The sequence below is a fragment of the Pseudarthrobacter sp. TRD_SC_9 genome (genome assembly GCF_055361265.1).
This window is the reverse complement of record NZ_CM143956.1, coordinates 1-56450: the sequence shown is the minus strand read 5'-3', so window position 1 is coordinate 56450 and position 56450 is coordinate 1. Positions and strand designations below refer to the sequence as shown.

The 56450-nt window shown below is 62.8% G+C and carries 52 protein-coding genes, 3 tRNA genes and 1 pseudogene (1 of these 56 running past the window's edge); 22 read left to right on the top strand and 34 right to left on the bottom strand.

Going from position 1 to position 56450, the window contains the following annotated elements:
* From ACWA13_RS00280 to ACWA13_RS00265, 4 genes are all read right to left on the bottom strand, one after another.
* On the bottom strand, positions 1-907 hold the 5' portion of the coding sequence (locus ACWA13_RS00280; protein ID WP_463935951.1) for an arabinan endo-1,5-alpha-L-arabinosidase. The gene continues 419 nt to the left of window position 1, outside the view; the window shows 907 of its 1326 coding nt (coding positions 1-907); it begins with the start codon at positions 905-907; the stop codon falls past the left edge of the window.
* A 3-nt stretch (positions 908-910) separates the two neighbouring features.
* Positions 911-1882 (bottom strand): carbohydrate ABC transporter permease, encoded by a 972-nt coding sequence (locus ACWA13_RS00275; RefSeq protein WP_463935950.1) that lies wholly within the window; start codon positions 1880-1882, stop codon positions 911-913.
* Between the two features lie 11 nt (positions 1883-1893).
* Complete coding sequence (locus ACWA13_RS00270; protein WP_463935949.1) at positions 1894-2796, bottom strand: carbohydrate ABC transporter permease; 903 nt, start codon at positions 2794-2796, stop codon at positions 1894-1896.
* 133 nt (positions 2797-2929) lie between these two features.
* The gene (locus ACWA13_RS00265; protein ID WP_463935947.1) at positions 2930-4258 is read right to left on the bottom strand and encodes an ABC transporter substrate-binding protein; all 1329 of its coding nucleotides are present in this window, start codon (positions 4256-4258) and stop codon (positions 2930-2932) included.
* 306 nt (positions 4259-4564) lie between these two features.
* Here ACWA13_RS00265 and ACWA13_RS00260 point away from each other — a divergent pair, with 306 nt between their 5' ends.
* The 3 genes from ACWA13_RS00260 to ACWA13_RS00250 all read left to right on the top strand — a co-directional run bounded on the left by ACWA13_RS00260 (position 4565) and on the right by ACWA13_RS00250 (position 8287).
* Complete coding sequence (locus ACWA13_RS00260) at positions 4565-5998, top strand: arabinan endo-1,5-alpha-L-arabinosidase (RefSeq protein WP_463935945.1); 1434 nt, start codon at positions 4565-4567, stop codon at positions 5996-5998.
* 88 nt (positions 5999-6086) lie between these two features.
* Positions 6087-6776, top strand: a complete 690-nt coding sequence (locus ACWA13_RS00255) for an ABC transporter ATP-binding protein (RefSeq protein ID WP_463935944.1) — start codon at positions 6087-6089, stop codon at positions 6774-6776.
* Positions 6776-8287, top strand: a complete 1512-nt coding sequence (locus ACWA13_RS00250) for a DUF6297 family protein (RefSeq protein WP_463937977.1) — start codon at positions 6776-6778, stop codon at positions 8285-8287. The genes ACWA13_RS00255 and ACWA13_RS00250 overlap by 1 nt, the downstream gene beginning before the upstream one ends.
* A 13-nt stretch (positions 8288-8300) precedes the next feature.
* Here ACWA13_RS00250 and ACWA13_RS00245 read toward each other — a convergent pair whose 3' ends face one another.
* From ACWA13_RS00245 to ACWA13_RS00235, 3 genes are all read right to left on the bottom strand, one after another.
* The gene (locus ACWA13_RS00245) at positions 8301-8819 is read right to left on the bottom strand and encodes a DUF2243 domain-containing protein (protein ID WP_463935942.1); all 519 of its coding nucleotides are present in this window, start codon (positions 8817-8819) and stop codon (positions 8301-8303) included.
* An 89-nt stretch (positions 8820-8908) separates the two neighbouring features.
* Positions 8909-9274, bottom strand: coding sequence for a hypothetical protein (locus ACWA13_RS00240; protein WP_463935940.1), 366 nt, complete (start codon positions 9272-9274; stop codon positions 8909-8911).
* Between the two features lie 289 nt (positions 9275-9563).
* A complete protein-coding gene (locus ACWA13_RS00235; protein ID WP_463935939.1) occupies positions 9564-10850 on the bottom strand; it encodes a glycoside hydrolase family 27 protein in 1287 nt (428 codons plus the stop codon).
* A gap of 162 nt (positions 10851-11012) precedes the next feature.
* On the opposite strand from ACWA13_RS00235, the gene ACWA13_RS00230 reads away from it, so the two are divergent.
* The gene (locus ACWA13_RS00230; RefSeq protein WP_463935938.1) at positions 11013-12266 is read left to right on the top strand and encodes a D-arabinono-1,4-lactone oxidase; all 1254 of its coding nucleotides are present in this window, start codon (positions 11013-11015) and stop codon (positions 12264-12266) included.
* On the opposite strand, the gene ACWA13_RS00225 is transcribed toward ACWA13_RS00230, so the two are convergent.
* Positions 12259-12870, bottom strand: a complete 612-nt coding sequence (locus ACWA13_RS00225; RefSeq protein ID WP_463935936.1) for a DM13 domain-containing protein — start codon at positions 12868-12870, stop codon at positions 12259-12261. The two genes, ACWA13_RS00230 and ACWA13_RS00225, sit on opposite strands and share 8 nt — an antisense overlap.
* Before the next feature lie 113 nt (positions 12871-12983).
* On the opposite strand from ACWA13_RS00225, the pseudogene ACWA13_RS00220 reads away from it, so the two are divergent.
* Positions 12984-13458 (top strand): annotated as a pseudogene (locus tag ACWA13_RS00220) (alpha/beta fold hydrolase).
* Here the strand turns inward: ACWA13_RS00220 and ACWA13_RS00215 are convergent.
* Positions 13397-14743, bottom strand: coding sequence for an MFS transporter (locus tag ACWA13_RS00215; protein ID WP_463937976.1), 1347 nt, complete (start codon positions 14741-14743; stop codon positions 13397-13399). The pseudogene ACWA13_RS00220 and the gene ACWA13_RS00215 overlap by 62 nt on opposite strands.
* A gap of 302 nt (positions 14744-15045) precedes the next feature.
* Between ACWA13_RS00215 and ACWA13_RS00210 the strand changes: the two genes are divergently transcribed.
* On the top strand, positions 15046-15888 hold the full coding sequence (locus ACWA13_RS00210; protein WP_463935935.1) for a pentapeptide repeat-containing protein: 843 nt from the start codon (positions 15046-15048) through the stop codon (positions 15886-15888).
* A gap of 16 nt (positions 15889-15904) precedes the next feature.
* On the opposite strand, the gene ACWA13_RS00205 is transcribed toward ACWA13_RS00210, so the two are convergent.
* The 3 genes from ACWA13_RS00205 to ACWA13_RS00195 form a co-directional block, all read right to left on the bottom strand.
* On the bottom strand, positions 15905-17155 hold the full coding sequence (locus tag ACWA13_RS00205; RefSeq protein ID WP_463935934.1) for an RNA polymerase sigma factor: 1251 nt from the start codon (positions 17153-17155) through the stop codon (positions 15905-15907).
* A gap of 4 nt (positions 17156-17159) precedes the next feature.
* The gene (locus ACWA13_RS00200; protein ID WP_463935932.1) at positions 17160-17585 is read right to left on the bottom strand and encodes a YciI family protein; all 426 of its coding nucleotides are present in this window, start codon (positions 17583-17585) and stop codon (positions 17160-17162) included.
* Positions 17586-17681: 96 nt separating this feature from the next.
* The gene (locus ACWA13_RS00195; protein WP_463935930.1) at positions 17682-19340 is read right to left on the bottom strand and encodes a 5-oxoprolinase subunit B/C family protein; all 1659 of its coding nucleotides are present in this window, start codon (positions 19338-19340) and stop codon (positions 17682-17684) included.
* 52 nt (positions 19341-19392) lie between these two features.
* Here ACWA13_RS00195 and ACWA13_RS00190 point away from each other — a divergent pair, with 52 nt between their 5' ends.
* Positions 19393-19734: a hypothetical protein gene (locus ACWA13_RS00190; protein ID WP_463935929.1), complete on the top strand. Its 342-nt coding sequence runs from the start codon at positions 19393-19395 to the stop codon at positions 19732-19734.
* Positions 19735-19753: 19 nt separating this feature from the next.
* Here the strand turns inward: ACWA13_RS00190 and ACWA13_RS00185 are convergent, their stop codons facing one another.
* The gene (locus tag ACWA13_RS00185; RefSeq protein WP_463937975.1) at positions 19754-20434 is read right to left on the bottom strand and encodes a LysR substrate-binding domain-containing protein; all 681 of its coding nucleotides are present in this window, start codon (positions 20432-20434) and stop codon (positions 19754-19756) included.
* Positions 20435-20655: 221 nt separating this feature from the next.
* Between ACWA13_RS00185 and ACWA13_RS00180 the strand changes: the two genes are divergently transcribed.
* From ACWA13_RS00180 to ACWA13_RS00170, 3 genes are all read left to right on the top strand, one after another.
* A complete protein-coding gene (locus tag ACWA13_RS00180; protein ID WP_463935927.1) occupies positions 20656-21060 on the top strand; it encodes a DUF5997 family protein in 405 nt (134 codons plus the stop codon).
* 240 nt (positions 21061-21300) lie between these two features.
* Positions 21301-21558 (top strand): hypothetical protein, encoded by a 258-nt coding sequence (locus ACWA13_RS00175; RefSeq protein WP_463935925.1) that lies wholly within the window; start codon positions 21301-21303, stop codon positions 21556-21558.
* A gap of 59 nt (positions 21559-21617) precedes the next feature.
* Positions 21618-22250, top strand: coding sequence for a hypothetical protein (locus tag ACWA13_RS00170; protein WP_463935924.1), 633 nt, complete (start codon positions 21618-21620; stop codon positions 22248-22250).
* An 18-nt stretch (positions 22251-22268) separates the two neighbouring features.
* On the opposite strand, the gene ACWA13_RS00165 is transcribed toward ACWA13_RS00170, so the two are convergent.
* Positions 22269-23663 carry a flavin monoamine oxidase family protein gene (locus ACWA13_RS00165; RefSeq protein ID WP_463935922.1) on the bottom strand — a complete coding sequence of 465 codons (1395 nt, stop codon included), beginning with the start codon at positions 23661-23663 and terminating at the stop codon, positions 22269-22271.
* Positions 23664-23816: 153 nt separating this feature from the next.
* On the opposite strand from ACWA13_RS00165, the gene ACWA13_RS00160 reads away from it, so the two are divergent.
* Positions 23817-24548, top strand: a complete 732-nt coding sequence (locus tag ACWA13_RS00160; protein WP_463935920.1) for a TetR/AcrR family transcriptional regulator — start codon at positions 23817-23819, stop codon at positions 24546-24548.
* Positions 24549-24696: 148 nt separating this feature from the next.
* On the opposite strand, the gene ACWA13_RS00155 is transcribed toward ACWA13_RS00160, so the two are convergent.
* Positions 24697-24779: transfer RNA gene (locus ACWA13_RS00155), tRNA-Leu, on the bottom strand.
* A gap of 397 nt (positions 24780-25176) precedes the next feature.
* Here ACWA13_RS00155 and ACWA13_RS00150 point away from each other — a divergent pair.
* The 7 genes from ACWA13_RS00150 to pknB are packed head-to-tail and all read left to right on the top strand — an operon-like array spanning position 25177 to position 34703.
* Positions 25177-25920, top strand: coding sequence for an FhaA domain-containing protein (locus tag ACWA13_RS00150; protein WP_463935918.1), 744 nt, complete (start codon positions 25177-25179; stop codon positions 25918-25920).
* A gap of 5 nt (positions 25921-25925) precedes the next feature.
* Positions 25926-26408, top strand: coding sequence for an FHA domain-containing protein FhaB/FipA (locus ACWA13_RS00145; protein WP_463937974.1), 483 nt, complete (start codon positions 25926-25928; stop codon positions 26406-26408).
* 3 nt (positions 26409-26411) lie between these two features.
* Positions 26412-28142: a PP2C family protein-serine/threonine phosphatase gene (locus tag ACWA13_RS00140; RefSeq protein WP_463935916.1), complete on the top strand. Its 1731-nt coding sequence runs from the start codon at positions 26412-26414 to the stop codon at positions 28140-28142.
* Positions 28139-29524, top strand: coding sequence for an FtsW/RodA/SpoVE family cell cycle protein (locus ACWA13_RS00135; protein WP_463935915.1), 1386 nt, complete (start codon positions 28139-28141; stop codon positions 29522-29524). The genes ACWA13_RS00140 and ACWA13_RS00135 overlap by 4 nt, the downstream gene beginning before the upstream one ends.
* A complete protein-coding gene (locus ACWA13_RS00130; protein ID WP_463935913.1) occupies positions 29521-30978 on the top strand; it encodes a peptidoglycan D,D-transpeptidase FtsI family protein in 1458 nt (485 codons plus the stop codon). The genes ACWA13_RS00135 and ACWA13_RS00130 overlap by 4 nt, the downstream gene beginning before the upstream one ends.
* Positions 30975-32702, top strand: a complete 1728-nt coding sequence (locus ACWA13_RS00125) for a serine/threonine protein kinase (protein WP_463935912.1) — start codon at positions 30975-30977, stop codon at positions 32700-32702. Before ACWA13_RS00130 ends, ACWA13_RS00125 begins: the two co-directional genes overlap by 4 nt.
* Positions 32703-32717: 15 nt before the next feature.
* Positions 32718-34703, top strand: coding sequence for a Stk1 family PASTA domain-containing Ser/Thr kinase (gene pknB, locus ACWA13_RS00120; protein ID WP_463935910.1), 1986 nt, complete (start codon positions 32718-32720; stop codon positions 34701-34703).
* Positions 34704-34721: 18 nt separating this feature from the next.
* Here pknB and ACWA13_RS00115 read toward each other — a convergent pair whose 3' ends face one another.
* The 3 genes from ACWA13_RS00115 to ACWA13_RS00105 are packed head-to-tail and all read right to left on the bottom strand — an operon-like array spanning position 34722 to position 36255.
* On the bottom strand, positions 34722-35363 hold the full coding sequence (locus tag ACWA13_RS00115) for an aminodeoxychorismate/anthranilate synthase component II (RefSeq protein WP_463935909.1): 642 nt from the start codon (positions 35361-35363) through the stop codon (positions 34722-34724).
* Positions 35360-35530 carry a hypothetical protein gene (locus ACWA13_RS00110; RefSeq protein ID WP_463935908.1) on the bottom strand — a complete coding sequence of 57 codons (171 nt, stop codon included), beginning with the start codon at positions 35528-35530 and terminating at the stop codon, positions 35360-35362. Before ACWA13_RS00110 ends, ACWA13_RS00115 begins: the two co-directional genes overlap by 4 nt.
* Before the next feature lie 2 nt (positions 35531-35532).
* Complete coding sequence (locus ACWA13_RS00105) at positions 35533-36255, bottom strand: class E sortase (protein ID WP_463937973.1); 723 nt, start codon at positions 36253-36255, stop codon at positions 35533-35535.
* 237 nt (positions 36256-36492) lie between these two features.
* Between ACWA13_RS00105 and ACWA13_RS00100 the strand changes: the two genes are divergently transcribed.
* Positions 36493-36747: a cell division protein CrgA gene (locus ACWA13_RS00100; protein WP_463935907.1), complete on the top strand. Its 255-nt coding sequence runs from the start codon at positions 36493-36495 to the stop codon at positions 36745-36747.
* On the opposite strand, the gene ACWA13_RS00095 is transcribed toward ACWA13_RS00100, so the two are convergent.
* Entirely contained in the window at positions 36719-37870 is a 1152-nt protein-coding gene (locus tag ACWA13_RS00095; RefSeq protein WP_463935906.1) for an alpha/beta hydrolase, read from the bottom strand. The genes ACWA13_RS00100 and ACWA13_RS00095 overlap by 29 nt on opposite strands.
* A gap of 84 nt (positions 37871-37954) precedes the next feature.
* Between ACWA13_RS00095 and ACWA13_RS00090 the strand changes: the two genes are divergently transcribed.
* On the top strand, positions 37955-38569 hold the full coding sequence (locus tag ACWA13_RS00090; protein ID WP_463935905.1) for a DNA-3-methyladenine glycosylase I: 615 nt from the start codon (positions 37955-37957) through the stop codon (positions 38567-38569).
* Positions 38570-38735: 166 nt separating this feature from the next.
* Here the strand turns inward: ACWA13_RS00090 and ACWA13_RS00085 are convergent, their stop codons facing one another.
* The 3 genes from ACWA13_RS00085 to ACWA13_RS00075 all read right to left on the bottom strand — a co-directional run bounded on the left by ACWA13_RS00085 (position 38736) and on the right by ACWA13_RS00075 (position 41178).
* Positions 38736-39206: a carboxymuconolactone decarboxylase family protein gene (locus ACWA13_RS00085; RefSeq protein WP_463935904.1), complete on the bottom strand. Its 471-nt coding sequence runs from the start codon at positions 39204-39206 to the stop codon at positions 38736-38738.
* 540 nt (positions 39207-39746) lie between these two features.
* Positions 39747-40625: a rhomboid family intramembrane serine protease gene (locus ACWA13_RS00080; protein ID WP_463935903.1), complete on the bottom strand. Its 879-nt coding sequence runs from the start codon at positions 40623-40625 to the stop codon at positions 39747-39749.
* Positions 40626-40632: 7 nt separating this feature from the next.
* Complete coding sequence (locus ACWA13_RS00075) at positions 40633-41178, bottom strand: peptidylprolyl isomerase (RefSeq protein ID WP_463935901.1); 546 nt, start codon at positions 41176-41178, stop codon at positions 40633-40635.
* 156 nt (positions 41179-41334) lie between these two features.
* Here ACWA13_RS00075 and ACWA13_RS00070 point away from each other — a divergent pair, with 156 nt between their 5' ends.
* Both ACWA13_RS00070 and ACWA13_RS00065 read left to right on the top strand, forming a co-directional pair.
* On the top strand, positions 41335-42237 hold the full coding sequence (locus ACWA13_RS00070) for a hypothetical protein (protein ID WP_463935900.1): 903 nt from the start codon (positions 41335-41337) through the stop codon (positions 42235-42237).
* A gap of 145 nt (positions 42238-42382) precedes the next feature.
* Positions 42383-43258 carry a glycosyltransferase family 2 protein gene (locus ACWA13_RS00065; protein ID WP_463935899.1) on the top strand — a complete coding sequence of 292 codons (876 nt, stop codon included), beginning with the start codon at positions 42383-42385 and terminating at the stop codon, positions 43256-43258.
* Here ACWA13_RS00065 and ACWA13_RS00060 read toward each other — a convergent pair whose 3' ends face one another.
* The 12 genes from ACWA13_RS00060 to dnaA all read right to left on the bottom strand — a co-directional run bounded on the left by ACWA13_RS00060 (position 43259) and on the right by dnaA (position 56450).
* Complete coding sequence (locus ACWA13_RS00060) at positions 43259-44209, bottom strand: DMT family transporter (RefSeq protein ID WP_463935897.1); 951 nt, start codon at positions 44207-44209, stop codon at positions 43259-43261.
* 67 nt (positions 44210-44276) lie between these two features.
* Positions 44277-44352, bottom strand: a tRNA-Ala gene (locus ACWA13_RS00055).
* Between the two features lie 72 nt (positions 44353-44424).
* The gene (locus ACWA13_RS00050) at positions 44425-44547 is read right to left on the bottom strand and encodes a DLW-39 family protein (protein ID WP_463935896.1); all 123 of its coding nucleotides are present in this window, start codon (positions 44545-44547) and stop codon (positions 44425-44427) included.
* Positions 44548-44609: 62 nt separating this feature from the next.
* Positions 44610-44683: transfer RNA gene (locus ACWA13_RS00045), tRNA-Ile, on the bottom strand.
* Between the two features lie 77 nt (positions 44684-44760).
* Positions 44761-45441, bottom strand: coding sequence for a DUF3566 domain-containing protein (locus ACWA13_RS00040; protein WP_463935894.1), 681 nt, complete (start codon positions 45439-45441; stop codon positions 44761-44763).
* Positions 45438-48116 carry a DNA gyrase subunit A gene (gyrA, locus tag ACWA13_RS00035; protein WP_463935893.1) on the bottom strand — a complete coding sequence of 893 codons (2679 nt, stop codon included), beginning with the start codon at positions 48114-48116 and terminating at the stop codon, positions 45438-45440. The genes ACWA13_RS00040 and gyrA overlap by 4 nt, the downstream gene beginning before the upstream one ends.
* Positions 48117-48178: 62 nt before the next feature.
* A complete protein-coding gene (gene gyrB / locus ACWA13_RS00030; protein WP_463935892.1) occupies positions 48179-50296 on the bottom strand; it encodes a DNA topoisomerase (ATP-hydrolyzing) subunit B in 2118 nt (705 codons plus the stop codon).
* A 372-nt stretch (positions 50297-50668) separates the two neighbouring features.
* Positions 50669-51223, bottom strand: coding sequence for a DciA family protein (locus ACWA13_RS00025; protein WP_463935891.1), 555 nt, complete (start codon positions 51221-51223; stop codon positions 50669-50671).
* Complete coding sequence (gene recF, locus ACWA13_RS00020) at positions 51210-52406, bottom strand: DNA replication/repair protein RecF (RefSeq protein WP_463935890.1); 1197 nt, start codon at positions 52404-52406, stop codon at positions 51210-51212. Before recF ends, ACWA13_RS00025 begins: the two co-directional genes overlap by 14 nt.
* 58 nt (positions 52407-52464) lie before the next feature.
* Complete coding sequence (gnd, locus tag ACWA13_RS00015) at positions 52465-53349, bottom strand: phosphogluconate dehydrogenase (NAD(+)-dependent, decarboxylating) (protein WP_463935889.1); 885 nt, start codon at positions 53347-53349, stop codon at positions 52465-52467.
* Positions 53350-53456: 107 nt separating this feature from the next.
* A complete protein-coding gene (gene dnaN / locus ACWA13_RS00010; protein ID WP_463935888.1) occupies positions 53457-54581 on the bottom strand; it encodes a DNA polymerase III subunit beta in 1125 nt (374 codons plus the stop codon).
* Between the two features lie 447 nt (positions 54582-55028).
* A complete protein-coding gene (gene dnaA, locus ACWA13_RS00005) occupies positions 55029-56450 on the bottom strand; it encodes a chromosomal replication initiator protein DnaA (protein WP_463935886.1) in 1422 nt (473 codons plus the stop codon).

Genomic DNA, 56450 nt, shown 5'->3' with positions numbered 1-56450 from the left:
AACGCACGTGGTGCACCACAAAGTGCTCAGGGGATCCGTCCGGGCCGGCCTGGGTGAATACCGAGTTGTGGCCAGGCGCCAGCCAGCCAATGCCGCCGTCGAACCGGTAGCTGCCCAGCACCTTCGTTCCGGTCAGGGCCGGCGGAGCATCCAAATCAGTCAGCGAAGCGCCCCGGAAGTCGCGGTAGGGGCCGGTGATGGAGTCGGAGACAGCCACCCGCATGTTGTAGCTGTCGAAGAGCGAATCATAGGACGTGAAGAGAACGTACTGCTCCTCCTCCGGCCGGTAGAGGACAAAGGCTCCTTCCACCGCCCCATCCACTGAGGGATGCCGCCGGGCGATCAGCGTGCCAAGATCGCCCTCCACCAACGGCATTCCGGACTCCCGGTCCAACGGCAGCATGTAGATACCGGAGAAGAAGGAGCCGTAGGTCAGCCAGGGTGCGCCATCTGCGTCAAGGACGACGGCGGCATCTATGGCGTTCTGGGAATGTTCATCGTGGCGGGTGGCCACCACGAGTCCACGGTCCTCCCAGGGCCCGGCGGGAGATGGTGCTACCGCGAGCCCAATGGCCGAGGTCCTGGATCCGAAGGTGGACGCAGAATAGTACATATGCCATCCGCTACCAGGCCACCGCACTACTTCCGGCGCCCAGAGGCCGTGTGCACCGGTCCATTCAGCGGCTGGTGAGGGCACGCCGTCGAATGCCGTTCCCGAGTACTCCCAGTCCACAAGATCCTGCGAGGTCCGGATATGTACTCCGGCAGGAATATCTTTAGTGTTGGCCACTGCGTCGGTGGAGAACATGTAGTAGGTGCCGTCGTCGTCGCGCACCACCGTGGGATCGTGGGCGTGCCGGGCGCCCCAGGTAGTGGAATCCGCCGGTGCCGTCTCAGTGTTCAGCATGGTTCAGCCCTTGGATCCGGAAAGCGCAATGGATTCGATGATCTGGCGCTGGAAGACGACGAAGACGATCAGTACCGGCAGCAGCGCGATGAACGACGCCGCCATGATCAGCGGGTAATCCGTCTGGATGGCGTACTGGGCGTTGAAGTTGGCGATGACCAACTGCAGCGTCTGCGTGCCCGGCGAGTTCAAGTAGATAATGGGCGCCAGGTAGTCGTTCCAGACGGCCATGAACCAGAGGATGAACTGCGCGGCGAGCGCGGGGCGGATGGCCGGCAGGATCAGCGTCCAGAAGATCTGCAGGTAGGACGCGCCGTCAATCCTTGCTGCCTCGACGATCGAATCCGGGATGCTGTTCAGGAACTGGCGCAGGAAGAAGATCATGATGATGTTGCCAAAAAGCCCTGGGACAATCAGCGGCAGGAGGGTATCCACCCAACCGATGCTGGCGAAGATGGTGAACTGCGGAATCATCAGAGTCGGGAACGGGATCATCAGACCGGACAGAAGCCCCAGGAACATGGCGTTCTTGAAGGGCATCCGCATCTTGGCGAAGGCGAAGGCCGCGAGCGCGGAGGTAAGTGATCCGACGATCGTGACGGACGCCGCCACGATCAGGCTGTTCTGGATGCCGCTCAGCAGCGGACCAGCCGTCCAGATCCGGAGGTAGTTCTCCCAGACGAACGGGTCCGGGATCCACTGCGGCGGAAGCTCGAAGACGCCGTCCTTGGTCTTCAGCGACGTGGAGAACGTCCAGGCCAGCGGGGCGATCATGACTATGGCACCAACGGACAGGATCAGCGTGGTCAGGATGTTACCCAGCCGAAGCCTGTCCTTGGTGGACTTTTCGCCCCGGCCGGTGCCGCGGGAAGCACTGCCGTTCCCGGCTCCGCCCCGTGCGTTCTTGCGATAGGTCGCCGGTATGGCCTCCGTAGGGTCCAACGGAGGGGTGGTCACAACATTCTGTGTCGACATGGCTGCCTGCCTCAATCGATCGAAAACTGGTTGCGGCGGTTAAGCCGGAACTGGATGAAGGTAATAATGAACACCAGCAGGCCCAGGATGACTGACATCGCCGAGGCGTAGCCCATCTGAAGGTTGTCGAAGGCTTTCTGCCAGATGTACCAAACGATGGTTGCCGATTCGAACTCGGGGCCGCCGGTGGGGGTCATGATGTTGATTTCCACGAAGATCTGCGAGCCGCCGATGATGCTGGTGACGATCAGGAAGAACGTGACAGGACGGACCATGGGGACCGTGATGTGGCGGAACTGCTGCCAGGCCGTGGCGCCGTCAAGGGAAGCGGCTTCGTAGAGGTACCGGGGTACGGATTGCAGCGCCGCCAGGTACAGCAGCATTGAGTAGCCCAGACCCTTCCAGATGGCCATGATGATCAGCGCAGGCTTCACCGTGGCCGTGTCCTGCAGCCAGTTGGGGCCGTCGATGCCCAAGAGTCCCAGGCCCTGGTTGATGAGGCCGAAGTCGCCGTTAAAGGCCCACTGCCAGAGGATGGCTACGGCCGCAATGGAGGAGATAACCGGCAGGTAGTAAACGGTACGGAAGAACGTCGTGCCATGCATTTTCCGGTTCATCGCCAGGGCCAGGGCCAACGAGATCACCAGGCCGATGGGGATGCCGATCATCATGAACAGCGTGTTCCACAGCGACTTCAGGAAGTACCTGTCGCCGAACATTTTGATGTAGTTGTCCAGGCCGTTGAACTTGGGAGCGGAAATTCCGTTCCAGCTCGTGAAGGAGGCGTAGACGGAGAACAGCAATGGGAAAAGTGTGAAGAGGAGGAATCCAAGCACCGGTATGGCAACAAAGAGCAGCGCGGCCTGGTGTTCCTTCCGGTGGAGCCGTGAACGGCGGTTGATGGTGGTGGTCATCGCTGGATCCTCTTTGATCGATGATTTGTGGAGGTGGTACTGGGGGAAGGACAAGTGATCAGGTGCCGCGGCGGTACTCGGGTACTGCCGCGGCACCTTGCTTTACTGCAGGAGGACTTACCGCAGGAGGGCGCTAATGGCCGGCCTGCTGGTTGGCTGCGTCCAGGAATTCCTGCATCCTGGGCTGCGCTTCCTTCAGGTAGTCCGCCGCGGTCTGCTTGCCGTCCAGGACGGGCTGGATGTTCGTCCAGAGCTCGTCGTACCACTCGGCGTTGAACGTGTTGCCGCCGGGCAGCGCGCGGCCGTAGTCCTTCACGACTTCCAGGAACTCAGCCTTGTTGGCTGGCTTGGTGGTGGTGTCCGCGGCCCAGGTCTCAGCCATGTCCTTGAGGTTGGGAATTTGGATGCCAGCGTCCACGAGGCTCTGCTGCGCTTCCTTGTTGGCCGTGAGGTACTCCACCAGTTTGACGGCCTCCTCCGGGTGCTTGGTGGTCTCCGAGACCGCGATGCCCAGGCTGCCGATCCAGCTGGCCGTTTTCCCGGTTTCGCCTGCCGGGTAGGGAATCACGTCCCATTCAAAGCCGAGCTTCTGGTAGGTGGAGAGGTCCCAGGGGGCGATCGGGAAGAACCCGATCTCACCCTTCATCCAGCGCTGGTAGGTGTCCAGCGTCTGGGCCTCGGCCACCGACGGAGTTACGCCATGGACGTTCTGCAGATCGGCGAACCATTGCAGGGATTCCGCAAATTCCGGGGTGTCCACGGTGACCTTGGTGCGGTCCTCGTTGAGCCAATCGCCACCGTTGGACCATACGAACGGCTGCAGGTTCCACTGTACGTTCAGGCCGGTGCCCCACTGATCGAGGGCGCCGTCTCCGTTGGTGTCCGCCGTGAGCTTCTTGGCGGCGTCCACGAATTCATCAAACGTGTAGGGCTTGTCCTTGTCCGGCAGCGGTATCCCGGCCTTTTCAAGCATCGTCTTGTTGTAGCCGAAGGAGAAGGGTCCAACGTCCTTGGGCAGGGCGTAGATGGCTCCTTCTCCCACCAGCTTGCCGTCGTACCGGTAGCTGTTCACGCCGTACTCCCAGATGTTGTCCAGGTCGATCGTGTCGGAGCCTTCCACGTAATCCGTGATGTCCTTAACGATCCCGTTCTGCACGTAAGCCTGCACATCACCCGGGCCGATGTAGAACACATCGGGGATCTGCTTGCCGGCGATCGCGGCCTTGAGCTTGGTGGCGTACTGGTCCGCGGTGGTGACGATGATGTCCACGTCCACGCCGTTGGCAGCTTCAAACTGCTCGACAGCTTTTTCGTAGGCCTTCTTCTCATCTTCGCCGCCGCGGAACATAAAGGTCAGCTTCTTTTCGCCGCTGTCTTCCGCGCTGGGAGCGGAGCAGCCGCCCAGCATCAGGCCGGCTGCGGTGAAGAGCGCCAGGGTGGCGGCTATGGGACGTGACTTCATTATCACGTGTTCCTTCCAAGTTGGGTGGAGCAGTCAGTTACGGGTGAGGTGGTGATGGCCCCCACTGTCCGCGGAAGGCGGACGGGCATCCGGGGGATTCGTTGCAACGTTGTAAGAAACCTTCACACGGCAGCTGCCGAATCGTCAAGGGTGAACTTCCAGTTAATTTTTGGCGGCTGCACCCACCCTTGACGGCTCGGGCCACCCCATGCAATATTTCCGTTACAACGTTGCAAGTTTTGCAGCCCGGGCGCATCCCCCGCTGCCGACCCTTTTCCCCATCCACCTTTCTGGAAGGACCACGTGATGACGAAGTCACGTCCATGGGCAGCGCGCGCCGCGGGAATGGCGGCTGTTTTCAGCATCGCCCTGACCGCCGCCATACTCCCCACCGTTACGGCACCGCCTCCCGGCATTGCCACAGAGTCAGCTGCTGCTACGCAGAAGCTGCAGGCAGATCCTATCGGCGGCAAAACCGTTGTGGGCGAAACCTCCCCCATCCACGACCCCGCACTCATCATCGACGACGACGGCACCTGGTACGTCTACTCCACCGGGCGCTTGAACCGGGAAGGCGGCGGCACCATCCAGATCTGGTCCTCACACGATCAGGGCACCACCTGGGCATACAGCGGCAATGTGTGGGACCGGATCCCCGCCTGGATTGACCAGCACTTTGCCGACGGCGCGCTCCCGGACAATCTCTGGGCTCCGGAAATTACGGAACATGACGGAACCTACTACCTGTACTACTCGGCGTCGCGCTTTGGCGGAGCCAACTCCCTGACCGCGCTGGCCACAAATACCACCCTTGACCCCAACGATCCCGAATACGAGTGGGTGGACCAGGGCATGGTGGTCTCCTCCCCAGCAACCGGCCTGGATCCGAACAATCCCAACAAGACGTTCAACGCGATCGATGCCGGCATCATCGAGGACGCGGATGGCACGCCATATATGGCCATCGGCTCGTTCTGGTACGGCATTTTCCTGGTGCCGATCGAATGGCCCAGCGGCAAGCCGGTGGCGGACTGGCAGTCCAAGACCGTGAACATTGCTGACCGCTTTATGGCCGGAAACCCGATCGAAGCGCCGTACATCACCGAACACGACGGCTACTACTACCTGTTTGTGTCCTTCGACCACTGCTGCCGCGGCGGCGATTCCACCTACAAGGTTGCCGTGGGCCGCTCAACGTCCGTGAAGGGGCCGTACCTGGACAAGGACGGCCGTGACATGTTCGGTGGTGGCGGCTCGGTGGTCCTGGATTCACACGGTGCAGTAACGGGGCCAGGCGGCCAGTCGGTGTTCGGCGATTACCTGGCTTTCCACTACTACGACGGCTCCAACGAGGAGATCCCCTACTTCCCCACCCTTGGCATCCAGAAGATCAACTGGGTGGATGGCTGGCCGGCGTTTGACCAGACCGTGGAACTGCCAGCGGTGCAGAAACAGCCTAAGGCAGCGGCTTCGAAGGCAGGAAAGAAGGCCTCCTTCAGTGCATCAGCCACGGGAACGCCAGGTCCGGTTGCCGTTTGGGAAACCTCATCCGACGACGGCGGCACCTGGCAGGCTGCCGATGTCCAGCCGGTAACTAAACGCACGGACGAAGGGACTTACCGCTCAACGCTGGAGTTCGCCGCGGTGGCAGCAGACCAGGACGGACTGCTGGTCCGCGCTGTGTTCCAGAACGCCCACGGAAAGGTGACCACGGACGCCGTCGAACTCTCAGTGAAGTAGGCCCGGGCACCCCTCCTTCCCCACCCAACCGGGTGCGGAAGGGGGCTCCCGGGCGGCCTCCACTGATCCGCCGCGCTAGATTGGACGGATGGATCGGGTGGGGGCGCTTCTGGAAATAACGGGACTGACTGTTGGCTACGGCGGCGTTCCCGTCTGTGGTCCGGTGACGGCCCGCCTGGAGGCGGGAGAAGTCCTGGCCGTGGTTGGCTTCAACGGGGCCGGCAAGTCAACGGTGGCCAGGACGATTGCCGGCAAGCAGGCGCCAATTGACGGCGAGGTGCGGTTCGACGGGCTACCCGTCAATGAAGACTCAGTGAACTTCCGCCGGGCCGTAGCCGCGGTTTTTGATGAGGACATCTTCTTCCCGTCGCTCAGCATCAGGGAGCACCTCCAGTTGGTAGCCCGCGGACATTCGGTACCGGACCCCGAAGGTGCGGTCGCGAGGGAGCTGGAGTTCTTCTCACTGGATCATCGCGCGGATGTCGTCCCGGACCTTGTCTCCTCGGGACAGCGCCGCCGGTTGCTGCTGGCGTCGGCCCTGGTGCGGCCATCCTCGCTGCTCATCCTGGACGAGCCCGAACAACGGCTTGATCCGGTGATGCGTGAGCGCCTCGCGGGCCGGATCCGTACCTACAGCGAATCCGGCGGTAGCGTCCTGCTCGTCACCCACGATCCGGAGCTGCTGCTCCGGACGGCAGAACGCGCCCTGATGATCAACGAATCGGTCCTGGAGCTGACCCCGCAGCAGGCGGCAGCCGACATTGCCCGCGCTCAGTGATGGCCCCGAAAATCGGGACGGCCGGGGCTGACCCGGGGTTCGACGTCGTCCGCTTCACCCGGACCGCTGCCAGGCAGCGCAACCGCCGGGAGCACCGATACCAGGACGTGCTGTTGGACGTTTACAGCACGGGACTGGGTCTCGCCGTCGTCCTGATGATGCTGGGATCCCTGGTCTTCGCGGTCAGGACGCATTTGGTCCTTGAGCCAGGGACCGCCTCCTCCGCCGCAGTGATGATTCCGCAGGAGTACTTCCAAGCAGGCCTGACGGTTGCGGGACTGCTGGCCGTCGCTGCGTTCAGCCGGAAAGTCGGGCCCGTCAATGTCCGGAGGACTGAAGGGTTTTGGTGGCTGGACCTGCCTGTCGGGCGGCGGCGGATGGTGGAAGGCAGCTTCCTGGTGCGCGTGCTGCTGCTATGCCTGGGTGCTGCCGGCGCGTACCTTCCTTTCAGCGTGCTGACATCCCTGGGCGCGCAGCCCGTGGGGCACGTCCTGGGGTCGGTGACGTTCGGCCTGGCAGCGGCTGCCGTGATGCTGCTGTCCGCCTTGCGGCAGGTGCCGGGACGGCGTCGCGGGCCCGTGCCAACAGTCGTGTTGGCCATTGCCGCCTCCGTTCTTCCCGCTGTTGCCGCTGCCGGGGTGTCCTGGCCGGCTCTGGTCCTGCTGGTGGCCGTCATACCCCTCTGGCTGTTTGTCACTCCCAGGTTGGGCACCATTCCGGGCGCGGACCTGACCCGCGGCGGCGCAGTTGCCGGCCATGCGGGGTCTGCGGTCTTCTTCATGGACGTCAATGAGCTGACGCGCGCCTTTGGCGGCAGCCCGCGCAGTGTTTCAGTCGCAAAATTCCGGCGTCTCTACGCCCTTCCCGCCAGGCGGCCCTGGACGGCGCTGCTACTGGCTGATGGCACAGCTTTCCTGCGACACGCCACCCAGTGGCGCACGCTTGCGGCGCTCCTGGTGCTGGGCCTCGCGGTGATGATGGCCGACGGCGGACTGGTGCTTCCAGCCCGCCTTGCGGTTTTGCTGGTGGTTGGCTGCGCCGCCGCATCCGCTGTGGGTGCCGTCGCCAAACGTACGGCGATTGCACCCGGCGTCGACGCCGTCCTCCCGCTCCATCCGGCAGCAGTCCGGCTGAGCAGGATGATGCTGCCCGCGCTGGCATTGTCCCTGTGGATGGGGATCCTGACCGGCGGGCTGGTGCTGCTGGGCCTCGCCGGTCCCGCGCTTCTGATCCCTGGTGCCATCGCGGGACTGGGAATGGGTGCGGGGGCGGTCCGGGGTGCCTACCGACGCGCCCCGGATTGGTCCCGGCCGCCGGTGGAAACGCCGTTTGGTCCCGTGCCCAGCGCCCAGTTGCGTTCATTTACTGCAGGTATAGACACCGTAGTGATTGCCATGGCGCCGGTGCTGCTGGCGTTGTATGCAGGAGAGGTGCCGGCCATTCTGATCGCGGCACAGCTCATTGCCTCGGTCACCGCAATCTTGATGGCGGCATTCTCCCGCGGACGTTGAGCCTTCTCCCGGTTCACGATCGGACGGACTGCCCACTGGTAGTCCGCTGCCCACGGCGGTGCAGCATCCAGCCGCCAACTACCAGCGCGAGCCCAAAGGCGAGAAAGCCGATATCCCAGGCCACTGGAGCGCCCAGATCATCCCGAACGTGGTGAATCTGCAGGAGATGGTGGTTGATCAGGCCCTCCACCAGATTAAAGATCCCCCAGCCGGCCAGCACCAGGCCAAAGTGGTAACTCCAACTTGGCGCAATCCGTCCACGGCGCCACTCCATCAGCGTGACGACCGAGGCCGCGAAAACCAGGAGCCAGGTGGCAACGTGGAACAAACCGTCAGCCAGGGTATTTACCTGCAGTCCGGCAACCGTGCTTGTGGGGAACTCATCGACATGGCTGACCATATGGTGCCACTGCAGGATCTGGTGCAGGACGATACCGTCGATGAAGCCGCCCAAGCCCAGCCCGAAGAGTATCCCCGCAGTTCTGGAGGGGGCGGCAACCCCCTGTTGCCGGCTATCCGAAACCTCACCCATCGCCTTAGGCTACTGCCGGGCACCCCGGGTGGGACAGCCCCGGAATTGGATTCGAGACACTCCATGCCCCCGCCGGAGTGCTGCCGGTGTTACTCCGCTTCGATCTCACCCCTTAGGATTTTCAGGGTCTCATCGAAACGATTCTGAGCTTCTGGATCGCGGTCGTAATAGGCCTCCCAGAAACCAGGTTCCAGAAATGGCCTTGGTGCGAGAGTGAAGCGTTCATTGAAGAACTCACAATCCCAGTTACCTGGGAGCGTCGGATCCTCCTGACGAAACATTGTGGACGGCCAGAGACTTGGTGTACCAGATTCGTCCACGATTCTGAACTTGAGGGCGCCGCCGGAGTTGTATACCACCACAACATCATATAAATTTCCGACCCTCACCCAAGGACTGGTGGGCTCAATACCGAGAGTTGCCGGATTGATGATTGATTCACATAGAACTTTCATCGTGGCTCCCCCGTGAAGATAATCTTGTAGGCAATCGTATAGTTGGCCCTTTTAGTTCGGCGTGCGCAGTAGCGATGTCGGACGCCTGGGCTTTGTCCCACCCACCAGCGAGGGGGCGTACGTGCAGGGAATTCATCTGGTGAGAGCAAATAGCAAACATCTTGCCCGCGTCCAGCACTCAGAGCGGCTCTGGCCCTGCCGATTGCAGGTACTCTGCTCATCACCGTTCGCCGCCGGAACACGCGGCAGGCGCCAGGCGCAGACCTCCTCTTACTAGCATCAGCTCCAGCTAGCGGGGCGACGGACTGAAGCGGAACAATTGCACACCGTGCGGAGCGATCCTAAGCTCCAGGGCAGGCCGTCCGCTCTCCAGATTCACGACGGCGGCATTCCCACTCCATGCCTCCGTCGCCTTCCCTGGGGCGTCGGGGAGCCCCAGGTCGCCGAGCGGGATCACCCGGATCGTATCAACCGTCCCGGTGTTGAAGGCCGCGACAAACTGCTCTGCCGACGTCGTACTTTCCGCCGCCCAAAGCACAAGGTCCCTGTCGCGCAGCAGTTCACGGTTGTTGCGGCTCGCATTCAGGACGTCCAGTACGTCGCGGTTGGTAAGGAGTTCCAAGGTTTCGGGTGGCGAGGACGGCAGATCACAGCCCAGCATCAGCGGCGAGCGGGAGATGGCCCAAAGCGTCATCATGGTCCGTTGCTCATCCATCGTGAGTCGGCTCAAGCGCGGCTCGCCGCGCTCGGCACGCAGCGCAATCCGTCCCACCGGAAGCATGTCAGCGTCCGCCCACGCATCCGGGCGTTGGTGCGGAGCCCACCGCGCCATCCTGGTGAACTGCGCCTCCACGTCTTCCCACACGTCCCAGAGATCATCAGAAACCCGCCACATCTGGGCATTCCCGCGGAGGTGTTCCAGGCGCGCCAGCGATAGCGCCCGGCCCGGCGACAGGCTCAGCACCATCGGCCGGCCGCTCCGCGCGATGGCCTGGTGATAGGCGGCGATTTCGGCGTCGAAGTACGGGCCCAGCATATCGTCAGCCTTGATGAAGTCCACGCCCCACTCCGCAAAGAGCCGGATCTGGGAATCGTAGTAGGCCTGGGCGGCGGGATGCCCGTGGTGCAACCCAAAGTTGTCAGTATTCCAGTCGCACACTGATTGTTGATCGGCAGCCAGGTCCGCAGTGAACGTGGTTCCTTCGATGGGCAGCCGGTCCCGGACTGCCTGCCGGGGAATGCCGCGCATGATGTGCAGGCCGAACTTGAGGCCTAAACCATGAACCTTGCCCGCGAGTGCCCTGAACCCCGTCCCTCCCGCTGCCGACGGGAAGCGGTTGAGGGCCGGGAGTTGGCGTCCGAAGCCATCAAGTTCCAGAATGGCGCCGTCGTTGTAACCGCCGGCGCGGGCGGTGGGTTCGTACCACTGGATGTCCACCACCACGGTGTCCCAGCCGTAGGGCAACAGATGCTCAGCCATAAAGGAAGCATTGGCCAGCACCTCGTCCTCAGTGACGGTGGTGCCGTAGCAATCCCAGCTGTTCCAGCCCATGGGCGGTGTTGGCGCGAGTGTCATCCGGCAAATTTACAACGATATAGAATTGGCCACCAGCCTCTGTTTCCGGCCCCGGTTTGGCTCCACGCAGCGGCCGGGACCGACGGCTGGAAGTACCTTGACACTGAATTTGTTAGCGCTGACAGTTGATGGAGCGCCTTACACGATCGGAAAGTCGGCTTAATGAAGAACTGGGCAGGAAACCTCGAATACTCCTCCGCGGACGTCCAGCGTCCCGGCTCGGTGGCCGAACTGGCCGAAGTGGTGGCCGGCGCAGACCGGATCAAGGCCTTAGGCTCGCGGCACTCCTTCAACCGGGTGGCCGATACCGACGGCGTGCATGTGCTGCTGGATGCGCTGCCGCAGGAGATCGAACTCGACACCCAGAGTCAGACGGTACGGGTCAGCGGCGGTGTCAGCTACGGCGCGCTGTGCCGTGACCTGGAAAAGTCCGGTTTTGCCATCCACAACCTGGCTTCGCTGCCGCACATCTCAGTAGCAGGTGCCATCCAGACGGGCACGCACGGTTCCGGGGTGGACAATCCCTCGCTGGCAGGCGCCGTCGAACGTATTGACCTGGTCCGCGCTTCCGGTGAGCAGGTATCCCTCTCCCGGGCTGACGGCGACGACTTTCTGGGCAGCGTGGTGGGTCTCGGCGCCCTGGGTGTGGTGACCGCCGTCGAACTGTCCGTTCGCCCCAGCTTCCTGGTGCGCCAACGGGTCCTCGAAGACCTGCCCTGGGACACCGCTCTCGCGGACTTCCGCGCCGTGGTTTCCAGTGCCTACAGCGTCAGCCTGTTCACGGATTACACCGGCGACTCCATCAACCAGGTCTGGCTCAAGGCCCTCGACTCGGAGCCTGCCCTTGGCGGACTGTTCGGCGCCACTGCGGCCACCCGGCCGCGGCATCCGCTACCGGACATGTCGGCCGAAAACTGCACGGTCCAGCTGGATGAGCCGGGACCCTGGCTTGACCGGCTCCCGCATTTCCGCCACGAGTTCACGCCCAGCAACGGCGAGGAACTCCAGAGTGAATTCATCCTGCCGCTGGAGCAGGCACCGGATGCGCTGGAAGCCGTCCGGACTATTTCCGGCAAGCTTTCGCCGTTGCTTTTCGTTTCGGAGATCCGGACCGGTGCCGCGGACGAATACTGGTTCAGCCCCTTCTACCGGCAGCAAAGCGTGGCACTGCACTTCACGTGGAAGCCACTGCAGGCCGAGGTTGAGGCAGTACTTCCGGAACTTGAGTCGCTGCTCCAGCCTTTCGGCGCCCGCCCGCACTGGGGCAAGCTCTTCACGCCCACAGGCCATGACTGGGAAGCCCTGTACCCCCGGTTCGCCGACTTCCGCGCACTGGCAGCCACACATGATCCGGAAGGCAAGTTCCGCAACACGCTGCTGGACGCAGTCCTGGGAGCGCCCATACCGGCTACCTAGGAAGGAGCTGGGCTGCTCCGAATGAGACGCCAAACTGGACGCACCACAGATCCACGGCCTTGTACTTTGTGAGGTCCACGTCTGCGGGAATCGTGTACACCTGGTTGCCCTGGTTGCCCTTGATCAGGCCGAGGTCGTAGTACTCGGCTCCGCCCGCGGTGTACCAGCCGGCCGTCCCTTCCATCACGTCCGCGGCGCTCAGCCACACATGGACGTCGGGCCCGTTGGAAGTGTCGAGGTTCTCCAGGGTCAGGACCCGGGTTCCGTCCGGCTGGGAGACGATGCGGACAGTGCCGCTGGTGGTGTGCTCGTGGCTGATCAGCGAGCCGGTTGCCAGTTCCACGGGGCCCGCGGGAAGGACAGGGACGGACGACTGCGGCGGCGAACCGGTGGCGGACGACTCGCCGGAGGTAATGGGGGACGGAGCCGGGGCTGCCGCGGTGGGCAACTGCTCGTCCACGCGGACATCAACGAACAGCAGCCACGGCTTGAAAACCACCAGCCCGACGACGAGCGCCGCCACTCCGACCAGCGCTCCGATTGTCAACCATCGCCTGCGGCCGCTGTCGCCAGTTCCATTGCCGTTGGGGCCGTTTCCGCTCATGCGTCCATCCTGCGCCATCGCCGCTCAACTGGGTAGCAGTAGTTGCCGTTGAGGGCCTTCTGAACGGCAACTACTGCTACCTGGTTGGGACGGTTACTCGGTAAGGTACCGGCATGGACATCATCCTCGTACCCGGATTCTGGCTGGACGCGAGCTCTTGGGAGGAGGTGACCCCTGCCCTCGAAGCGGCGGGCCATGCGGTGCACCCGCTCACCCTGCCCGGCCTGGAGTCCGCCGACGCCGATCGTTCCGGAATTGGCCTCCGGGACCATGTTGACGCCGTCGTCCGCGTTGTTGATTCCCTGGACGGAAAGCCGGTGTTGGTGGGGCATTCCGGTGGCGGCGCCATCATCTCCGCGGTTGCCGACGCCCGGCCGCTACGACGTTCCCACCACCGTCATCGCGTGCGAGTTCCCGTCGTCCATGCTGAAGGAATTTCTGGCTGCCGGGCACCCGTTCACAGCAGAGTTGGCGCAGATGCGCGACGTCGAATATGTGGACCTGCCCACCGGTCACTGGCCACAGTTCACCCGTCCGTCCGAGCTGGGTCAGGCGATTCTGGCTGCGGTTCAGAAGGCTCGGGTTTGAGCCGCATCTCCTCAGACAACAACCGGTAGGCCCGCGTGGCGAAGGCAAACAGCGCCAGCGCCACCATCGCCAACCCACTGAAGAGAAACACCAGGGCAATTCCCCGGGCTTCGCCCTCGCCCAACAGCCACCCCCAGGTGGCCTGTCCGGCGCCGGAGTCCATGTAGGGGATGATCCAGAACTCGGCTATCGGGGCAATCAGGAATGCGGTGACGGGGGCGGCCGCGGACTCAAAGGCCTGTGCAAAGCCAAACACCCTTCCTTGCCGCTTGAACGGGACCACCTTCTGGATGACTGTCTGTTCCGCCGCTTCCACAGCCGGGATCAGCATCATGTAGATCCAGGTACCCAGCGCGTAGAGCCACCACCACTCGCGGATGGTGAAGAACGCGCCCAGCAGCCCCATGACGGCGACTACCAGGAGCATGGTGCGGATGGGGTTGCGCCCCAGTCCCCACTTCGCTATTACAAGTCCGCCAATGATGAAGCCCGTCGATGCAACGCCAAATACCACGCCCCACAGTTCCACGGGAAAGAGCGTCAGACCGTACGGGTCCATCAGCGCGATATACACGCCGGCGATCAGATTGTTGAACGTGGCGAAAAGAATCAGGGCAAACAGCCCCGGAACGCCGCGGATCACCTTGATGCTGCCGCGAAGGTCGATGGTGGGCGGGCGGCCACCATCCGCCACGGGCTGATCCTCTGGAATGCGAAGCCACATCAGGTGCACCAGGGCCAGCAAGGTTGCGGCAATGGCTATGGCCAGTGTCCACCCCATGCCAACGAACCCAATCGCCAGCCCGCTGAAGACGCTGGTGACAATGAACGCCATGCCCTGGACAGTGCCCACCATGCCGTTGGCATTAGCGTGCCGTTCCAATGGAACCAGCAGCGTCACGGTGGTGGACAAGGCAATATTCCGCAGGTTTTCCACCACGGAGCCCAGCAGGATGACGACGGCAAAGAGCCAGAACCACGGGCCGCCCAGGTCCACCAGTTCCGATTCAGGGTGGCTGAGGTAAAGGAACCCGGAAGCGATGAAGGCAGTAAGAGTGACGATGCTGGACAGCACCATGACGTGGTGCTTGCGGTGCCGGTCCACCACGGCGCCGAACAGGATGCCAAACGCCGCCACCAGGAGCATGTACGCGCCACCGATGATGCCGGTGGCCAGCACCGATCGTGTTTCCAGGTACACCCAGAATGTCAGTGCAAACCACAGGAAACTGGTGGTGACATTGGCGATCATGGTGTTCACGAGCACGTGGATAAACGTCCGCATACCGTCTGCCGGGACTACCGGCTGATCCACCCCCGCGTGGCTTCTTTCCGTCACCCACATCAGCGTACTGAGCGCCGCGGCCATGCGGAAGACCTCACCGTAACGTTGTTTCGAAAACTCCTTGTTACGCTTGCAGCAGTGCTTACTTTGATGATTTCCTGACCTACCTGTCCGATTACCGGGCATCCCGGTCCAGCAGGCTTAACGCTCCGTGCGGAGTGGTGATTCGACGTCCCCTGATGGGGCCCCGTTAAGGGCCCCATCTCCCGGACCATCGCCAAAATCACCCCCAGGAGTACCTCATGTCCACTTCCCTGCCTTCCCCTGCCCTCCGCCCGGACTGCGCCAACTGCTTCGCCCTGTGCTGCACAGCTTTCGGATTCAGCCGCTCAGCTGATTTCGCCATCGATAAACCGCCGGCCACGCCTTGCGGCAACCTGGCGGAGGACTTCTCCTGCACCATCCACGCATCGCTTCCTGCCCGTGGCTTTCGCGGTTGTACAGTCTTTGACTGTTTTGGCGCTGGCCAGGCCGTTTCACAGCAGTTGTTCAGGGGCGTCAGCTGGAGCGCTGATCCGTCCAGCCGGCCGGAGATGTTTGCCGCCTTCGGAATCGTCCGGCAGTTGCACGAAATGCTGTGGCATCTGGAAGAGGCGGGACGGCGTGCCTTCGACCCGGGCCTCGCGCAGGATGCCCGGCACCTGTCACATGCCATCCAAACCCTCACTGCCGGGCCGGTCGACGCACTGCTGAAGTACGACGTCGATACCCTCCACTTCCGTGTCAGAACGGTCCTGATCGAGGTGAGCGAGGAGGTCCGGGCCGGCTTTGCCGCCACGGGCAACGAGCATTTAGGCGTCGAGATCGAGGCCGGAGCGGACCTTGCCGGGCGCAACCTCAGCCACCGGCGGTTGAGCGGGGCCGATCTTCGCAGCGCGCTACTGATTGGCGCCGACCTGCGCGGCTGTGAACTCTCCGGTGCTGACCTGCTGGGGGCGGACCTGCGGGATGCGAAGCTCGGAGGTGCCCGGCTCGAGGCGGCGTTGTACCTGACGCAGCCGCAGCTCAATGCGGCCTCGGGAGATGCCGCCACCACGCTGCCGCACCGCTTGAGCGCCCCGTCACACTGGCTCACTGGACCCTAGCCGTGCCGGATGTGGATCAGAGGCTGGACGCCTTGGCGAGTAGAACGGCCCTTTGCTGCTCATTCGCGGTGAGTTCGGCCGCCTGGAGCAGTTCGGACCTGGCCTCCTCGGTTCTTCCAAGTCTGGTGAGCAACTCACCCCGGATGCTCGGCAGCAGGTGCGAGCGCCGGAGGGCGCCCTTGGCAGCCAGCCGGTCCACTATGGTCAGAGCAGCGGCGGGGCCTGTGGCCATAGAAACCGCGACGGCGTAGTTGAGCTCCACTACGGGGCTGGGGGCCAACCGTCCCAAGGCTTCGTAGAGCAGCACAATCCTGTGCCAGTCTGTTTCTTCGAAGCTGGCGGCGGTGGCGTGGCACTGTGCGATGGCAGCTTGCAGGCAATAGTTGCCTCTTCCACGGCCAACCGCATCCGCATGGGCCAACGCCGCCACGCCACGGCTGATTTGTGTTCTGTCCCAACGTGACCGGTCCTGGTCCGGGAGCAGGACCGGACTCCCGTCGGGCCTGACCCGCGCGGCGAACCGGGACGCCTGAAACTCCATGAGCGACAGGAGGCCGTGAACTTCGGGTTCCCGCGGAAGCAGACCGGCCAACACGCGGCCAAGGCGCAGTGCTTCATTGGCGACCTCGGTGCGAATCCACCGGTCACCGGACGTGGCCGCATAGCCTTCGGTGAAGATGAGGTACAGCACGGCCAGCACCGCACTCAGGCGCTCGTTCCACTCGTTGGGTTCAGGGGTGTCGAAGGGCACGTTCGCGGCCGCCAGGGTTTTCTTTGCCCGCACGATGCGCTGCTGGACGGTGGCGACGGGAACAAGCAGCATCCGCGCGATTTCCTCCGTGGTCAGGCCACCGACGGTTCGAAGCGTCAGTGCTACCTGCCCTTCCCGCGAGAGCACGGGGTGGCAGGCGATGAAGACCAGCCTGAGCACGTCATCAGGGATCGGCTCCCACTGGTCCTCGGTCATCTCCTTGAGCTCGTGGGCAATGGTGCGGTAACGGTCATCGAGCCGTTCCCGGCGACGCCAGAGATCGATTGCCTTGCGTTTTGCCACGGCCGTGAGCCAGGCGCCCGGGTTATCCGGTGCGCCTGACTCCGGCCACTGCTTCAGCGCGTCGATCAAGGCTTCCTGGGCGAGGTCCTCGGCCAGGCCCAGATCGCCAGTCATTTTGGCGAGCGTAGCCACGATCCGGGCACTTTCGATGCGCCACACGGCGTCCAGTGTTCGCTGGATCGCGGGCTTCACGACGGCGCGTTCCCGGTTCATGTGGCTAGGGCTGGTTGAGTTCTTCGCGCCAACCGGCTTCCTTTTGCAGGAATTCGTTGTCGGAGAAGTCTTCAAAGTCACTCATGTCGGTGACGCGGCGGACTTCGAGTTTGCTGCCCGGGCCCAGGGGGCAGCGGCTGGCCCACTGGACTGCTTCTTCTTTGCTGGCGGTCTGGATGATCCAGAAGCCGTTGAACAGTTCGTGGGTTTCGCCGTACGGACCGTCGGTAACGATGGGGTTTTCGGCTGAGAAGTCGACGACGAATGCTTCACTTATGTCATCGGCCAGCCCCTCGCCGGCCAGCAGCACTCCGGCTTTCATCAGGGATTCGTTGTAGGCGCCCATGGCGTTGATGATCTCTGTGAAGTCGGCCGCTTCGTAGGCTTTTTTTGCTTCATCGGTGGCGCGCATGATCAGCATGAATTTCATGGTTCTTCTCCTTGAACTGAGGACGCCTTGTGCGTCCTTCTACTATGGCGTCGAACGGGCGGGCACCGGATCGACATGCCTGAAAGAATTTCTTTTTCACAGCGCGCTGCTCGGTTGGAAGGCCCGGAAACGTACAGTGCCGCCCAGCGGGACCTGGGCGGCGAGCGCCAGGTCCTCCTCGGCCACCACCGCGATTACCGGGTACCCGCCAGTCACCGGATGGTCGGCCAGGAACAGCACGGGCCGGCCGTCCGGCGGCACCTGCAGCGCTCCGGCCACCATGCCTTCACTGGCCAGTTCTCCCGCCCGGGTCCTGACCAGCGGTTCGCCGGCCAGCCTAAGCCCCACCCGGTTTGATTGCGTTGTCACGGACCACACCTGCCCGCACAGCTGCTCCAGCGCAGCGGCGTCGAACCAGTCGTCGCGAGGTCCCTGGATGACACGGAGTTCCGTGATGCTGCCAGCAGCCGGGTAGTCCGGTTGCGGTTCAGGAGGGCCGACGACGCCGGAAGCCGTGCGGGTGCCAACCGGCAGCAGCTGCCTGGCCGCCAAGGGGGACGAGCCGATCCCGGACAGTACGTCGGTGGCCCGGCTACCCAGCTGTGGTTGCGTTTCGATGCCTCCGCGCACGGCGAGGTAGCTACGGAATCCTTCTGGTGTCGGGCCCAGTTCAAGCCTTTCACCGTCCATGAGCACAAAGGCCGCGGCCATCGGTACGCTCCGTGGTGCCCCACCGTCGTCGAACTCTTCAGCGACGAGCGCACCCGTTGCGGCAGGGCGCAGCAGCAAGGACGCGGGCGCTCCGGTGACGGCCACAATCCGGTCGCCCACCGCCTGGACGGTCAGCCCGGGGCCAGCCGCTTCAATGCAGGCTGCACCGGGTTCGTTACCCACCAGACGGTTGGCCCGGCGAAGGGAGGCCCGGTCCAGGGCGCCCGAAGCGGGCACTCCCAGGTCTTCGAAGCCAGGCCTGCCCAGGTCCTCGATCAGGCTGAGCAGGCCTGGGGAGACAACCTGCAGTCCGTCCGGGGTGGTGACGCGGGCCGGAGCCGGCTTGGAAACGGCAGGACCGGCAAGCCGCACCAACTCACGCACGGGATGGAACCGGACAGAATCTCCCGGTTTAACCAGCGCGGGGTCGGGACGGTCAAGGTCCCACATCACGGCATCGGTGTGGCCGATCAGCCGCCAACCGCCGGGTGAACTGCGCGGATACACCGCAGAATAATTTCCGGCCAGCGCCACGGAACCCGATGGAACTGCCGTCCTGGGTGAGTCCAACCGGGGAACGTCCAGGCCGCCGTCGCCCAACAGATAGACGAATCCGGGCGCAAACCCACCAAACGCGGCAGCCCACCGCTGCCCGGAATGTGCCTTAACAACTGCCTCCACACTCCGCCCGGTCAGCGTGGCAACCGTGGTGAGGTCCTCGCCGTCGTACACGGTGTTGATCACCACTTCGGCACCGGCAGGCTGTTCGTCCGGCGGTGGCAGTTCCAGTGCCAGCAATGCCTTGCGGAGTTCACGGACAGCCGGGGCGGACTCGGCCATCACCAGCACGGTAACTGCTGCCGGCACTACCTGGTCCTGGCCGGGAAGCGGCGCTTTCCGCAGGGCCGCCGTCAAGGCAAGGACCTCCTCGGTACCGGCGAGTTCAGCCAGCAGGGCCCGGGACCCTGCGGCGCGCACGGACAGCACACGGATGACGCTGCTCCGGCCTGTCATGGCGCCTGTTACCCCGTTTCCGTCAGGCATCTTCCAGCCGGACCCCCGGCTTCCACCATTGTGCCGTTGTTAGGCTGGGAGTATGAACCGAACCTTTTCTGCCCTCACCGCCCTGACCGCAGCGGTGCCCCTGGCACTGCTTTTGGCCAGCTGCTCGGTCCAGGAAGCAGCCAAAAGCGCCGTAAGTGATGCCACCTCCAAGGTTGCCACTGCGGCTGCTGACGAGGTCCGGGGCCAGGTGTGCGCCCTGGTGGAAGACGGGCTGGTGAGCCTTAGTGAGCAACAGGTGCTGAGCGGGCTGGTAGGCGCTGCGGAAGCCGCGGGAGTACCGGAGGACGTTATGACGCCGATGCGCCAGATCGCAGACGCCGGAGACCAAGTGCCGGGAGACTCCGTGAACAACCTGAAGGACGCCTGCGCTTAGGCACCTCAGTGCCCGAAGCCTAGCGCTTCCCCTTCTTCCGTGAGCCTTTGCCCCTGCCCTTGTCCGGGTTGGGAGCGTAGCGTTGCGCCACCCTGGGCTTCTTGGCGCCGGTACCGCGGCGGTCCGGCTTTGGCTCCTTCTTCGGCTCCTCCTGCCGGGCAGAGGGCTGCCGGGAACTGTGAGCGGTGCGGCCCCGGACAATGCCAATGAACTCCTCGATGACCTCATCAGTGGAATCGGTGGGCCAGGCAACAGCGATCTGGGTGGCAGGGGCTCCGCTAAGCTTTCGCGCCACGGTGTCCCGCACGTTGAAATGGCGGGCTACGGGCTGCGGCAGGATTACCAGCCCTGCGCCCGTCGCCACCACCTGCATGGCCGTCTCCGGGCCGCCCATCCCGGCGACGTCCAGGAACGACTCCTCCAAAAGGTCGTCGAGCTCCACTTCCTCGAAGACGGAGATCTCGTGCCCCTTCGGCGCCACAACTGCCGGCTGTTCTTCATAAAGGGGAATGACACTGAGGCCCTCGCGCTCCACCGGAAGCCGTACAAAGCTGAGATCCGCGGAGCCGTCACGGAGCACTGACAGCTGCCCGGCGTCGTCGGTCATAAAAGCCTCCACCGGAATCCCTGGCATCCGCTCCTCCCAGCGCCGGATCCACTTGCCCGGAGTTACCCCTGCAACGTAGGCGAAACGGAGCACGCGCGCAGCGGAATTACCAACGGGATCCCCTGCGGCAGCACCGGCAGCGTCATCAGTGGCCGCATTAGCGGCAGGCGCTATGGGGCTGTCAGCGGCAGGATCCACAGGAAGATCAACAAGGGGATTCTCGGGACGGGATTCGTTGGACTCAGGCACCCCTTCACAGTACCGCGCTGCATCCGCGTGCTCCCGGGCCTGTGGCGGGCGGATACCCTAGATGCATGACTTCCGCTAACTCCCAGTCCATGAAACCGGCCACCGTCGCGAAGAAGCTCGGTATCTACCTGCCGGCAACACCGCAGGAGTTCCAGGATTCGACCATCACCCGCGAGGAATTCGCTGAACTCCAGGCCAACCCGCCGGAATGGCTCGTCGAACTGCGCCGTAACGGCCCGCACCCCCGCCCCGTGGTGGCCCAGAAGCTCAACATCTCCATCAGTGGTTTGGCGCGTGGCGGTGTGGAAGAAGCCCTGACGACGGCGGAAATCACCGCTCTGCTGCAGGCCCCTCCGGCGTGGCTGGTTACCGAGCGGGCAACCCAGGCCGCGGTCCGTGAAGAGGCCAAGCGCGTTAAAGAAGAGGCTGCCGCGAAGGCCGCCAAGGCAGAGAAGGAAGCCAGGCGCTAAGGGCAACCGGCCTGCAAAGCAAACGGCTCGGGTGGCTGGTTTCAAGAAGCTGAGGTGCTGGTTACGGGAAGCTGAACAGTCCGTTACGTGGCTGGACAGCGAGTAGAAGCTGGCGTAGATTCATGGTCACAACGCCGCCTTTACGGGCGGATCACTTTCGGTGTTATGCACCATCGGAAGCAGAAAAGCTGCTGTAGCAAAACGGCGGCACAAGTTGCATAGACGGAATCGAGCCAAGGAATGGACACCTCGCATTTCCAGACCTTCCTTACGGAAGCCACCATCGCCGATCCTGAGACGGACAGCCCCTTGGGGGCGGACTGCCTCTACGGCCTCTACGTCAGCTGGTGCGTCCTCCAGGGAATCCAGCCCCGCTCAGATGCGGCCTTCCGGGCCGGCATGGCCCAGTGCGGTGTCAAGGTCCACGACACCCAGCTGAGAATGCAGGGGCCGGCCGCTGCCGATTACATCCTGTCCAGCTACCCCGCGGCAGTGTAGGACCCCAGGCACAACCATTGACTACCGGTTCGGACAGGGCTGCAATAGAAGGAGCAGCCTTGACGGTCGGCAGGGAACGCGTTGGAGGTGCCATGTTCACGGAAGTCATTACCCAGGTGGCGGTCTTCTGGCCCGCCTTGGCCTGCGGCCTTGTGCTTTCCGTAACCACAGCAGCCACGTCGCTTGCTGTCCGACATCACCGGACTACACCGACGGACGACGTCGGCGATCAGTTGTTCTGGGATCTTTTCGCCGGTGCCGCGGTAGCGGTTCCTGCCGTCGTGCTGCCTTCACTCATTTCGCCCATGGCAGGCCTGGCGGTAGCCACTGCCGGTGCGGCTGCCGGTATCGGCGCCTACCGTAATTACCCGCAGCTCGCTGCACTCCAGCAGGAACGACGGCGGCGGAACAGGGCACTTAGCGGGCTTGGCACCGCCGTCGAACGCCATCAGCGGACCATCGAGAGCTGGCGGCGGTATGAACTGGACCCTGCCCTGGCCATCGACTTTCCGGCCATGTCCGACGTCCGCCAGCCCGAGACAGCCCAGCTGATCAGGGCCATGAGGTCTGCAGAAGCCGTGAGCCCTGCGGACGAGCCGGAGAACTATGCACGGGCCGTGGAGCGTCTGGAGCACGCCCTGCGGCAGGCCGAAGCCGCCGCAGGGGCGCGGCCCGACCCCCAGACGCCGTAGCGCAATCTTCCAGGGTGCTTACGCCACCGGGACGGTGAGTCGGGCGGCCTCGAGGATCCGTTCGGCCGTCTTCCGTCCCATCCGGATGGCGCCGTCCACGTGCTGGTAACCTTCAGCTGCCAGGTCCGAGGAGCACCAGTAGATCGGACCTACAGGCGTGTGCTGATCCTTGCCGTAACGGTGCAGTCCACCAAGATCGTAGCTGGAGGCGTACGCGCCCCTGGTCCATTCCTCCGAACCCCAATCGGACTCGTAGTAAACCTCAGGCGTCAGCGCCTTGTCGCCCAGGAACCCGGCAATCGATTCGAGGATGGCCCGTTTCCGAGCATCCGCACTGAGTTCGAATACGGCGTCTGCCTTTTCGTCGGAGATGAAGCCCACCAGGGTGCCCCGGCCATCACCGTAGTTGGTGTTGTCGTAGACCTCCTGCACCAGCGAGTCGGCGCCGAAGCCTGTGCCGGACAGGCCGTCCTCCCGCCAGAACGGGGTGTTGTAGACAGCGTGCACCTTGATGACCAGGCCGAGTGACTGGTGCTGGTGCATCTGGTGCTGGCGACGCGGCAGGGGCGGATCGAAGGAGACCCGTGAATACAGGTTCGGGGGCACTGCCATGACCACAAATCCGGCCTGCACTGTTGCCCCGTCCGCGGTGACGGTCACGTGGCGGCCGGGGCCGCCGTCGTTCGCTTCCTCCCAGCGGATGGTGCGCACCGGACTGTTCAGGATGACGTCGTTGCCCAGTTCGGCTGCCTGCAGGAGCGAGACCTGCTGCATACCGCCCACAACACGGCGGTCGAGGATGAAGTCTTCGTCGGTGAGGTGGCTGAAGGAGCCGGCAGAGGCCGCCATCAGGACTGCCTGCAGCGCCGAGAATGCGTGGGCCGGCTTGGTGAGCATGCCCCCGGCGATAAACAGGCCGATGTTCTTGCACGCTTCTTCGTCTCTGGAATTTGCGCGCAACCAGTGGTGGAAGGAGATGGTGTCCAGCTCGCGAGCTTTGGGGTGGGCCCAGGGTTCCGTGGCGCCAATCTCAGCGGCGAGACCATCCAGGATCGCGATGAGTTTTTCCATCTCGGCCTTGGTTTCCGCTCCTACCGGGAAGGTGTCCCCCGTGTAGCGGGTGGGCTGGCCGTCCTGGCCCACATAAATCGATTCGCCGTCCCGGTAGCGTGGGTAGGTCTCCAGGCCCAGCTCGTCCAGCAAAGCCAGAAGCTCGGTCTGGTCGGGCGAGACCCACTGGCCGCCGATTTCCAACATTGCACCGTCGATGGTGTCGGTCCAGGTGCGCCCGCCCACACGGTCACGCGCCTCCAGCACAGCCACTGTCAGTCCGGCCTTCTTCAGTTGCCGCGCGGCGGTGAGGCCGGACGGTCCGGCTCCGACAATAACGACGTCGCGTTCCAGGTTCTGCATGATGTCCTCTCTCTGCGACCCTCCGTTGTGGTAATCCGGGTCACTAAATGAATGCCATTCATTTATAGTCACTATAGCCGCGACCGCCCGGCTGCGGAAGAGCGGCTGGACGGCCAGTGGAATAATGCTGGGGAACCGATCGAAAGGCCAGCAATGCCGGCAGTACACTCCACCGCAGGTAAAGGAACGGCAACAGGAAAACGGAAAGTCCGCACAGCGGACGACGCCGGCACGCCTCCTGGTGCCGCCCGTCGCCGCGCCGGGCGGCCGGCAGCTGCAGTGCTGGACCTCTCAGGGATTACCCGGGCCGCGCTGGACCTCATCGGCAGCAAGGGCTATGACGGCCTCACCATGGCCGCCCTCGCCCGCAAGCTGGACGTGGCGCCGTCGGCCCTTTATAACCATGTCGAATCAAAACATGACGTGCTGGTCCTGGTGGAGGACCACCTGATGTCCCTGGTGGACGTCTCCGGTTTTGGCTCCGGTCCTTGGGAAGACGCGGTGCGCACCTGGGCCTGGAGCTACCGGGATGCGTTTGCCGCCCACACGCCCCTCATTCCCGTGATTGCGGTGTTGCCGGTGACCGACGCACCCCGGACCCTGGCGATGTACGAAGTGGTCAGCACAGGGTTCCGTGACGCCGGCATTCCCGAAGCCAGGATTGTGCCTGCCATTGTGGCACTGGAATCCTTCATCTTCGGCTCGGCGTATGACGTCACTGCCCCGGCGGACATCTTCGATCCGGGAACCATGTCCGGGTCCACCCCGGGATTCACGGCAGCTGTCCAGAGTTTCGCAGCGGAAGGGGAGGAACGCCCAGCGGACGTCGCGTTCGGCCTTGGCCTGGAGGCCCTGATCACCGGCCTTGGCTCGCTCCGGCGGTAGCTCCCGGGACCCCGGGACCCCGGGCCCGGGAGCTACGAGCGGCCCTGGCCCGCATAACCGGCGCTGGTCCGCACCGCTCATGCGGGCGCGGGCCGCTCGGGTTAAACGAAAAACACCCCGGTCCGAAGACCGGGGTGTTTCAATTGCGTGCGCGAGGGGGGATTTGAACCCCCACGCCCTTTCGGACACTGGCACCTGAAGCCAGCGCGTCTGCCGTTCCGCCACTCGCGCGCAAATGCATACTGCTTGTTCTTTACCTGGCCACAGCCCCGGATCCCGGAACCGCATCCCTGTAAAAGCAGCGAGATCAAGCATAACGGACACCTGCGCGAAAACACCAATTGAGCGACCTCCATGCTCTCAGCGAAGACAGTGCGGTCTCTACACAACCTCTCCAGTTCCCGGTCCCGCAGCCCGTGACGCCGGGCACACGACCTTACTTGCCGAACTTTTCCGGCGTCCGGCACGTTGGCGATTAAGGTCATTCCGGGGGTCGGCAAGTAGTATCAGATGTAAGAGCGCCTGCTTCCGGCAGGCCGGACAGTGACTTAACCGTAGGGCAAGGACCGTCGCACGCGGCAGGTTCTGGACACGGCTGCCAAGCAGCCGGAAGGAAAGGAGAAGGGCCATGGGTTTGCTGGACAAAGTCGAGCGCGGCATCGAAAAAGCCGTCCGCGGCGTCTTCTCCACCGGCTCCAAAGCCCACGTGGAGCCCGTCGAAATCGCCAGCCGGCTTCGCCGCGAGGTGGACCACAAGGCGTTGACTGTCGCCGCCGGCCGTACCCTGGCACCCAATGTTTTTGATGTCCGGCTCAGCGACGAGGACTTCGAGCGTGCCCAGGAATGGGGAACACCGCTGGCTGAAGAACTGTGCGACGTCGTTATTAACCATGTGCGCAGCCAGGGATACACACTGCAGGGTCCCGTACGCATTTCCTTCCTCCGTGACGAAGCCCAGCGTCCCGGCGACTTCGAGATCACCACCAGGACGGAGAAGTCCTCCGGTTCTGCAGGTCCTGCCCCGCACCGCCCCCATGTCCCCGCCGCGCCTTCCCGACAGCCCGTCCGGCTGCAGCCTGTCCTGGATATTGACGGCCAGCGCTACTCGCTGAATGCAGCCTCCGTCATCCTTGGCCGTTCCTCTGAAGCCGACATCCTGGTGGACGATACCGGCGTGTCCCGTAAGCACCTGGAGATCCGGACCGAAAACGGCTCCAGCACGGCTGTGGACCTTGGGTCTACCAACGGCAGCTACGTCAACGGCCACAAGGTCGCCGGCACCATGGAACTCACCGACGGCTCCACCATCACCATGGGCCGCACCAGGATTATCTTCCGCCTGCTTCCGGCGGGCAACGGGAGCCGTGCATGAATGAGATCAGCGACCTCACCGTAACGGCGCTCCGCTTCGGATTCCTCATCCTCCTCTGGATCCTGATTTTCAGCATCGTTTCTGCCATGCGGCGCGACCTGATGATCGGGCGCAAGGCCGCCGCTGGAACACCCACCGCCCGCGAGGTCCGCAAGAATCCGGAACTGGCCGTCACCACCCCGCCTCCTCCCCGCCAGCAGCCCCGGCAACTGGTAGTGGTCGAAGGCCCGCTGAAGGGCACTACCATCCCGCTGGCCGCGAGCCCTATCCTGCTGGGACGGGCACAGGAAGCCACCTTGGTCCTGGAGGACGATTACGCCTCCGGCCGGCACGCCCGGCTCTTTCCGCAGGGCAGCCGCTGGTTTATCGAGGACCTCGGTTCCACCAACGGAACCTACCTTGCAGACCAGCAACTCACCCGCGCCCAGCCCATGGAGCCCGGTGTTCCCGTGAGGATCGGCAAGACGGTTATCGAATTGAGGCCATAGGCAATGGCCTCCCAGGACCATCCCGCCGAGGGCCATCCCGTCCCCGCGCGGCCACTGATCATGCGGTTTGCTGCCCGTTCCGACGTCGGCCGGATCCGGGCTAAAAACGACGATTCCGCCTATGTGGGCCGGAACCTTGCCGTCGTTGCCGATGGCATGGGCGGCCACGCCGGCGGCGATGTCGCTTCAGCCGCCACTGTCCTGGACATGATCCATCTGGACCATGACGACTACAACGGTGAAGCCACCACGGTCCTGGCGGACGAGATCCAGACAGCCAATTCCCTGCTGTCCGAACTGGTCCACATCAACCCCAAGCTCGCCGGGATGGGCACCACCGTCACCGCCCTGCTGCTGGCGGACGGCAAGCTGCACTTCGCCCACATCGGAGATTCCCGCGCCTACCGCTTGCGCAATGGCGTATTTGAGCAGGTCAGCGTTGACCACACCTTCGTCCAGCGGCTCATCGACGAAGGCAGGCTCCGCCCGGACGAAGCTGAGACGCACCCGCACAAGAACGTCCTGATGCGCGTCCTGGGTGACGTCGACGCGAGTCCGGAACTCGATCTGGACGAGTTGGACGTCGAGCCAGGCGAACGCTGGCTGCTCTGCTCCGACGGGCTGAACTACGTGGCCGGCCATGTGATCGAGCGGACAGTCCGTGAAACAAAGGACCTCCGTGAATGCGTGGAAGCGCTCGTTGACCTCACGCTGGAGGCTGGCTCTCCCGACAACGTCACCGTCGTGATGGTGGAGATCGCCGAGCAAACGTCCGACGACGTCAATACAGCGGCGGTGGACATAGTTCCGGCGGTGACGGCCTCCAAAGAGGATCCCGCGGCCGCTGAACCTCCCGCCGTCGCCAGTCCTGCTGCCAAGGGCACTTCCCCAGACGAAACAAGCGACGACGGCATCACCGTGGGCGGTCCCGGTTCCGTACGCGCCACATCCGCTCAGGCCGCCGCTGCCGATCCCGCTTCCGACGAGGCGGCCACTGGTGGCACCCCAACGGCAGATAATGGACGCACAGAAACTGCAGACAACACAGAAGGCACCAGTACGGATCCGCACCTCGGTGAACACCTCTCCGCCGAGGTGCTGCGTGAGGAGTTGGAATCCCGTCCCCATGACCTCGTCGGCGCTGCGGCCAGCGCCGCCGAAACCGGCTCCATCCCCACCATTGCCGGCCGCACCGTAGCGCGCAGGGCCGCCACCGTGCTCACGCACAAAGCAGAGCCATCCGTACCCCTGGATCAAGAGGATGACATCGTGCTGAACCGGCCGCGGCGCTGGGTCACCATCAGCATTGCGGCAGCTCTGCTGCTGATCCTCACCACAGGCCTGTGGCTGGGCTATGCCTGGACCCAGACCCGGTATTACATTGGCGAACACGACTCGAAGGTGGCCATCTTCAACGGGGTTTCACAGCGGCTTGGCCCCTTCCAACTGTCCACGCTCGAGACCGTGACGGAGATCTCCATGGAATCGCTCCCGGCGTTTTCGCAGCAGCGGGTTCGTCAGACAGTACCTGCCAGCGACCTCTACGATGCCCAGCGCATTGTCCAGAACCTCAAGACCACAGGCGTGACGTCCCCCGAAGATGAGTGCCTGCCGCCGTCGCCCAGCCCATCGGCAACCACTGGCACGCCGGTGGCCACCGAGACTGCTGCCGCGGCGCCGACGCCGGTCTCTCCGTCACCAACCGCTACTCCAAGCTGCGTGGGGACACCATGATGCAGATAACCTCCGTACCCAAGCCACGCCGCAATGTTGAACTGGTCCTGCTGATCCTGGCCCTCGCTGTCGGCATCGGTGCCAGCGCCATGGTGGGCATTGACGATCCTTCCTCCTTCGACAGCGATTTCTGGTTCCAATCCAGCCTGCTGGCGGTGGCTTCGCTGGTCTTCCACGCGGTGTTGAGGATTCGCGCAAAATATGCCGATCCGGTAATACTTCCGCTGGTCGTGGCCCTCAATGGCCTCGGCTTGGCCATGATCCATCGTCTCGATGGGCCCACCGATGACACCGGTAATAATCAGCTGCGCTGGACATTACTGGCAATGGCAGTTGCCATCGTCGTGATTTGGTTCCTTAAAGACCATCGCGTGTTGCGGCGCTTCACCTATATTTCATTGGCGGTCAGTGCCGTGCTCCTGATCCTGCCTCTGGTTCCGGGCATCACCGCCGGTGAGATCCTCGGCGCCCGGGTCTGGATCAGCGTGGGCGGCATGACCTTCCAGCCCGGCGAAGTAGCCAAAATTACCCTCGCTATATTCTTTGCGGGATACCTGTCGTCAAACCGGGACTTGATCCTGCTGGCCGGCCGCAAGGTTGGCCCGCTTCAATTCCCGCGGTTCAAGGACATGGGCCCCATGATCGCCGCCTGGCTGGTCAGCATCGGCGTCCTGATTTTCCAACGCGACCTCGGCTCTTCGGTCCTCTTCTTCGGTCTCTTCATCGTCATGATCTACGTGGCTACAAGCCGAATCAGCTGGGTGCTGATCGGCGTAGCGTTGCTGGTGGGCGGCGGACTGGTTGCCGCGCAGGTCTTCTCGCACGTAGCGCTCCGGATCGACGGCTGGCTCAACGCCTTCGAACCCGAGGTTTACGATCGCAGCGAACAGGTTGTTCAGGGCCTCTTTGGAATGGCCAACGGTGGCCTGATGGGCACCGGGCTGGGCCAGGGCCGGCCGTGGCTGGTGCCGTTCGCCAATAGCGACATGATCATTGCCTCCTTCGCTGAGGAACTGGGCCTGGTGGGCATCTTTGCCATTGTGCTGATGTTCCTGCTGCTGTTCACGCGGGGATTCCGGGCGGCCCTTGGCACCAGGGACGCCTTCGGCAAACTCCTTGCCTGTGGACTGTCCTTCGCCCTGGCCCTGCAGTGCTTCGTAGTGATTGGCGGTGTAACCCGGTTGATCCCCCTGACGGGTCTGACCACTCCGTTTATGGCTGCCGGCGGATCCTCGCTGCTGGCGAACTGGATCATCGTCGGCCTGCTGCTGATGATCTCCAATACCGCCCGGGGGCCTGTTGACACCACGCCTCTGCCGCCCGCGCAGGACGCTACAGGCAGCCAAAAGTCAGTATCTACCCAGGCGGTGAAGCAACAGTGAACCAGGCTATCCGCAACTCCTGGATTGCCGCGATCGCCATGTTCGCGCTGATCTTCGGCGCCCTGAGCTATGTCCAGGTAATCGGTGCCGATGACCTCAACACCAACCCGTTGAACAAGCGGGCGCTGCTCCAGAATTACTGCAACGACCGCGGTTCCATCATCGTGGCAGGAACACCTATCGCCGAATCCGTTGAAGGCACTGCCTCCTGTGGCTTCCAGCGGACCTACAACCAGCCGGAACTCTACGCCGGGCTCACGGGATTCTTCTCCCGCAGCTACGGCGCCACCGGACTTGAATTTGCCATGAATGACGTCCTGACCGGCAACTCTGACCAGCTCTTCCTGGACCGCATCGGCCAACTGTTCCTCGGCAACCAGCCCCAGGGCGCTTCGGTGGAGCTCACCGTTGATCCCGACATCCAGCAACTGGCATATGACCTCATCCCTGAGGGCCAACGTGGCTCCATTGTGGTCAGCAACCCCAAGACAGGCGACATCCTTGCCATGGTGTCCAAGCCGTCCTACGATCCCAACCTGATTGCAACACAGGACAGGGCCGCAGAGACTGCCAACTACGACGCCTTGAACAAGGTCCCGGGCATCAATCTCAACCAGTCCGTCAGCGGCCCCACGGGTGGCCTGCTTGCCCCGGGCTCGGTGTTCAAGCTGGTTGACGTCGCTGCGGCGCTTAGCTCCGGCAAGTACAACGCGGACAGCGTGCTGGAAAACCCGGCGCAGATGACGTTCCCTGGCATCGGGTACACGCTTCCCAACTACGCTGGCGGAGACTGCTATACCCGGGACACGGCGTCGTTTGCCTTTGCGCTCCAGCAGTCCTGCAACACACCGTTCGCGGCGATCGCCCGGGACCTCGGGCAGGGCGCCATTGCCGAGCAGGCCCGTAAATTCGGCTTTGGTGAGGGTATGGGCAACCAGCTGAAACTGCCGTATGAGACCAGCTTCTTCCCCGAGGAGGAGCTGGACGCTCCTGGCCTTGCCCAATCCGTCATCGGCCAGCGGGACGTTCGAGCCACACCGCTGCAGATCAACCAGATGACCTCCGCCATCGCCAACGGCGGTGTGCAGATGAGCCCTAACCTCGTCAAAGCGGTCCGGTCACCCGATCTGCGGGTACTGGACGAGCCTCAGCCCAGCCAGCTCCGAACCTCCACCACGCCGGAGATCGCCCGGCAGATCACCGAGTGGATGGCCAGTGCGGTCAGCGAAGGCATTGCCAACGGCGCCGCAGTCAACGGTATCCCGGTGGCCGGTAAGACCGGAACCGCTGAGCTGGGCGATGGCTTCAACAACTCATGGTTTACCGGGTTTGCCCCCGCAAATGATCCCCAGGTGGCTGTGACTATCGTCATGGAAGGCGTAGACATCACTACCGGAGCACAGCTAACCAGTCCGAACGCGAAGAAGATTTTTGAGGCGGTGTTGAATAAGTGAGGCCTACATCGGGAATCACCCTCGGCGGCAGGTTCCAGTTGACCACCAGGATCGCGATCGGTGGAATGGGCGAGGTCTGGAAGGCCAAGGACCTCATTCTGGGCCGCATTGTGGCCATTAAGGTGCTGAAAGAGGAATACACCGGCGATCCTGGCTTCCTGCAGCGCTTCCGCGCCGAAGCCCGCCACACCGCCCTGCTGAACCACCCCGGCATCGCCAATGTCTTTGACTATGGCGAGGAGGAGGGATCGGCTTACCTCGTCATGGAACTGGTGCCCGGCCAGCCGCTGAGCAGCATCATTGAGCACGAACAGGTGCTCTCACCTGACCGGACGTTGTCCTTCATTGCCCAGACCGCCCGTGCGCTCTCCGCCGCCCACGAGCAGGGCCTGGTCCACCGCGATATCAAACCCGGCAACCTGCTGATTACCCCTGATTCCAAGGTTAAGGTAACGGACTTCGGCATCGCGCGCCTGGCGGACCAGGTCCCGCTCACGCAGACCGGCCAGGTCATGGGAACCGCCCAGTACCTTGCGCCTGAACAGGCCACAGGCCAGACCGCCACCGGTTCCTCGGACATCTACTCGCTTGGCGTTATTGGTTACGAGTGCCTTTCCGGGCACCGGCCGTTCTCCGGCGAATCACAGATCGCGATCGCGCTGGCCCAGGTGAATGACGCGCCGCCGCCGCTGCCCGAAACACTGCCCCGGCCGGTTCGGGCGCTGCTGATGTCCATGCTGGCCAAGGATCCCAAGAACCGGCCGGCCAACGCCATCAAACTGGCGGAAGCTGCCGAGGCCATCCGCAATGGCGACATCGACGCTGCCCATGCCGCCGTTCCCGGGATGCTCCTCTTCGAGGCAGCCACAGGCCCCATCACCGCACCGGTGGACATCCCAACCGCCCCCACCGGCGTGATCGGCCCGGACCAGGAACGGACCACGACGGCGACCTCCGCTTTGCCGGTGCTTGGCGCCGCCGGCGCCGGGGTTGCGGCGGCCGGAGCAGCCGCCGCTGCGGCTACCCCTGAGGGCGTGGCCCGGAGCAGCACGCTCTCGCGTGCGGACGCTTTGGCCGCGGAACGCGAATGGGAAGCAGACGACCAGCCTGACGAGCCCGTGGATGAGCCGGAAAAACGCGGCCGCAGCCCGTGGACGTGGCCGCTTATCGCCTTGATCCTGCTGATCCTGTTCGCGCTCATAGGTTACTTCCTGAGCCAGTCCAACCTGTTCCCGTCCGGTGGCACCACGGCGAGCGAAACAACCACCAGCAGCCGGACCAGCACGGCCACGACCCGGGCTTCCACCCCGCCGCCTACACAAACCCAGGCGCCCACCCCGACGCAGCCGCCCGCACCGACGGTTGCCATGGTCAACATCATTCCAGCGGCCTACCTGGGCCGGGACTATCGCGAGGTGCAGAACGAACTCGCCCTGCTGGGACTGGATGTGCGGCTCGCCCCCCAACAAGACGCCGCCGTGGCTCCCAACAAGGTAACGGGAATAGATCCGGCAGGATTGGTGGAAGAGGGAACCACCGTCACCATCACCTATGCGACTGCCCCGCCGCCCCCGCCTGTCATCACTCCCGAACCCACCGTAGAACCCACACCAGCGCAGACCACCACATCTGCGGCAGCCCCTGGTACCACCCCCAACCGCGCCTGCAACGTTGGTGAGCAGCCCGGCTCTCCGCCTACCTGCCAGCCGATCCTCAGCCAGTAGCTCCCAGGAAACCCGATGAACGACTCACCCCTTACTCCGTCGCACCGCGAAGACCAAGTCCCGGTGGCTAGCCGGCGTGTCCTGAGCGACCGCTACGAACTCGGTGAGCTGCTGGGGCGCGGCGGTATGGCTGACGTCTATCGCGGAGTCGATACTCGTTTGGGCCGCACGGTAGCGGTGAAGCTCCTCCGGCCGGATCTCGCCCGGGATCCGCAGTTCCAGGCCCGGTTCAAACGCGAAGCCCAGGCAGTAGCCGCTCTGAACCACCCGTCGATTGTGTCCATCTACGACACCGGAGAGCACGCCGAGGACCCTCTGGCGGAGGATTCTGTCCGGGTGCCATACATCGTGATGGAATACGTCCCGGGGCAGACGCTGCGGGACCTCATCCGGGCGGGCGAAGTCTCCATGGACCAAGCCATCGATTTCACCCTCGGCGTGCTTTCCGCACTCGAATACAGCCACAAGGCAGGGATCGTCCACCGGGATATCAAACCTGCCAATGTGATGGTCTGCGGCACGGACAACGATGTTAAAGTTATGGACTTCGGAATTGCCCGGGCCATCGCCGACTCCGCCGCGACCATGACTCAGACCCAGGCCGTGGTGGGTACAGCCCAGTACCTCTCGCCGGAACAGGCTCTGGGTGAAACCGTTGACGCCCGTAGCGACCTCTACTCTGCTGGTTGCCTGCTCTATGAACTGCTCACCGGAAGGCCGCCCTTCGTCGGCGACAGTCCTGTCTCCGTTGCCTACCAGCACGTCCGTGAACTCCCCGAGCCGGCTGCAAGCCACAATCCCCAGGTCACAGCTGCCGTGGACAGCGTCCTGGTGAAGGCCCTGCAGAAAAAGCGGACCGATCGTTTCGCCGACGCCGCAGCATTCCAGCGTGCCCTCCGCGCGGCCCGCAGTGGCGTCGCGGTGCCTGCGATGTCCGCCGCCGAGGCAGCTACGGATCCCCATCACCACGTTGCAGCAGCCGATCCAGGGCCGCCTACGGAAGCCTACGCCCTCACCGGTGCGAGCTTCCTGGACGATGAGCCTGCGGTCAGCCGACGGCAACGCAACGCCTGGGATGACCAAGAAGACGGCAACACAGCTCTCGCTCCGCTCGCGGCCGCCTACAATGCCGTGGATGCGGACGAAATGCCCCTTGGCCTCCCTCCGGAACGGGAGCGCACGCAGCCGCAGAAGTCCCGCCGTCGCACGTGGATTGCCACCTTGGTGATCTTCACCCTGCTGATCCTTGCCGGCGCCGGCCTGTGGCTGTACAACGTCGTCAACGCTCCGTCCGCCGCGGTAAGCACGGTTTCAGTGCCTTCGGTAGCCTCGCTGAGCGAAGTGGAGGCGCTTGACACGCTGTACAAAGCCGATCTCAGCCCCACCGTGAAAAGGATGCAGCATCCCACCGTTGCCAAGGGCATCGCCATCGGTACCGAACCCGACGCCGGCGCAATCCTGGAGCGGGAAGCTGAAGTGGTGCTGAACATTTCCGACGGCCCCAGTTCCGTCGCAGTGCCGGATGGTTTGGTGGGCATGACCGAAGCCGCTGCCCGCGACCTGCTGCGCCAGCATCAGCTGTCCGGGGCCGACGGGACGAAACGGGCCCACAGTCCTACGGTCCCCGCAGGCGTGGTGATTTCCACCAACCCGGGTGCCGGGCAACGCGTGGCCGTGGGGACCAAGGTGGAGATGGTTGTCTCCACAGGCAAAGTGGCTATGCCGGAGTTGCGCAACCTGCCCCTGGCCGAGGCACAGGAGGCCTTGAAGAATCTCAATCTCATAGCGAGCATTGTCGAAGTGGAGAACGGCCAGGTGGAGGCAGGCAGGGTAACTGCCCAAAGTGAGCCCCACGATGCCGAGGTGGAACCGGGCAGGACCATCACCCTCACCGTGGCCAAGGCTCCTGCCCCGCCGCCCGTCCCGGTGGAAACCCCTGAACCGAAGGATCCGCCGGCAAACTCGAACGGAAATCCCAAGCCGAAGAAAACGGACGACTAGCGCGCGGAGACCGTGCGGTTAGTGCTGGATGAGGGGGCTGAGTTTCGCTGCCCGTTCGGCTGCGCCTGCCATTCCCAACGACTCGAGCCAGTTGCCCAGCATCTGGTAGCCGCCTTCAGTAAGCACGGATTCCGGGTGGAACTGCACCCCGCACAGCGGAGCCGACCGGTGCTGAAGGCCCATGACCACGCCGGACGAAGTCTCAGCGGTGATCTCCAGGATGTCCGGAATGGTGCTGCGAACGGCAGCCAAAGAATGGTAGCGGGTGGCCGTGATGGGGGAGGGCAGCCCCTCGAAGACACCCGTGCCGTGGTGTTCCACCGGAGAGGTCTTGCCGTGCATCAGTTCCGCTGCGTGGGTGACAGTTCCTCCATAAGCCTCGGCCAGTGCCTGGTGCCCCAGGCAGACGCCGAACATCGGCTTACTGAATTCGCCACACCATTTGATCAGCTCAATGCAGACGCCGGCTTCCGCAGGCGTACCCGGCCCCGGGGAAACCAGGATGCCGTCACGCGAGCCGGCAAGTTCGATCACTTCCGCGAGCGTGACGTCATCGTTGCGGACCACAGTGGTCTCAGCGCCGAGTTCCTGCAGGTATCCCACAAGGGTGTAGACGAAGCTGTCGTAGTTATCAATCACCAGGATTTTTGTAGTCGTCATGGCTGGGGCGGGGAACCAATCGTTGAGTCGGTGAACGGAGTGAGCTGGGACATCCACGGGAACAGGAACTGAACCATCAGGACCAGTGCGGCCGCAATGAGAACCACCGCCATGAAAATGCGCATCCACAGCGGGCCCGGCAGATGCCGGAAAATCCATCCATACATGATTATCCCATCCCCAGCGCGGTGCTGACTTGTTTGGCAATTTCGGGGGGAACTCCGGCGGAGAGCGGCTGCCAGCTCTCCAACACGGAGTAGGCGATGATCCGCTCCTGGGCGCCGAACCTCGGATTACAACTGGTCATGGTGAGAATGCGGTCCGACGGCGGTACACCAGGCTGGGTGGGCACCGGCAACAGCACGTCAAGGCGGGAAGGCAGGACGATCTCTGCGTTCCTGTAGACGTAGACGAAGAAACCATCCTTTGTCTGCACGTAGATCCTGTCACCGGGCACCAGTGTGTGGATGTTATCCAGCACCGCGCCGTGCGTTTGCCGATGGCCGGCCAGAGCAAAATTGCCCACCGCACCAGGCATCGAGGTAGAGCTGTAGTGGCCTAGCCCGAGTGTGTCCAGGACGGCCTGGCTGGTCCCTTCCACGATAGGCCGGGTGTAATTGTCGCCGAATCGCGGGATATACATAATTCCGATCGTCCCGGCCTCAATCGGTGCCGGTGACACTACTGGCTCGCCGTAGTCCACCGACTCGCCGGTCCCTTCGCCGCTTCCCGTTGCCGGAGGAAGGCTGTCTCCCAGCTCCTGGGCGAATTCCCCGATGACCTCGTTCTGCCGGGCGTCAGACTCAATGTTGGTCCACCACAATTGCCAGGCAACGAAGAGCAGGAGGACGATTCCGGCAGTGATGAGCAGCTCACCAAACACTTGGGTCATGCTGCGCAGGATTCCGGTGCCGGAAGAAGCCTTGCCCGGCTCGCGGCCTTCACCTTGCTGCTGCTCCACTATTACTCCTCCAAGGCGGTCCGCTGCGGACCGGCGGCATTGGAACTCCAGCTAGAATTGGCAGCTAGAAGAGTACAAACCTGACCATCGCGGACCACCGGCAATGTTCCTTGTTGCAGGATACCAAGCTGCGGTCAGCCATATTCGTTCCGTCCGCCAGGAGAGCCCGTGCCCGAATCCAAGCCGCGCAAGAAGTCCACCGCTTCGACCCAGGCTACCCCCGCCGCCAACACCTATAAGCCGAACCCCATCTGGTTCAAACCGGTGATGTTCGGCCTGATGATCCTGGGCCTGCTCTGGATCATCACGTACTACATCAGCGAAGGCCTCCTGCCGGTCCAGGCCTGGGGCTCGTGGAACATCGTGGCCGGCTTCGGTATCGCCATTATTGGCTTTATGATGACCACTCGCTGGCGGTCCTAGCTCCGGCCTGGTTCATTGCCCCAGGTTCCCTCCCGGTAACAGAATTCAGGAACACCAGCGACTCCTCAAATGCCTGGTGTGCTTCGGCGTACTGCAGGTGGAACTGATACTCATGAGGCAGGGCAGGAACGTGTCCGGCGTCCCAAAACAGCCCGGACACTGGAACACCCAGGCTTGTAAGGCGTGCGGCCAGTACCTTTGATTGTTCATCGGTCAGGCCGTCGCCGTTCCCTCCGGAAATGAAGGCCGGTGGGAACGCCGCCGTCACGTGGTTCACTGTGGACATATCTTTCGCGGCGGCCGTCTTGGACCAGCTCCTTTTCCCGGCGTAGGCCCAGAGCGCCGTTTTGAATCGCCAGCCAACAATTCCGGTGGTCCGCGAGAGTGCCTGAAGATCGTAGACGCCGCAGTGCAGCAGGACTCCGCGCAGCTGCTGCGCTTCGATGCCGGGTTCCATGCCTACCTGGCGGGCATACCCGGGATTTGTTGCCATGGCGGCGAGCTGGCTGGCCAGCTGGGCGCCGGCGGAATCTCCCGCCAGGATGAACTGCCCCGGGTCCAGCCCGTAGTCCGCGGCATGGGCATTGAGATAGGCGAGTGCGTTGTTCAACTCGGCCACGGCCGTCGGGTAACCGCTGCCTGGGGCAACAGAGTAGCCAAGCCCGACGGCGGCGTACCCGCGGCTGGCCAGCATCCTCAGGTAGGGTGCCACGTCCTTACTGCTGCCGGACAACCAAGCTCCGCCATGAATCCAGATCACCGTAGGCAGCGCTTTGGGCCCGTTCGTCACGTCGGCGCCCACCTCCGGCAGGAAGATGTCCATTACCGGCGGGCGTCCGTACCGTCCTGGGATCCGGTTTCCTGCCAGGTCGCGGTGGTGGCTGAGGTATGGGAGGCCGCGGTGTTCGATCACGCCCTCCGCCGGTGCGAACAGATCCATTTCTGCCGTGGTCTTCCGGGCACCCTTGGCGAAGATGCTCCTGATGGTGAGGGCGGCCGGCCACGGACTATAGAAGGCTGCTGTACCAGCGGCGAGGACTCCTGCGATTCCAAGCCAGGCCAAGGGCCGCCGTGAATTCCGGTGGACGACGCCGGTGTCAGTGGTGCGCTGTAGGTTCCCCATGACTGAATGGTACAGATAGAGTTTTTCCTGCCGCTGACCACTTCAACGCCATCAATGAGCGAATATCCTCCAGGAACGGGAACCATGCCTGCAGCCAACAACCTTGTGACCGGAGACGACGGCCTGGCAAGACCGCCCTGGGCGTCTGCGGATCCACTGCTGCGGGAGTACTACGACACCGAGTGGGGAATGCCCGTTCGTGATGAGCAGGGCGTATATGAGCGCATTTCGCTTGAGGGATTCCAGGCAGGCCTCTCCTGGGCCACTATTCTGCGCAAGCGCCCTGCTTTCCGGGCCGCGTTTGCCGGCTTTGATCCGGAAGCGGTGGCTCGGTTCACTGAAGACGACGTCCAACGGCTCCTCCAGGATGCGGGCATTGTCCGAAACCAGCTGAAGATCCGGGCCGCCGTTCAGAACGCCCAGGCTACCCTCCGGCTCCGGGACGAAGGCGGGCTCGCGGAATTCGTCTGGGCATTCCAGCCCGAATCCACGCCCACGCCCCTGAGCCATGCGGACATTCCGACCCAGTCGCCAGAGTCCATTGCTTTATCCAAGGCATTGCGGAAGAAAGGTTTTGCATTCGTCGGGCCCACCACCATGTTTGCCTTGATGGAAGCGATTGGGATGGTGGATACCCATGTAGTGGGCAGCCACCGGCGGGGAAGCTCTGGAATCTGGCGCGTGGCCCCGGGCAACTGACTGTCCACAGCTGGGGGCAAGAATTATCCACAGGAGTGGATAACTTCCTCGCGCTACGTCATTAAAGCCCCGAATCCAGTGGTTGCTGCCGCGACGGGCGTCGGTACTACATCGCGGTGAGTTATTAACATTGTGGAAAATGCTGTGCAAAACGCAGCGGGGCGGCTCAGGACTCAGGCGACCGCACGGGGTGGTGGCTGGTAATGGACACCCTGTTGAAGCCATTGATGGTAATCGCCAGCCAGGCAGCGGCGGAGAACTCCTCGTCGCTGAGATAGCGCCGGGCATAAGCCTCCTCATGCTCCCGCACCGCAGGATGGGGCAGGCCGGTAATGCTCTCGGCAAGCGCCAACACCGCCCGCTCCTTATCCGTGAACAACTGGGTATCCCGCCAAGCCGGAAGCACAGCCAGCTGCCGGGCGCTGACGCCTTCCTTGAGGGCATCCCTGACGTGGACATCAAGACAGTACGCGCAGCCGTTGATCTGGGAAATACGAACGTTGAGCAGCTCCACGAGCATGGGAGTAAAGCCCACCTCGGCGGCGGCTTCCTTTACCTTCAATCCGAGTCCGTTCATGGCCCGCCAGATGGCAGGGTGCTGCTTATCCATAAAGACGTGTTCCTTGGCAGTCGCCATAGCTGGTCCCCTTAGTTGTCCACTTATGCACATCACGCTACCCACAACTTATCCACAGATGGGGATAAACCCAGACCAGACTACCTAGGCGAACCCCTCTCCCGCCTGGAGACGGCTTCGATATTCACTCGGGTTACACGACTGTAGTTATTAACAATGTGAACAACCCTGTTGAAATCTACTCGCCGACCGGGCATTTTCACCGGAAAATGGCAGTAGTGCCAAGGTTATCCACAGATAAACAATTGGGGCCGAACTTTTCCACATACACACAGGGCGTGCAGATTCGTTTGTCCACGGTTGTGGATACTCGAGTGTGTTACACGGAAACTTGGCCAGAAATCCTGGACGTCATGGGGCTGGCGGCCCTTGATTCGGTGAACTACAGACGTGTAAGTTACCAACACTGTGGATAAAGGCTGTGGAAAAGTCCATGCTGTGGCCAAAAGCGGTGCAGGCCCGGAGCGCCCGCGGCAACAACCGCACTGTTGGGAGTCGGGATCGCCCAGCGGCCGCTAAAGAGTGATGGGGGGGACGGGGTCAGCCTGCCGCGACCCGAAGGGTGGCAGCAATCACCAGCACTGCCAGAACCAGGATCAGGCCAGCTGCCTGGAAGAGGGTCCTGCGGGGACCCCGGGGGGCATAGGCGATAACGGCCGCGCAAAGTCCGCCCGCCACCAAGCCGCCAAGGTGGGCCTGCCAGGCTATTTGGGGCACCATAAAGCCGATGACACCATTGATGGCAATCAGAACCCAGAGCTGCCGGGTTTCACCGCCCCGGTGCCGCTGCACTACCAGCATGGCTCCGAAGAGTCCGAAAATGGCACCTGAAGCTCCAACCACTCCCACGGGACCGCCGGGCGGAAGGATCGGCGTGAGCAGGAGGTAGCCCACTGAGCCGCCGATCGCGGAAAGAACGTAGAGGGCCAGGAACCGTGCCCGGCCCAGCAATGGTTCGAGGGCCTGGCCGAACATCCACAGCATGTACATGTTGAGCACGATGTGCAGGACGAAGCCCTGGGAATGGAGGAAGGCCGACGTAAGCATTCGCCAGGGCTGGAAAGCGCCGAATTCCGTGGTGGCGTAGACGGAGGCGAAGGCGAAATTCCTGAACACGGCCTCCGCCGGAATGATCCACTGCAGGACGTACAGAAGTGCGCAGGCTGCGATGATGGCGAAAGTCACCAGGGGTTTGCCGGCTGTCACGGCGCCGCCATACACGGACCGTACTGCCGGCGTCGCACGTTTTGTTTCGTTAATGCAGTCAACACATTGGAATCCGACGGCGGCCGCCCGCTGGCACTCGGGGCATGCCGGCCGCCCGCAGCGCTGGCAACGCACATACGAGGGCCGGTCCGGGTGACGTGGGCAGACCGGGATCTGGGCGGACGGATCCGCCGCCGGAATTCCATAGCTCATGTCTGGGTTAGAGCTGTTCTACATCGATGCTGTTGATGACGACGTCCTCAACAGGGCGGTCGCCCATGCCGGTCTTTACGCCTTCGATGGCGTCGACAACCTTCTTGGAAGCGTCGTCGGAAACCTCACCGAAGATGCTGTGCTTACCCTGCAGCCAGTCGGTGGGGATGGTGGTGATGAAGAACTGTGAACCGTTGGTGCCCTTGCCCATCTGGATGCCGGCGTTGGCCATGGCCAGCTTGTACGGTGCGTTGAAGGTCAGTTCAGGGTGGATCTCGTCGTCGAACTTGTAGCCCGGTCCGCCAATACCCTTGCCCAGGGGATCGCCGGCCTGGATCATGAAGTCCTTGATGATGCGGTGGAAGATGGTGCCGTTGTACAGCGGGGTGCCCGACTTGTCCTCACCGGTTTCCGGATGGGTCCAGGCCTGCTCACCAGTGGCGAGGCCTACGAAGTTCTTGACGGTCTTCGGCGCGTGGTTGCCGAAGAGGTTGACGACGATGTCGCCGAGGCTTGTGTGAATGGTTGCTTTGGCAGTTGCGATTGCAGTCATGCCCTTTATTCTTCCATGTACGGTCAACGCGGCGACGGCCCGCAGCCCAGTTCCGCGTTGGGTGAAACTCCGCTGTGAGTGAGCAGTACGAATAGCCGGTGACAGTCAATCGACGTAGGCTAACACCAGAACCGTCACATTAATCGGGAGGTAGTTGTGAAGAAAACGGATCGTATGGCGCGTGAACTGGAACTGTCAGTGATTGAGGCCGTGGAACAAGCCAGGGATTGGGCCACCCCCCGCGTTGAGGCCGCCGTTGATTGGGCCGTTCCGCGTTTGCAGCAGGGGATTGACACTGCGTCCCCCCGCATCCAGGAGGGACTGAAGTCTGCGGCACACAACCTTGCCGACGGCGTTGCAACTGTCACCCCCCGGCTGCAGGACGGCCTCGCCCACCTGGCGCCGCGCATCAATGACGTCGTGGAAGGGACAGCGCCCCGTCTTCATGGTGCCGTTGATAAGGCCACTCCGGTCATCCTCAACGCCCGCGACCGCGTCGTGGTGGAATACCTGCCCAAACTGTCGGACGGCATCGGTGTCGCTTCCGACGCCGTGCACCGCACCCTGGAAAGCACGCCGGCACGGGTGGATGCGGTAGCCCAAAAGCTCGCCGACTCCGGCGTAGTGCACAGCGTCAAGGAGCAGGCCCAAGCTGCCAGCAAGGCAATTACCACCCAGCTGCAGCCGGAGAAGCCAAAGAAGAACCGCGGCTTCCTGGTCTTTGCCATCATTGCCGCCGCAGCCACCGCCGCGGTAGCAGCCTGGAAAGCCACCCGCCCGGTGGAAGATCCGTGGAAAACGCCGTCACCTGTCACCCCCAAGCCTGCTCCCGTCCCGGCCGGTTCCTCTTCCACCGTCTCGGACGTTGCCACCGCAACCGAGATCGCAGACATGACTGCACCGGACACTGCGGACAAAGCGGACACGGCGGACAAGGCAAAGCATGTTGCCGAGAACGCAAAGGAAGACGCCGCCAAGGCAGCCACCGATGCTAAGACTGCCGTCAGGAACATCGCCGCCGGCATGAACAACGGCGCAGCTGGCAGCACCAACAAGTAGGCCGATGCCGAAAGGCAGTGCCACCTGACGAATGCCACAAGGAGGAGTCCCCTGGCTGGGACTCCTCCTTTGTTTTGCTCGCTGTTCATCTACTCTGGCGCATTTGGGCGCGCCCGAGTTGTCCCACGATGCTAGATTGATGATGATGTCAGCCGATAGATCCGACGAGGATGCCTTGAACGATCAAGCCCAGAACCTGCGAGTGTCCCTCGTCATTCCGGCTTACAACGAGGAATCCGTCATCCGGCAATGCCTCATCGCAGCCATCTACCAGTCCGTTCCGGCCCACGAGATCATCGTGGTGGACAACATGTCCAAGGACCGTACTGCTGCGATTGTCCGGCAGATGCAGGAAGAATACCCGGAGAGCCCCATCATCCTGCTCGGCCAGGACCGGGACCAGGGCCTGATTCCCACCAGGAACTTCGGGCTCAACCACGCCACCGGAGATGTCCTCGGTCGCATCGACGCTGACTCAGTTGTTGAACCTGATTGGGTGGAGCAGGTACAGCGCGCGTTCGAGGACCCCATTGTCCAGGCAGCCACCGGTCCTGTGGTTTATTACGACATGCCAATGCGTCGCTTTGGCCTCAAGGCAGACGACAAAATGCGCCAGTTGATGCTGAAGCTGGCCAAGCACCAGTATCACTTCCTCTTCGGGTCCAATATGGCACTGCGCCGCTCAGCCTGGGAAACCATCCGGGACGAGACCTGCCTTGATAAAAGGGACGAGATGCATGAGGACATCGATTTGTCCCTGCACCTGGCCGAGCACGAGCTCAAGGTCCAGTACTGGCCCGCCATGGTTTCCGGGATGTCGGCCCGCCGGCTGGAGGACTCACCACGGGACTACCGGTACTACGTCACGCGCTTTGACCGGACGTACAAGGCCCATAACGTCAAAAAAATGGCGCTGAAGGCGCCCATGGTGGTGTTCTTCTCGGTGTATTTCCCGGCGAAACTGCTTCGCGCCATCCACACCGTGAACACAGCGCAGACTGCCCGACGCGGCGGGCAGTAGTCAGTCTGTCCCCAGTTCGGCGAGCGGCTTCTCCAACGCCGGTCCGCCGTCGTTGGTTCCAGGTTTTCCGTCCTTACCCGGGCTAAGGCGCCGCTTCTGGCCGAGAACCACGACGGCGAGCCCCACCAGAATCAGCCCCAGGCCGGCGTAGGTGCCGGCCGGCAGTTTCTCGTCCAGGAAGACCGCAGCCAGCAAGGCAGCGCCGGGAATCTCCAGCAGGATAATCATGGACACCAGCAGTGGACTCATGGTGGCGAGCAAGTGGTTGAAAGCGGTATGCCCCACCAGCTGGGCACAAACGGTAATCGCGATGATGCCCACCCAGCCTGAAGCCTCGAATCCCACCAGCGGCTGGCCAAAGACCAAAGCCAGGACGGCAACCAGCACAGCACACATCCCGTAGCACAACGCCGTGTAGGTGCCGGTGGTCATGGTTTGCCGGGCCTTCCCGCCCGCCAACGTGTATAGCCCCGCCAAAGCCCCGCCGGCTACGGCCAGCAGGTCACCCAGGAGTGCATCGGGCGAGGTTCCCATGTCGAAGCCCGTGATCGCCACGACGCCGCCGAAGGCGATGCCAAGCCCCGCCGGCACCTGCCACCGGAACCTCGTCCCACGGAGGAGCTGGAAGATGGCAATCCACGCCGACTGCAAACAGACCAGCGCGGTGGCAGCGGCTACCGAGGTCAGCTGCAGGGAGGTGATAAAGCAGGCAAAGTGCAGGGCAAGCGCGACGGCGGCAATCGCCGACCAGCGGAACTCCTGGGCCGTGACGGCTCCAAATCTCCGTGGTTCCCGGATAACTGTCGGGGCGGCCATCACGACTGCGCCGATCGCGTTGCGCCAGAAGGCTATAGCGAGAGCGCTGACGGTGGTGGCACCTAGCGTGGCTGCAATCAGCGGGCCCGAGGAGGCCACACCGAGGACCCCTATGGCAGCGAGGAAAAAGTTCACAGTCCAACAGTAGTGCCCGGCTTAAAGCAAAAGTCCCGGACAGTTTTCACTGTCCGGGACTTCCTTATGGTGGAGGCACGGGGACTCGAACCCCGAACCCCCTGCTTGCAAAGCAGGTGCGCTACCAATTGCGCCATGCCCCCATAAGAAGCAACCCGTCAATCATACACTGGCAATCGGGTGGCTGTTGCCACTGTTCCTACCAGCCGGCCTGGTCAGTCAACCTTGTCGGTTGCCTGGCTCCACGCCGTTTTCCGGGCTTCGGATTCCTGTGCTTTCCTGTAAACCAGGACGCCTGCGATGGCAGCTGCAATAACCAGCAACTTCTTCACACGCACCTCATCTTCCATCCTCTGGCACCGAAATGCCGGGGATTTCCACTTGAACCTGCACAGTTCCGTGGGCGTACCAGGACTTGAACCTGGGACCTCTTCGTTATCAGCGAAGCGCTCTAACCGCCTGAGCTATACGCCCCCAATGCCCCTTCGGGCCGAGATATGACTTTACAGCACATCCCGGCCCGATCTCAAATCGGGGCAAAACCGCTGGAATCAGTCGTCAGTAAGAGTGACGCCGATGCCGCCCACCAAGGTGGCGGAGATGTTGTACAACACTGCCGAAAGCATGGACAGGGCAGTCAGCAACACCACATTGACGACGGCAATAATGGTGGCGAAGGAAGCCACCTGGCCCAGGGATGCGAACTTCTTCAGCTCGAAGCCCCCACCTTCAGTGCCGGACAAGGTGCCCAGGAGGCTGTCCACCTGGTCGAAGATTCCGGTGAGGTCCAGCACGGTCCAGAGCACGATCGCGGCCACGACAGTCACGATGCCGAGGGCAACCGACAGCAGGAAGGACATCTTCAGTACAGACCAGGGATCCACCCTGCTCACCAGCAGGCGGGCGCGGCGGACCTTGGCTTTCGGGGCGGGCTTTACCAGTCCGGGAGTTCCCTGGCTTCCCTGCGGGGGACGCTGGCCCGGGTTCGGTTGACCCGGACGCTGGCCAGGCGCCGTACGCGCCACCGGACGGGCACCTGTGCCCTGGTTTCCCTGCGCCGGCCGCTGGTCTGCTGCAGGCGGGCGCTGCTGCCCTGAGCCGGTACCCGTACGGGTGGCGGCAGGCTGCTGGGGCGGGCGGGCCGGTGCGTTTACCCGCGGGGCCTGGGCCGGTTGTCCGGCAGACCCTGGAGTAGTGCGGCCGGTTCTGGGAAATGAGTCGGAATTACTCACTCGTTACCTCCGGTGTTGTCTTCGTTCGGCTCAGCATCCTCCGATGCCTCCGGGGACTCGTCCCCGTCAGCTGATGGTGCCGGTGATGCTGACTCTGCGGATCCTTCGGAGGAACCGGCTTCTGCAGCCAACGTTACGTCATCGTCGGTGGATTCTTCGCTCTCAAGTCCACGTTCGCTGTTCCGTGCCACTTCGATGATGCGGTCGTTCTTGTCTGGTTTGGCGAATATTACGCCCATGGTGTCACGGCCCTTGGCGGGTACGCCGGTCACGGAGGAACGGACTACCTTGCCGCCTTCCATGACCACCAGGACCTCGTCTTCCTCGTTCACGATCAGGGCACCCACCAGGTTGCCACGCTCTTCCTGGTACTTGCCCACCTTGATGCCCAGTCCGCCACGGCCCTGGAGGCGGTATTCCTCCACGGCGGTGCGCTTGGCGTAGCCACCTTCAGTGACGATGAAGACGAACGAGCCGTCCTTCACCACGTCAGCCGCCAGCAGTTCATCGTCCTCGCGGAACTTCATGCCGGTAACACCAGAGGTTGCGCGGCCCATGGGGCGCAAGGCCTCATCCGTGGCCTTGAACCTGATGGACTGACCCTTGCGGGACACCAGCATCAGGTCGTCCTCTTCGGAGACCAGCTGTGCGGAGACAAGTTCGTCGCCGTCGCGCAGGTTGATTGCAATGACGCCGGCGGAACGGTTGGTGTCGTAATCTTCAAGGCGGGTCTTTTTGACCAGACCGCGCTTCGTGGCCAGGACCAGGTAAGGAGACTGCTGGTAGTCCTTCAAATCCAGTACCTGGGCAATGTGTTCGTCCGGCTGGAAGGCCAGCAGGTTGGCCACATGCTGACCCTTTGCGTCACGGCCGGCCTCGACCAGCTCATACGCCTTGGCCCGGTAGACGCGGCCCAGGTTGGTGAAGAACAGCAGCCAGTGGTGGGTGGTTGTGACAAAGAAGTGCTCGACGACGTCGTCGCCACGCAGTTGCGCACCCTTGATTCCCTTGCCGCCGCGCTGCTGGGTGCGGTAGTTGTCACTGCGGGTGCGCTTAACGTAGCCACCACGGGTGATGGTGACCACCATTTCCTCTTCGGGAATGAGGTCTTCAACTGACATGTCGCCGTCGTAGCCCATCAGAATCCGGGTGCGGCGGTCATCGCCGTGCTTCGCCACGATCTCACCCAGTTCGGTGGAGATGATTTCGCGCTGACGCTGCTCTGAGGCGAGGATCGCGTTGAATTCCTCGATCATGGACTCGAGCTCGGCGAACCGGGCCTGGATCTTCTGGCGTTCCAGGGCTGCCAGGCGACGGAGCTGCATGTCCAGGATGGCGCGCGACTGCAGTTCGTCGATGTCCAGTAGTTCCATCAGGCCATCTCGGGCTGCTTCGGTGGTATTGGAAGCGCGGATGAGGGCAATGACCTCGTCCAGCATGTCCAGTGCCTTGAGCAGGGCGCGGAGAATATGTGCTTCTTCCTCGGCCTTGCGCAGGCGATACCGGGTGCGGCGGGCAATAACGTCCATTTGGTGTGTGACCCAGTGCCGGATGAAAGCGTCCAGGCTGAGTGTGCGGGGCACGCCGTCAACGATCGCCAGCATGTTGGCGGAGAAGTTGCTCTGCAGCTCGGTGTGCTTGTAAAGGTTGTTCAGCACCACCTTGGCCACGGCATCGCGCTTGAGCACAATAACCAGGCGCTGGCCGGTGCGGCCTGATGTCTCGTCGCGGAGGTCGGCGATGCCCTGGATCTTGGCATCCTTGACCAGTTCGGCGATCTTCACTGCCAGGTTGTCCGGATTTGCCTGGTACGGCAGCTCGGTGACAACCAGGCAGGTGCGGCCCTGGAGTTCCTCCACGTTGACGACGGCGCGCATGGTGACGGAACCACGGCCGGTCCGGTACGCGTCCTCGATGCCTCTGTGGCCCAGAATGGTGGCGCCGGTGGGGAAATCCGGTCCCTTGATGCGGAGCAGCAGCTCCTCGAGGAGTTCCTCACGTGATGCTGTGGGGTTCTGCAGGTACCACTGAACGCCATCGGCCACCTCACGGAGGTTGTGCGGCGGAATGTTGGTAGCCATGCCAACGGCGATGCCAGAGGAACCGTTGACCAGCAGGTTGGGGAACCGGGCCGGCAGGATGGTGGGTTCCTGGTTCTTGCCGTCGTAGTTGTCCTGGAAATCGACGGTTTCCTCGTCGATGTCCCGCACCATTTCCATGGCCAGCGGGGCCATTTTGGTTTCGGTGTAACGAGGTGCGGCAGCACCGTCGTTTCCGGGAGAACCGAAGTTGCCCTGGCCGAGGGCCAGCGGGTAGCGCATGGTCCAGTCCTGGATCAGGCGGACCAGGGCATCGTAGATGGCGGTGTCGCCGTGGGGGTGGTACTGGCCCATGACTTCGCCGACGACGCGTGCGCACTTGTTGAACGAACGGTCCGGACGGTAGCCGCCGTCGAACATCGCGTACAGGACCCGGCGGTGTACCGGCTTCAGGCCGTCGCGGACGTCTGGCAGGGCGCGGCCAACAATCACGGCCATGGCGTAGTCCAGGTAGGACCGCTGCATCTCCGTCTGCAGGTCAACCTGCTCCACGCGGTCGATCAGCACATCGCCCTCCAGGACGACGTCGGGAATACCGGCAGACTCATCCGGAGTCTCGGGAGTTTCGTCACTCATGTTCTATATGTTCCGTTTCAGGTATATGTCGTTCGTGGAATATCAAGAGCCGTTAGGAGGCTTTAGATATCCAGGAAACGGACGTCCTTGGCGTTCTGCTGGATGAAATTCCTGCGGGACTCCACATCCTCGCCCATCAGCACCGAGAAAATCTGGTCAGCCGCCAGGGCATCGTCCATGGTGACCTGCAGAAGCGTGCGGTGGTCCGGATCCATGGTGGTGTCCCAAAGTTCGGTGTAGTCCATCTCACCCAGGCCCTTGTAGCGCTGAATGCCGTTGTCCTTCGGGATCCGGTGGCCAGCGGCCTGGCCGGCCAGCAGGCGGGCATCGCGTTCACGGTCGCTGTAGACGTAGTCGTGCGGCGCATTGGACCACTTGATACGGTACAGCGGGGGCTGCGCAAGATAGACGTACCCGTTCTCGATCAGCGGGCGCATGTACCGGAACAGCAACGTCATCAGCAGGGTAGTGATGTGCTGGCCATCGACGTCGGCATCGGCCATCAGCACGATCTTGTGGTACCGGAGCTTGCTGATGTCGAAATCCTCACCAATGCCGGTGCCGAATGCCGTGATCATGGATTGGACCTCGGCATTGCCCAGGGCTTTGTCCAGGCGGGCACGCTCCACGTTCAGGATCTTGCCACGCAGCGGCAGGATTGCCTGGGTTTCCGGGTTACGGCCGCGCTTGGCTGAGCCACCGGCCGAGTCGCCCTCCACGATGTACACCTCACACCGGGCGGCGTCCTTGGAGGAGCAATCAGAGAGCTTGCCCGGCATACCGAACGACTCCAGCGGGCTCTTCCGGCGGGCATTATCGCGGGCCTTGCGGGCAGCCATGCGCGCCTGCGCGGCGGAGATAGCCTTGCGGATTACATCACGGGCGGGGCCGGGATTGCGTTCCAGCCAATCGCCCAGCTGATCGGTGACCACACGCTGCACAAATCCCTTGACCTCGGAGTTGCCCAGTTTGGTCTTGGTCTGGCCCTCAAACTGGGGCTCGGCCAGCTTCACCGAAATTACCGCGGTAAGGCCTTCACGGATGTCATCGCCGGTGAGGTTGTCTTCCTTTTCCTTGATGATGCTCTTCTCCCGGGCGTACCGGTTGATCAAGGAGGTCAGGGCTGCGCGGAAGCCTTCTTCGTGGGTTCCGCCCTCGTGGGTATTGATGGTGTTGGCGTAGGTGTGCACGCTTTCGGAGTACGCGCTGGTCCACTGCATGGCCATCTCGACGGCGATCTTGCGGTCGGTGTCCTCGGTTTCGAAGGCGATGACGTCCTCGTGGACCACCTCCACTTTCTTGCCCGAGTTCAGGTGCTTGACGTAGTCCAGCAAACCGTCGTCGTACTGGTACACGACTGTACGGTGGCCTGCTTCCACCTCGCCCTCGGTGGGAATAGCATCAAGGTCAAGGTCTTCGTCGTCCGCCGTGGAGTTGGCGAGGCGTTCGTCCGTGAGCGTGATGCGCAGGCCCTTGTTCAGAAAGGCCATCTGCTGGAAACGCGCACGCAGCGTTTCAAAGTCGAATTCGGTGGACTCGAAAATGGTGGCGTCCGGGTAGAAGGTCTGCGTGGTGCCGGTGGTGTCCGAGTCTTCACCCTTGACCAGCCCACCCTGGGGCTTGCCGCCGTCGGCGAACTGCATCCGCCAGACATGGCCCTGCCTGCGGATCTCGGTATCGACCCGGCTGGAGAGCGCGTTCACCACCGAGATACCCACACCGTGCAGGCCGCCGGAAACGGCGTAACCGCCACCGCCGAACTTACCCCCGGCGTGGAGGATGGTCATGACGACCTCTACGGTGGGCTTGTGTTCGGTGGGGTGCATGTCCACGGGAATGCCGCGGCCGTCATCGACCACCTTCACACCACCGTCAGCCTGCAAAACGATCTCGATGTGGGTGCAGTAACCTGCCAGCGCTTCATCAACCGAGTTGTCCACCACTTCGTAGACAAGGTGGTGCAGTCCACGGGCTCCCGTGGAACCGATATACATACCCGGACGCTTCCGGACAGCCTCAAGGCCTTCCAGGACCGTGATATCGCTGGCCCCGTATTCACGGGGGGTCGTTTCAGTTTTTACTGGTGTATCCGGCTTCACCGTTGCATCGGGGGTATCCGGCGTCCGCTCCGTCCCGTTTCCGGGCTCAACTGCCTGAGTTTCTGCATTGTCGTTAGCCACAGGCGCTTTCGACTCCTCTGTATTCGATGATGGCCGGCAGAACCAGCTCCAGAGGAGGGATCGGCCGACGGGCATAAACCACCGGCGCAGGCCAACCGTTACGCAGGTCCGATTTCCGTCTGCGTGAAGCAGCCGGAAAAACGGACTCGTCAACGTTTTACCGGCGCCCAGTTTTCTCTCTTGATTCTATCGTGAAACGGCCGGGATCCTTGCATTCAGGGGACGATCGGCAGGCTAAGGTGCCTATACAAGGCCAGAGATCGCGCCTAGAGGGCCCGCGGGGTACCGGCTTTGGGTTCCTATACGCCCTTAGGTCCCCTGAAGCGCCTACACGCCGTTTGGCGAATACACAAGAGTTTCCAACCTGCCTGGTTACCCGTAGGTATCGCGCGGGCCGCGCCCGTTGACACTACGGCCACCTTTTCGCCACGTGGGAGCGGACGGACCAAGGACCTGGATGCTGGTAACGACGCCGTCTCCGAGTTCGGTACGGAACTTTTCCAACAGGCTGTGGCTGAGCAACCGCAACTGCGTGGCCCAGGCCGTTGAATCGCAACGGACATGGAGCGTGGTGTCGTTGAAGCTCTCGGGTGTGCAGTGGGCTGAAATCTCCGGCCCCACCAGTGCAGGCCATTGCGCCATCACGGAACCGACTGCCACAGGCGACGTCCAGCCACGTTCCGCTATGAGCCTGCCCACTACTTTTCCGAGACCAAGGGGATCACGGCCGGTGCTGTGGAACTGGCTGAAGCCACGGCTTCCTGAACCTCGGTTACCGGGCTGCTTGGCCGTGCCGCTTTTCCTCGGTGCCGCCCGCCTGATCTCGCCGCGCGCGGCGGCAGCCTCACGCATCCTGTTCAGGGCAGCCTGCGGGGCATCAATATCGTCCGGATCACGGCCCGGCTGCAGGCCCTTATCCTTGCTCATCGATTCCTCCCGGAATGACTGCCACCCGGCGCCCGGCCAGTTCTTCCGGGATATCGGCGTCGACGGCGGCCGTCACCAGTACCTGTTCGGCGCCGGCGACTATAGCGGCCAGTTTACGCCGCCGCTGCACGTCAAGCTCGGCAAAAACGTCGTCCAGGATCAGGATAGGAGCGGAACCGGCGGTGCGGGTATCGTCCATCATCACGTAGTAGGAAGCAAGCCGCAGCGACAGGCACATGGACCAGGTCTCCCCGTGGGACGCATATCCTTTGGCCGGCGCCTGGCCAAGGACCAGTTCCAGTTCGTCGCGGTGCGGACCGACCAGCGAAATCCCGCGTTCGCGTTCGCGGGGACGGGCTGCAGCAAATGCCGCAACGTAACGCTCCGTTAGTTGGTCCACCGTCAATCCGCGCAGGTCATCGGGTTCAGCCGCTTCATCGCCCGCACCGGCAGTGGCCGAAGCGTCGTCGTCGTCCATCATGTTTTGGAGGGTGGACCGGTAAATGGCGTCAGCCGGTTTGGAAGCGTCCGTAAGTTGTTCGTACGCGCGGGCCAGGTGTGGACGCAACCGGTCAACCAACTCCAGCCGCGCATGCAGCAGCTCAGCACCCGCCCTGGCCATGTGCTGGTCCCAGACGTCGAGCGTGGCCTCGTGTGCAGTGGTGAAGCGGCCGGCCCGCGCCGATTTCAGCAAAGCATTACGCTGTTTCAGCACGCGGTCGTAATCACTGCGCGTAGCAGCGTGCCACGGGAGCAGGCTGACCAGCAGTTCATCGAGGAAACGGCGCCGGTTAGACGGGTCGCCCTTGACCAGGGCGAGGTCTTCCGGCGCAAAAAGAACCGTCTGGCAGATGCCCAAAATGTCCCGCGCCCGGACTGGATTGCTGCGGTTGATGCGCGCACGGTTGGCCCGTCCGGCATTGATTTCCAGCTCCAGCACCGTGGACTGTTCGCCGCGAACCAACCTGGCCCGCACCAATGCGCGTTCCGTTCCGAAGCGCAAAAGGGGCCCGTCTGAACTCACGCGGTGCGAACTCAGCGTGGCCAGGTAACCCAGCGCCTCCACCAGGTTGGTTTTTCCGATCCCGTTGGAACCCACCAGCACTGTCACACCCGGGCCGAGCTTAAGGTCCACCTGGGCATAGCTGCGGAAGTCAGTCAACGAAAGATGCTCTACGTACACGATGGCTTCGAAATTCCCGGAGGCGATGTTCCGTGGCTGGGTTGGTGAAGTACTGGTCTTATTTGGCGGGGCGGGTGGCGTGGCCGCCGAACTGGTGCCGCAACGCAGAAACCATCTTCATGGCAGGCGAATTGTCTTCCCGAGAGGAGAACCTCGCAAACAAGGCCGCTGTGATGGCAGGAGCGGGGACCGCGTTGGCGATCGCTTCCTCAACTGTCCACCGTCCTTCACCCGAATCCTCCACGTAATCATCGATGGATTCCAGGCCGGGATCTTCGTCCAGGGCTTTCACCATCAGATCCAGGAGCCAGGATCTGACCACTGTTCCCTTCTGCCAGGCGCGGAACGTCCCAGGCAGATCCTTAACGATGTCCTTGGCAGCAAGCAATTCGTAGCCTTCGGCGTATGCCTGCATCAGGCCGTACTCGATGCCGTTGTGAACCATCTTCGCGTAATGCCCGGCGCCGATGCCGCCCACATGGACAAAGCTGTCGGCGCGTTCGCCCTCCGGGCGGAGGGCATCAAATACCGGCATGGCGCGCTCAATATCAGCCTCAACACCGCCAGCCATCAGTCCGTAACCGTTCTGCAAGCCCCAGACACCGCCGGAAACACCACAATCGACAAAACGGATTCCCTTGGCAGCCAGCGCGGCACCATGTTTCTGGTCCTCAGTGAAACGTGAGTTGCCGCCGTCGATCACCAGGTCTCCGGCGGTGAGCTTCTCGCCGAGCTCGGTGATCACAGCATCAGTGATCGCACCGGACGGAACCATCACCCAGATCAGCCTTGGCGAAGGGACTGCTGCCAGGAGCTCATCCAGGGAAGCAACATCGGTGACGTCCGGGTTCCGGTCGAAGCCGGTGACCTCGATCCCGCCATTGCGCAGCCGTTCGCGCATGTTGAAGCCCATTTTGCCAAGGCCGATCAGTCCGATATGCACGGTGTGAGCTCTTTTCTGCGTTGGTGGGACGGTGGGTTGCCCAACTGCCTGGGCCCACACCGCCAGGGTTCCCTGCCGAGCTTGCGGGGCGAGGGTGGCGGTGGGGACTAGTTGGGGAGGCGGACCGGCATCACGAGGTAGCGGTAGTCGCCCTGGTCATCGCCGTCGGCGTCAGCCTGGGCCGTGATCATGGCCGGCTTAGGTGCCGTGGTGAAGGAGAAGCGGACGAACTTGGTTTCGATGACGCTCAGGCCCTCAATCAGGTAGTGAGGGTTGAAGGCAACAGTAATTTCGTCGCCCGAAAGCTGGGCTTCCAGTTCCTCGGAGGCCTGGGCGTCTTCACCTGTTCCGGCATCAAGGTGCAGTTGGCCCTCAGTGAATGCGAGGCGGACCGGGGTGTTGCGCTCAGCAACCAGGGAGACACGGCGAACGGCTTCGACAAGTTCCTGAGTCTGGACAGTGGCGTGGATAGGAGTCGAATCCGGAAACAGCGAACGAATTTTGGGGTAGTCGCCGTCAACGAGCAACGAGGTGGTGGTCCGGCCGCCGCTTTCAAAGCCAATGAGCCGGCTGTCGTCAGTGGAGATGGCGAGGTTGATGTCACCGCTGTTACCCAAGGTCTTGGCAACCTCATTGAGCGTTTTGGCTTTGACCAGTGCACTGGTGGAGATGCCCGGAGTGACAGGTTTCCAGGGAAGTTCGCGCATGGCCAGCCGGTAACGGTCAGTTGCCAGCAGCGTGATGAGGTCGTCTTCTATTTCCATCCGGACGCCGGTGAGGATGGGCAGGGTGTCATCCCGGCTGGCGGCGATGATCACCTGGGAAACGGCCTGGGCGAAGGAGTCACCGGCGACCGTACCGCTCAAGGTCGGCAGGGATGGCAAAGCCGGGTATTCAGCTTCCGGCATGGTGGCCAGGTGGAAGCTGCTTCGGCGGCAGGTGAGCGTCACTTTGTTGCCATCGGTTTGTACGTCCACCGGGGCCGAAGGCAAACTGCGGCAGATGTCGGCGAGGAGGCGACCGGAAACCAGGATGGTGCCTTCGGTGCTGATGTCTGCAGGGATCTCAAGCCGCGCGGAGGTTTCGTAGTCAAAGCTGGAGAGGCTGACCGTACCGGATTCAGCCTTGAGGAGAAGCCCGGACAAAACAGGCACGGGCGGCCGGGGAGACAGCGACCGGGCTGTCCAGGTGACGGCTTCTGCCAGGACGTCCCGTTCGACTCTGAACTTCACGGAAGGGTGCCGCCTTTCATTGCTGCTGTCATCTGAACTGCTGACAGCTTAGCCCGAAGACTTGGGATTCTCCCATCCCTGCCCGGCGGCCTGAGGGTGGCAGTCAGCGGTGCCGACCGTTTGGCGGAGCACTGTCCAACCCGCCGGAGCAGCCTGGAAACCTGATTGTTGTTTGAGGGATTTCATTTTCTTGGGATTAGTAGTGTTAATAACCCCTGTGGAAACTGTGGATAACTCGATCTCGCGGTAGGAATCCGGGGTTAAGTCCTGTTCACCCACTGTGGGTGGGCTGTGTTTTAAACAGGCTGTGGATGGGGACAACATTTTTGGCTGATTCGGCCATCCACAGGTCGCTTAAGGGTTTTAAGCCCATTAACCCCGGTTGTCCCCTTAAGTATCCACAGCCTTATCCACATGCACCTGTTAATAAGGTAGGAGTGCAGCTGCTCAGGAGTCGCGCTGCTGCTGTTTGATCCTGTTTGTGAGCTCAGTGACCTGGTTGTAGATCACACGGCGCTCGGCCATGAGTTCGCGGATTTTCCGGTCCGCATGGATCACCGTGGTGTGATCGCGTCCGCCCAACTCCTGCCCAATCTTGGGCAGAGACATGTCAGTGAGTTCCCGGCAGAGGTACATGGCAATCTGACGGGCGGTCACCAGGGTCCGGGTACGGGACTTGCTGCAAAGCTCCTCCATGCTGAGCTTGAAGTAGTCGGCCGTCTGCGTGAGGATCTGCGCGGAGGTGATTTCCTGGGCGCCGTCATCAGTAATCAGGTCCTTCAGCACCATTTCGGCCAACGCCACGTCCACCGCCTGGCGGTTCAGGCTGGCGAATGCCGTCACCCGGATCAGCGCACCCTCGAGCTCGCGGATGTTGCTGGAAATCTTCGAGGCGATGTATTCCAGGGCATCGTCAGGTGCCGACAATCCTTCGCTGAGCGCCTTTTTCCGCAGGATCGCGATGCGGGTTTCCAGTTCGGGCGGCTGGATGTCGGTCAGGAGGCCCCACTCGAAGCGGGATTTCATGCGGTCCTCGAATCCTGCCAACAGCTTGGGAGGCTGGTCCGAGGTGATGACCACTTGCTTGTTGTTGTTGTGCAGCGAGTTGAACGTGTGGAAGAACTCCTCCAGCGTCCGGTCCTTGCCGGCGAGGAACTGGATGTCGTCGATCAGCAGGACGTCCACGTTGCGGTACGTGGTCTTGAAGCTGGCACCCTCGTCGTCCCGGATGGAGTTGATGAAGTCGTTGGTGAACTCTTCGGAGTTGACATAGCGGACGCGGATGCCGCTGTAGAGCCGGCGGGCATAGTGGCCGATTGCGTGCAGCAGGTGGGTTTTGCCAAGCCCGGAGTCGCCGTAGATGAACAGCGGGTTGTAAGCCTTGGCGGGTGCTTCCGCCACCGCAACTGCTGCGGCATGTGCGAAGCGGTTGGAGGAACCAATGACGAAAGTGTCAAAGACGTACTTCGGGTTCAGCCGGCCAAACTCATGTGAGGTGCTGGGCAGCATGGGCTGCGGCTTCTGTTCAATCAGCTGATCAGGCGAATAAGAAGGTTCGACGGCGGGTTCCGGCTCTGCATGGATGGGAACCAAATCGGTGTCCACGTCGATCGCGCAGCGGATGTCCTCCGAGAAGACGTTATGCAGTGCATCGTCAAGGGCGTCCTTGACCTGCGTCTGGAGGACTTCGCGGGTGAGTTCGTTAGGCACGGCTACCAGCAGGGTTGAGCCGATGAGCCCCTGGGCCTGGGCCAGGATGACAAAGCCGCGCTGCCGGGGAGTAACCCGATCGTCTTGTTCCAGGAGGCTGACCACCCGCCGCCACGAACTTCCAACAGTATTGGCGTGGTTGGCTTCGTCAACGGTCAT

Bases quoted from the DNA above. Each gene is read 5' to 3' on its own strand.
- dnaA (WP_463935886.1), bottom strand. From the start codon at position 56,450: ATGACCGTTGACGAAGCCAACCACGCCAATACTGTTGGAAGTTCGTGG.
- gyrA (WP_463935893.1), bottom strand. From the start codon at position 48,116: ATGAGTGACGAAACTCCCGAGACTCCGGATGAGTCTGCCGGTATTCCC.
- ACWA13_RS00200 (WP_463935932.1), bottom strand. From the start codon at position 17,585: ATGAAATTCATGCTGATCATGCGCGCCACCGATGAAGCAAAAAAAGCC.
- ACWA13_RS00245 (WP_463935942.1), bottom strand. From the start codon at position 8,819: ATGGGTGAGGTTTCGGATAGCCGGCAACAGGGGGTTGCCGCCCCCTCC.
- ACWA13_RS00065 (WP_463935899.1), top strand. From the start codon at position 42,383: ATGTCAGCCGATAGATCCGACGAGGATGCCTTGAACGATCAAGCCCAG.
- ACWA13_RS00140 (WP_463935916.1), top strand. From the start codon at position 26,412: ATGGCCTCCCAGGACCATCCCGCCGAGGGCCATCCCGTCCCCGCGCGG.
- ACWA13_RS00215 (WP_463937976.1), bottom strand. From the start codon at position 14,743: ATGCGGACGTTTATCCACGTGCTCGTGAACACCATGATCGCCAATGTC.
- ACWA13_RS00240 (WP_463935940.1), bottom strand. From the start codon at position 9,274: ATGAAAGTTCTATGTGAATCAATCATCAATCCGGCAACTCTCGGTATT.
- ACWA13_RS00095 (WP_463935906.1), bottom strand. From the start codon at position 37,870: ATGGGGAACCTACAGCGCACCACTGACACCGGCGTCGTCCACCGGAAT.
- ACWA13_RS00080 (WP_463935903.1), bottom strand. From the start codon at position 40,625: ATGAGCTATGGAATTCCGGCGGCGGATCCGTCCGCCCAGATCCCGGTC.
- ACWA13_RS00165 (WP_463935922.1), bottom strand. From the start codon at position 23,663: ATGCAGAACCTGGAACGCGACGTCGTTATTGTCGGAGCCGGACCGTCC.
- ACWA13_RS00255 (WP_463935944.1), top strand. From the start codon at position 6,087: ATGGATCGGGTGGGGGCGCTTCTGGAAATAACGGGACTGACTGTTGGC.
- ACWA13_RS00195 (WP_463935930.1), bottom strand. From the start codon at position 19,340: ATGCCTGACGGAAACGGGGTAACAGGCGCCATGACAGGCCGGAGCAGC.
- ACWA13_RS00090 (WP_463935905.1), top strand. From the start codon at position 37,955: ATGCCTGCAGCCAACAACCTTGTGACCGGAGACGACGGCCTGGCAAGA.
- ACWA13_RS00135 (WP_463935915.1), top strand. From the start codon at position 28,139: ATGATGCAGATAACCTCCGTACCCAAGCCACGCCGCAATGTTGAACTG.
- ACWA13_RS00110 (WP_463935908.1), bottom strand. From the start codon at position 35,530: ATGTATGGATGGATTTTCCGGCATCTGCCGGGCCCGCTGTGGATGCGC.
- ACWA13_RS00250 (WP_463937977.1), top strand. From the start codon at position 6,776: ATGGCCCCGAAAATCGGGACGGCCGGGGCTGACCCGGGGTTCGACGTC.
- ACWA13_RS00025 (WP_463935891.1), bottom strand. From the start codon at position 51,223: ATGAGCAAGGATAAGGGCCTGCAGCCGGGCCGTGATCCGGACGATATT.
- ACWA13_RS00225 (WP_463935936.1), bottom strand. From the start codon at position 12,870: ATGAGCGGAAACGGCCCCAACGGCAATGGAACTGGCGACAGCGGCCGC.
- ACWA13_RS00210 (WP_463935935.1), top strand. From the start codon at position 15,046: ATGTCCACTTCCCTGCCTTCCCCTGCCCTCCGCCCGGACTGCGCCAAC.
- ACWA13_RS00150 (WP_463935918.1), top strand. From the start codon at position 25,177: ATGGGTTTGCTGGACAAAGTCGAGCGCGGCATCGAAAAAGCCGTCCGC.
- ACWA13_RS00265 (WP_463935947.1), bottom strand. From the start codon at position 4,258: ATGAAGTCACGTCCCATAGCCGCCACCCTGGCGCTCTTCACCGCAGCC.
- ACWA13_RS00235 (WP_463935939.1), bottom strand. From the start codon at position 10,850: ATGACACTCGCGCCAACACCGCCCATGGGCTGGAACAGCTGGGATTGC.
- ACWA13_RS00190 (WP_463935929.1), top strand. From the start codon at position 19,393: ATGAACCGAACCTTTTCTGCCCTCACCGCCCTGACCGCAGCGGTGCCC.
- ACWA13_RS00115 (WP_463935909.1), bottom strand. From the start codon at position 35,363: ATGACGACTACAAAAATCCTGGTGATTGATAACTACGACAGCTTCGTC.
- ACWA13_RS00175 (WP_463935925.1), top strand. From the start codon at position 21,301: ATGGACACCTCGCATTTCCAGACCTTCCTTACGGAAGCCACCATCGCC.
- ACWA13_RS00260 (WP_463935945.1), top strand. From the start codon at position 4,565: ATGACGAAGTCACGTCCATGGGCAGCGCGCGCCGCGGGAATGGCGGCT.
- ACWA13_RS00085 (WP_463935904.1), bottom strand. From the start codon at position 39,206: ATGGCGACTGCCAAGGAACACGTCTTTATGGATAAGCAGCACCCTGCC.
- ACWA13_RS00160 (WP_463935920.1), top strand. From the start codon at position 23,817: ATGCCGGCAGTACACTCCACCGCAGGTAAAGGAACGGCAACAGGAAAA.
- ACWA13_RS00180 (WP_463935927.1), top strand. From the start codon at position 20,656: ATGACTTCCGCTAACTCCCAGTCCATGAAACCGGCCACCGTCGCGAAG.
- ACWA13_RS00105 (WP_463937973.1), bottom strand. From the start codon at position 36,255: ATGACCCAAGTGTTTGGTGAGCTGCTCATCACTGCCGGAATCGTCCTC.
- ACWA13_RS00275 (WP_463935950.1), bottom strand. From the start codon at position 1,882: ATGTCGACACAGAATGTTGTGACCACCCCTCCGTTGGACCCTACGGAG.
- ACWA13_RS00230 (WP_463935938.1), top strand. From the start codon at position 11,013: ATGAAGAACTGGGCAGGAAACCTCGAATACTCCTCCGCGGACGTCCAG.
- ACWA13_RS00205 (WP_463935934.1), bottom strand. From the start codon at position 17,155: ATGAACCGGGAACGCGCCGTCGTGAAGCCCGCGATCCAGCGAACACTG.
- ACWA13_RS00270 (WP_463935949.1), bottom strand. From the start codon at position 2,796: ATGACCACCACCATCAACCGCCGTTCACGGCTCCACCGGAAGGAACAC.
- pknB (WP_463935910.1), top strand. From the start codon at position 32,718: ATGAACGACTCACCCCTTACTCCGTCGCACCGCGAAGACCAAGTCCCG.
- ACWA13_RS00075 (WP_463935901.1), bottom strand. From the start codon at position 41,178: ATGACTGCAATCGCAACTGCCAAAGCAACCATTCACACAAGCCTCGGC.